Annotated in this window: 41 protein-coding genes (1 of these 41 running past the window's edge); 21 read left to right on the top strand and 20 right to left on the bottom strand. The window is 61.7% G+C overall.

What is annotated here, in order from left to right; all coding sequences use genetic code 11:
• From VHX65_04025 to VHX65_03990, 8 genes are all read right to left on the bottom strand, one after another.
• Positions 1-148, bottom strand: partial view of an aminotransferase class IV gene (locus VHX65_04025; GenBank protein ID HEX3997701.1) — the beginning only. 776 nt of this gene lie to the left of the window's left edge; 148 of the gene's 924 nt are visible here — the first part of the coding sequence; it begins with the start codon at positions 146-148; its stop codon lies beyond the left edge, outside the window.
• A 198-nt stretch (positions 149-346) separates the two neighbouring features.
• Positions 347-1651: a hypothetical protein gene (locus VHX65_04020; GenBank protein HEX3997700.1), complete on the bottom strand. Its 1305-nt coding sequence runs from the start codon at positions 1649-1651 to the stop codon at positions 347-349.
• Positions 1652-2474: 823 nt separating this feature from the next.
• A complete protein-coding gene (locus tag VHX65_04015; protein HEX3997699.1) occupies positions 2475-3104 on the bottom strand; it encodes a CvpA family protein in 630 nt (209 codons plus the stop codon).
• A 64-nt stretch (positions 3105-3168) separates the two neighbouring features.
• Positions 3169-4941 carry an ATPase, T2SS/T4P/T4SS family gene (locus VHX65_04010; GenBank protein HEX3997698.1) on the bottom strand — a complete coding sequence of 591 codons (1773 nt, stop codon included), beginning with the start codon at positions 4939-4941 and terminating at the stop codon, positions 3169-3171.
• Positions 4941-6095, bottom strand: a complete 1155-nt coding sequence (locus VHX65_04005) for a PilT/PilU family type 4a pilus ATPase (protein HEX3997697.1) — start codon at positions 6093-6095, stop codon at positions 4941-4943. The genes VHX65_04010 and VHX65_04005 overlap by 1 nt, the downstream gene beginning before the upstream one ends.
• Positions 6096-6355: 260 nt before the next feature.
• Positions 6356-7144, bottom strand: coding sequence for an imidazole glycerol phosphate synthase subunit HisF (hisF, locus tag VHX65_04000; protein HEX3997696.1), 789 nt, complete (start codon positions 7142-7144; stop codon positions 6356-6358).
• A gap of 295 nt (positions 7145-7439) precedes the next feature.
• Positions 7440-8474: a PIN domain-containing protein gene (locus VHX65_03995; GenBank protein HEX3997695.1), complete on the bottom strand. Its 1035-nt coding sequence runs from the start codon at positions 8472-8474 to the stop codon at positions 7440-7442.
• Positions 8475-8651: 177 nt separating this feature from the next.
• Positions 8652-9194 (bottom strand): HIT domain-containing protein, encoded by a 543-nt coding sequence (locus tag VHX65_03990; protein HEX3997694.1) that lies wholly within the window; start codon positions 9192-9194, stop codon positions 8652-8654.
• A gap of 621 nt (positions 9195-9815) precedes the next feature.
• Here VHX65_03990 and VHX65_03985 point away from each other — a divergent pair.
• The 8 genes from VHX65_03985 (at position 9816) to VHX65_03950 (ending at position 23567) form a co-directional block, all read left to right on the top strand.
• Positions 9816-10379 carry an RNA polymerase sigma factor gene (locus tag VHX65_03985; GenBank protein HEX3997693.1) on the top strand — a complete coding sequence of 188 codons (564 nt, stop codon included), beginning with the start codon at positions 9816-9818 and terminating at the stop codon, positions 10377-10379.
• Positions 10380-10524: 145 nt separating this feature from the next.
• Complete coding sequence (locus VHX65_03980; protein ID HEX3997692.1) at positions 10525-11217, top strand: hypothetical protein; 693 nt, start codon at positions 10525-10527, stop codon at positions 11215-11217.
• Between the two features lie 248 nt (positions 11218-11465).
• Positions 11466-12551: a DUF1571 domain-containing protein gene (locus VHX65_03975; GenBank protein ID HEX3997691.1), complete on the top strand. Its 1086-nt coding sequence runs from the start codon at positions 11466-11468 to the stop codon at positions 12549-12551.
• Between the two features lie 156 nt (positions 12552-12707).
• Entirely contained in the window at positions 12708-13052 is a 345-nt protein-coding gene (locus tag VHX65_03970; protein HEX3997690.1) for a histidine triad nucleotide-binding protein, read from the top strand.
• Between the two features lie 148 nt (positions 13053-13200).
• Positions 13201-15918, top strand: a complete 2718-nt coding sequence (locus tag VHX65_03965; GenBank protein ID HEX3997689.1) for a hypothetical protein — start codon at positions 13201-13203, stop codon at positions 15916-15918.
• 266 nt (positions 15919-16184) lie between these two features.
• Positions 16185-18458, top strand: coding sequence for a DUF1549 domain-containing protein (locus VHX65_03960; protein ID HEX3997688.1), 2274 nt, complete (start codon positions 16185-16187; stop codon positions 18456-18458).
• 316 nt (positions 18459-18774) lie between these two features.
• A complete protein-coding gene (locus VHX65_03955) occupies positions 18775-20118 on the top strand; it encodes a DUF1501 domain-containing protein (GenBank protein HEX3997687.1) in 1344 nt (447 codons plus the stop codon).
• A 245-nt stretch (positions 20119-20363) separates the two neighbouring features.
• Entirely contained in the window at positions 20364-23567 is a 3204-nt protein-coding gene (locus tag VHX65_03950; protein HEX3997686.1) for a c-type cytochrome domain-containing protein, read from the top strand.
• A 300-nt stretch (positions 23568-23867) separates the two neighbouring features.
• On the opposite strand, the gene VHX65_03945 is transcribed toward VHX65_03950, so the two are convergent.
• Positions 23868-24128, bottom strand: a complete 261-nt coding sequence (locus tag VHX65_03945; GenBank protein ID HEX3997685.1) for a hypothetical protein — start codon at positions 24126-24128, stop codon at positions 23868-23870.
• Positions 24129-24397: 269 nt separating this feature from the next.
• Complete coding sequence (locus VHX65_03940; protein ID HEX3997684.1) at positions 24398-25462, bottom strand: class I fructose-bisphosphate aldolase; 1065 nt, start codon at positions 25460-25462, stop codon at positions 24398-24400.
• A 326-nt stretch (positions 25463-25788) separates the two neighbouring features.
• On the opposite strand from VHX65_03940, the gene cysK reads away from it, so the two are divergent.
• Together cysK and VHX65_03930 are read left to right on the top strand one after the other, a co-directional pair.
• Positions 25789-26754, top strand: coding sequence for a cysteine synthase A (cysK, locus tag VHX65_03935; GenBank protein HEX3997683.1), 966 nt, complete (start codon positions 25789-25791; stop codon positions 26752-26754).
• 449 nt (positions 26755-27203) lie between these two features.
• Positions 27204-27569 carry a hypothetical protein gene (locus VHX65_03930; GenBank protein HEX3997682.1) on the top strand — a complete coding sequence of 122 codons (366 nt, stop codon included), beginning with the start codon at positions 27204-27206 and terminating at the stop codon, positions 27567-27569.
• A gap of 521 nt (positions 27570-28090) precedes the next feature.
• Here VHX65_03930 and acs read toward each other — a convergent pair.
• Entirely contained in the window at positions 28091-30046 is a 1956-nt protein-coding gene (gene acs / locus VHX65_03925) for an acetate--CoA ligase (protein ID HEX3997681.1), read from the bottom strand.
• 395 nt (positions 30047-30441) lie between these two features.
• Between acs and VHX65_03920 the strand changes: the two genes are divergently transcribed.
• A complete protein-coding gene (locus VHX65_03920) occupies positions 30442-31086 on the top strand; it encodes a sigma-70 family RNA polymerase sigma factor (GenBank protein ID HEX3997680.1) in 645 nt (214 codons plus the stop codon).
• A 121-nt stretch (positions 31087-31207) separates the two neighbouring features.
• Positions 31208-32308, top strand: a complete 1101-nt coding sequence (locus tag VHX65_03915) for a hypothetical protein (GenBank protein HEX3997679.1) — start codon at positions 31208-31210, stop codon at positions 32306-32308.
• Between the two features lie 169 nt (positions 32309-32477).
• Here the strand turns inward: VHX65_03915 and VHX65_03910 are convergent, their stop codons facing one another.
• Entirely contained in the window at positions 32478-33242 is a 765-nt protein-coding gene (locus tag VHX65_03910) for a hypothetical protein (protein HEX3997678.1), read from the bottom strand.
• A gap of 257 nt (positions 33243-33499) precedes the next feature.
• Between VHX65_03910 and VHX65_03905 the strand changes: the two genes are divergently transcribed.
• Positions 33500-34756: a DUF5005 domain-containing protein gene (locus tag VHX65_03905; protein ID HEX3997677.1), complete on the top strand. Its 1257-nt coding sequence runs from the start codon at positions 33500-33502 to the stop codon at positions 34754-34756.
• 1240 nt (positions 34757-35996) lie between these two features.
• Positions 35997-40232: a hypothetical protein gene (locus VHX65_03900; GenBank protein HEX3997676.1), complete on the top strand. Its 4236-nt coding sequence runs from the start codon at positions 35997-35999 to the stop codon at positions 40230-40232.
• Positions 40233-40262: 30 nt separating this feature from the next.
• Here the strand turns inward: VHX65_03900 and VHX65_03895 are convergent, their stop codons facing one another.
• Positions 40263-41036 carry a TatD family hydrolase gene (locus tag VHX65_03895; protein HEX3997675.1) on the bottom strand — a complete coding sequence of 258 codons (774 nt, stop codon included), beginning with the start codon at positions 41034-41036 and terminating at the stop codon, positions 40263-40265.
• Between the two features lie 48 nt (positions 41037-41084).
• Positions 41085-42155, bottom strand: coding sequence for a GntG family PLP-dependent aldolase (locus VHX65_03890; protein HEX3997674.1), 1071 nt, complete (start codon positions 42153-42155; stop codon positions 41085-41087).
• A gap of 202 nt (positions 42156-42357) precedes the next feature.
• On the opposite strand from VHX65_03890, the gene hisD reads away from it, so the two are divergent.
• The 5 genes from hisD to VHX65_03865 all read left to right on the top strand — a co-directional run bounded on the left by hisD (position 42358) and on the right by VHX65_03865 (position 47414).
• Positions 42358-43794 (top strand): histidinol dehydrogenase, encoded by a 1437-nt coding sequence (hisD, locus tag VHX65_03885; protein ID HEX3997673.1) that lies wholly within the window; start codon positions 42358-42360, stop codon positions 43792-43794.
• Between the two features lie 180 nt (positions 43795-43974).
• A complete protein-coding gene (hisC, locus tag VHX65_03880) occupies positions 43975-45024 on the top strand; it encodes a histidinol-phosphate transaminase (GenBank protein HEX3997672.1) in 1050 nt (349 codons plus the stop codon).
• Between the two features lie 36 nt (positions 45025-45060).
• Positions 45061-45672: an imidazoleglycerol-phosphate dehydratase HisB gene (gene hisB / locus VHX65_03875; GenBank protein ID HEX3997671.1), complete on the top strand. Its 612-nt coding sequence runs from the start codon at positions 45061-45063 to the stop codon at positions 45670-45672.
• Positions 45673-45832: 160 nt separating this feature from the next.
• Positions 45833-46087 (top strand): antitoxin family protein, encoded by a 255-nt coding sequence (locus VHX65_03870; protein HEX3997670.1) that lies wholly within the window; start codon positions 45833-45835, stop codon positions 46085-46087.
• Between the two features lie 454 nt (positions 46088-46541).
• Positions 46542-47414, top strand: a complete 873-nt coding sequence (locus VHX65_03865; protein ID HEX3997669.1) for a class I SAM-dependent methyltransferase — start codon at positions 46542-46544, stop codon at positions 47412-47414.
• A gap of 33 nt (positions 47415-47447) precedes the next feature.
• On the opposite strand, the gene gcvPB is transcribed toward VHX65_03865, so the two are convergent.
• The 6 genes from gcvPB to VHX65_03835 all read right to left on the bottom strand — a co-directional run bounded on the left by gcvPB (position 47448) and on the right by VHX65_03835 (position 55932).
• Positions 47448-48977, bottom strand: a complete 1530-nt coding sequence (gene gcvPB, locus VHX65_03860; protein HEX3997668.1) for an aminomethyl-transferring glycine dehydrogenase subunit GcvPB — start codon at positions 48975-48977, stop codon at positions 47448-47450.
• 182 nt (positions 48978-49159) lie between these two features.
• Positions 49160-50530, bottom strand: coding sequence for an aminomethyl-transferring glycine dehydrogenase subunit GcvPA (gene gcvPA, locus VHX65_03855; GenBank protein HEX3997667.1), 1371 nt, complete (start codon positions 50528-50530; stop codon positions 49160-49162).
• A 122-nt stretch (positions 50531-50652) separates the two neighbouring features.
• Positions 50653-51054: a glycine cleavage system protein GcvH gene (gcvH, locus tag VHX65_03850; GenBank protein HEX3997666.1), complete on the bottom strand. Its 402-nt coding sequence runs from the start codon at positions 51052-51054 to the stop codon at positions 50653-50655.
• A 28-nt stretch (positions 51055-51082) separates the two neighbouring features.
• Positions 51083-52255, bottom strand: coding sequence for a glycine cleavage system aminomethyltransferase GcvT (gcvT, locus tag VHX65_03845; GenBank protein ID HEX3997665.1), 1173 nt, complete (start codon positions 52253-52255; stop codon positions 51083-51085).
• 248 nt (positions 52256-52503) lie between these two features.
• Positions 52504-54846, bottom strand: a complete 2343-nt coding sequence (rnr, locus tag VHX65_03840) for a ribonuclease R (GenBank protein ID HEX3997664.1) — start codon at positions 54844-54846, stop codon at positions 52504-52506.
• A gap of 96 nt (positions 54847-54942) precedes the next feature.
• Entirely contained in the window at positions 54943-55932 is a 990-nt protein-coding gene (locus VHX65_03835) for an HD domain-containing protein (protein HEX3997663.1), read from the bottom strand.
• Positions 55933-56292: 360 nt separating this feature from the next.
• On the opposite strand from VHX65_03835, the gene VHX65_03830 reads away from it, so the two are divergent.
• Entirely contained in the window at positions 56293-56973 is a 681-nt protein-coding gene (locus tag VHX65_03830) for a VTT domain-containing protein (GenBank protein HEX3997662.1), read from the top strand.
• A gap of 35 nt (positions 56974-57008) precedes the next feature.
• Complete coding sequence (gene trmB / locus VHX65_03825; GenBank protein ID HEX3997661.1) at positions 57009-57659, top strand: tRNA (guanosine(46)-N7)-methyltransferase TrmB; 651 nt, start codon at positions 57009-57011, stop codon at positions 57657-57659.
• Positions 57660-57671: the final 12 nt, after the last annotated feature.

The following is a 57671-nucleotide window of genomic DNA, read 5'->3' as shown; positions in this document are numbered from 1 at the left end:
GACGGTCGGCGCGAAACAGTCGGCCGCCGAACGTGCGAAGCTGCTCGGTGATCGTGGTCCCCAGCGCGAAGCCGGCATCGTCGACCGGGATCGCGGCTTCGCGGGCCGGCAGCATTTTGCCGTTCAGATAGGCAATTGGTTCGGGCATGCCTTGCGGCGCAACAGGTTTGTGCTGTTGATCGTCCTGTTCGGTCGTGTGCCACTGGCAAGCGCAGTCTGCCAGTGTCTGCGGGCGATTCGACGTTTCACCCGGCAATCCAGCCTTCAATAAAGTCTTTCCGAACCGGCGACTTTTGTCTACCCGCCGCTTAGGAACTTTCTTCGACTGCGGCTTCGGCCCGCGATGCTACGGCTTCACCACCAGCGTCGTCGTGGTCGCGACCGCAGGTTTGCTGCTGGATTTCACCACGCCCGACGCCGACTGGAGCGGTGGCAAATCGGCCAGGTACAGATAAGGCCGCATCCGCGCTACCAGACATTCGCTGCAGAAATAGTGCGACCAGACGTGTTCGGTGCCGACGATCGAGCAGGCGTCGCATTGCTCGATCTTCGGATCGTTGGTGGCCAAGCCGACGTAGCCCAGCGCCGACGGGCGCGTGCAACGATCCATCAGCGGATAATGCTTCAGCGCGCTGTCGCAACCGTTATTGATCAGCAGCAGGCGATCGAGCGTGGGGATCGCCATTTGGTTTGGGGCGCCGGGATTGAGCGAGCCATCGTCTTCAGCGGCCGCCAGGAGCACGGCGCGAATCATTGGCCGCCCTGCCTTGGGATCGAGCTTCAGTGTTGAGCCCAGCAGTTCACCGCCGCCCATCAAATGGATGGCGCCGGTGGCCACGCGAGCCCCGAAACTGTAGCCGGCGATACCGATCGGCACCCGGTGATTCATCCGGCTCAGCAGCCAGCCGAGATACCAGGCATCGGTGTCGGCCCGATAGGCATGGCTGCGGATGAGCTGAACCGGATGGCGGCCGGGATCGGTCGGCCACGACCAGATGACGAAGCGAATTGGCCGATCTTTCGCGGTGCCGTCGGTCAGTTGATGATAGACGCAGAAGCCATGGTCGTTCGCGTCTTCGGCGGTGTTCGCGTTGCCGTGGATATAGAAATCGGTCGGCGCGTGCGGATCGTCGGCCGCCAGAAACGCCTTGAGATCCGCCGCTTGCCAGTTGCCATTTTCGTAGTGCCAGAATTGCAAGTCGGGATCGCCGTCCAAACACACACCGCAGCCGAGCTGCCGAGTGCTGATGAGCCAGATCTGATCGCCGGGCCGCGCGATTGAACGTAGAACGGGCTCGCCGGCGCGAATCGTCAGCGTGGTTTCGGCTGGCGAGGATGCAGGCGGCGAAGAATCGGACGGCGAAACATTCGCCGCTGCCGCCGCTGGGCTCGGGGGAGCTGGTGGAATGTGAAGCACCGGCGGCTCGGGCGGAAGCGGCGCATCGCTGTCCGTCGCCTCGGCGACATTCGATGTCGCGCCTGCCGCACTCGGATTCGCAACATTTGTCGTCGCCGCGGCGAACGGCGGTTTTGCCGGCGGCGCATCGGCATTGAGCGGCGCCGCCGCGCTGAAAACCAATAGTGCGAACGTCGCGCTGATGTACAGCATCATGCTGCGCGGTAAGAAATGAATTCGTCGGCGGGGATTCATAGCGTCTGAGATTCTGCGAGAGAGGATCGGAGCCGCCGCATCACCATCGCCACCGGCCCTGCGAAAGTGTAGCACTTGTTCAACGTCGGGGCGTTGCATTTGCGAAACATCGCATCGAGAAAATTCCACAGCGTTGCGGTTGCACATCATTCGCCGTGAGGTAGAGTTCCTTGGCCCGCGAGGCGCGTTGAAAAAAGAAGACCGGCTGCGAGCAACCGGCAGAATCCGCCGGAATCGTGCGATTGCCACGCAATGCCGGTCTTCTTGTTCAGCCGGAAGCTCTCGGCCAAGGGTTCCGCTTCGTAATGGAGATACCGACGATGAAAAAGCTTCTGCTTCTAGTGGTTCTAGCGTTCGCGACCGCCGGCGCTAGCGGTTGCACCACGTGCGGCTCGGGATCCTCCTGGGCCTTTTGGCGCCGCGACCGCTGCCCGTGCACGGCATGCAAGCCTTGCGAGTCATGCGGCGCATGCGAATCGTGCGGGTCGGGCGGTTGCGCCACATGCGGGATGGGCGACGGAGCGTTGCCCGGTCCTGGCGGCGAATATAGCTTTCTCCCGGGCAGATAGCCCGCTCGGGTCGAACGCTGCTGAAGAAGACGGTGGGTCGGTCGCGCCATCCTGAACGCGGCCGGCCCGCTGTCGTTTAATGCGTCTCGCTTCCGAGAATCAGAAAACCACGGATCACACGGATCGGGCGGATACGAGGACAGGGAACCACGAAAGACGCGAAAGGGCACGAAAACGGACGTGCCAGCGGAAATAGACCGGCAGGTCCGCCGCATGAAACCTGTAGTCAGTAGCCCGTCGTCTTTAGCCTTTCATCACCGCTGATCCCGCGTGCGGATATCGAGTTGATGCTCGAAGCGTTCGCGGCTGGCGGCGTATTTGAAGATGAAATCGGCGTCGGGATCGAAGACGTTGGTTTGCCTGTCTCCGGCCGCGCGGCTCTTGGCCAGCGAGCCGTCGAGCGACATGCTGTGCATAAAGGCCAGCCACTTCCGGTCCGGCGCCAAGCCGAAAAAGACTTGATCGTCGGGCGATGTTCCGAACGAATCGCCCAAAAAGCTGCGCGACATCGGGGCGAGGTGCAGCGTAAAGGTCGTGAAACAGATCATCAGCCAACCGACCCAACAGGCGAAGAAAATTCCGCCCGCCGCTTCCACCGGCTTCTTGAACCGCACCTGCACCTTCGACAGCCGATCGGTGATCACCTGCATCACGACCAGCGAAACGCAAAAAATCGCCCACACTGAAATCAAATCCCAGACGTAGGTAAACGTCGGCTGCTTCGCGGTCAGCCAATCGGCAAGCGGCTCGAAATAGTTGGTCGCCAGCATCGCCGCCGTCATCACGTTGAACAGCTTGATGGCGTTGCTCCACAGCCCCTCGCGCACCAACTGCGCCAGCACGGCAAAAAAAATCAGGATCAGGGCGATATTCAGATAATTCATGAGATTCATTCCGACGCGCGAAACCGCAAGCCGATTTGGAAATGGATTGGCAATTCCTGCCTTGCTATCCCTTCAACACTCTCATCAATTCGGCGACGGAGGTCACTCCGCGGGCCACTAGCGCAATCCCTTCTTCTTGGTGCAATCGCATGCCGGCCTTGCGGGCGGCGGCCCGCACGATTTCCAGCTTCGGCGATTTCACCAACGCTTCGCGCACCGTGTCGTTGACGACCAACAGTTCGAAAATGCCCGTCCGGCCGAGATAGCCGATGCCCTGGCATTCTCCGCACGGAGGGGGCGGCTTCTTTTCGTCGGGCTGCGGCGTCGGCGGGCGAAATAGCTCCGTGACGCGGCCGGCCGGCAAGCCAAGTTGCTTGAGCAATTCGGGCGTCGGAGCATACGATTCCTTGCACTTCTCGCACAGTTTGCGAATCAATCGCTGGTTGACCACGCCGATCACGGTCGGAGCAAAGGTTCGCGCCGGCACCTTCATCACCAACACGCGCAGCAGCGCTTCGGCGCATTCCTTGGCACGCAATCCGCCGAGCGAAAGCCGGCTTTCCTTCGTCTGCGCGCAGAGAAAATTGATCGTGTCGGCATCCGGCAGCTCGCGGAGGACATAAATATTCGGATAGGCCCGGGCCAGTTTCGGCAAGACGCTCATCGGCGTTTCACCGGCGGCGCTGTTGAACGTGGTCACTGCCGCGTTTTCGATTTCGTGTACGCGGCGCACGGCATCTTCCACCACGACCACATCGCGCAGGAAGCGGTCGAGCGCACGAATCCCGGTGTCCAGGATCGTGCTCAAACCGCCGCCGGGGGGCGCGGAAAAGAGAATGATCCCCTGCGGCTGATCGCGCAGCGCGCGAAACTGCTCTTCGACTTTGGCCCGCATGCCGAGTTCTTCGAATGTCCATTTCTTGGTTGCGGCTTCGGGCAATTGCAGCAAGATTCGTTCGCCCGTCTGCGTTCCTTGGCTGACGATCCTGCACTTTCGTTTGGCTTTGTTGAACTCCGCGTCGAAAGCGCCTTCCTGCTTGGCGCGGCGCTCGTTGACATTCAACGCGCTGATGGTTTTGAACACGGCGAGCATCGGGTCGCCGTCGGCCCGCTCGTAGGGCTCATGATTGTGCCACACGCCGTCGATTTGCAGCCGGCTGGTTACGCCCTGGGCCGTGTAGTCGAGCAAGACGGCGTCGGCCCGGTGCTCGAGGGCATCGGCGATCAAACGGCGCGCGGCGGGAAAGCCGGGCGATTGGCGAGCCAAGAGCAGATTGGCCGCGTTGTCGCGATCGGTTTTGCCCCCTTTGGGGGCAAAGGTGACGGCCGGACCGAGGCTGCGCGGATCCTGCTTCTCCGCGCTGATTTTCAAGCCGAGCAACTTCCCTTTCTCCGCGAGCACATGGCGAAGATGATCGCGCGTAAACACGCGTCGTTCGGAGGAAACGGATCGATTCCGCACGACGACGTATCCCGCCAGCGGACCGGCATAGGCCGCCACCATAAGGAAGGCCGCCAGCCAGAACCACGGCAGCACCCACAGCAACACGAACGCGGCCACGAAGCTGAAAAAGGCGGCCGAATTCCAAACCGCGTAGCTCAACCGGTTCCGCTGCACGTCGTGGTTGATCCAATCGACCGTGCGCACCCACAGTGAGAACAGTAGCCAACAGAACAGCAACTTCGGCACGCTCAAATAGCCGCCGGGGCCGCGTACGAGATGATCCGTATCTTCGTTCGGCCAGCTAGCATCGGCCAGCGCCGATTGGGCGCCGGCCACGAATACGAGCGCGGCGGGCAGCAGCGCGGCCGGCAGCGCGCGGAAAAAACGAACCATCAAAGAATTCCGGGTTGCGACACGTCGATGCCTTTGAGTGCCATCTTGAGCGCCTCTACATTCGGCGCCACTTCCAACGCCACAGCCCGGTCGATCAAATCCTTGTCTACGAGGCTTTTCAAGCTCATCGTGAAATCTTGCATTCCTTCGCGTGCCGACATGCGGATCAAGTCGGACAGTTTTTCTTCGCGTTCTTCGAGAATCAGCTTGCGCGCCGTGGCGTTGAAGGTCATGATCTCGACCGTCGGCACCCGGCCCACGCCCGGCGCGATCGACGGCAGCAGTTTTTGCGCGACGATGGCCTTCATATTGAAGGCGATGGCGCTGCGCAGGGCCGGATGCATGTCTTGCGGAAACAGGTCGAGAATACGGCCGATCGTCGACGGCGCGCTGGCGGCGTGGATCGTGCCGAACACCAGGTGGCCCGTCTCCGCGGCTTGAATCGCCGTGAGAAACGTTTCCTTATCGCGCATTTCACCGACGAGCATCACGTCGGGATCTTCGCGCACCGCGTGCTTCATGCCGATTTCGAAATTGACCACGTCGATGCCGATCTCGCGCTGGTTGATCAGGCATTTGTCTTCGGTGAACGTGAATTCGATCGGGTCTTCGAGCGTCAGGATGTGCTTGCGATAGTTGGCGTTGATCCAATTGAGCATCGAAGCGATCGTGGTCGATTTGCCCGAGCCGGTGACGCCGGCCAGCAGAACCATGCCTTGATCGAATTTGCAAAGATCTTCGATGATCGGCGGAAGATTGAGCTTGGCGAAGTCGGGGATGCTGCGGTTGACGCGGCGGGCGACCATGCCGATTTTGCCCTGCTGCTGCAAGAAATTGACGCGAAAGCGCCACAGGTTGCCGTCGACTTCAGTGGTGTGCGCGAAATCGACGCCGCCGGTTTCGTCGAAGATCTTGCGCTTCCGATCGTCCATGAGCGCGAAACACATCCGCTGCATTTCTTCGGTGTCGATCGGGCCGCGGTTCATTGGCCGCAGCGATCCGCGCACGCGAACGTAAGGGGGCCGATCGACCTTGAGGTGCAAATCGCTCCCTTCCAATTTCACCAGCGCGCGAAACAGTTTGTCGATTTCCAGATCCGAACGCTTCGGCGGAACTTGCTCGTCGCCGGGGTCGCCGGCCTCGACATCGATCATGGCTTGTCGTGGATTCATGGACTCAAACGCTTAGCAACTAGCCCCTGTCTCTTCTACTTCTTCGCGGCGGAATAGTGCGGCATGGCGCAGCCAAAGTAGCAGGCACACTCCGTGTGCCGTCTGCGGTTCAATGCGTGGAACAGACTTACGGCGTGCGGCGCGCCGCGGCGCGCCGACGGCACACGGAGTGTGCCTACTACAATGGGCTTGTTTCGTTTCATGATCCACCGTCCGGTACTGGCCCGCCCAGTGCTCTCTCATTACGCCGCGGCGGGTTGCGTGGCCCAGCGAACCGGAATGCCTTCGTCGTGCATTCGCTGCTTGACTTGGGCAATCGTGAATTGCCCGAAGTGGAAAATTCCCGCGGCGAGCGCCGCGTCGGCATGGCCGATGCGGATCGCATCGACGAAATGTTCCGGCCGGCCCGCCCCGCCGCTGGCCACGACGGGGATCGAAACGGCCTGGCTCACCGCCGCGGTAATCTCCAAATCGAAACCGTTCTGAGTGCCGTCGGCATCCATGCAGGTCAGCACGATTTCACCGGCGCCGAGTCGTTCGACTTCCTTCGCCCAGGCAATCGCTTCCAGGCCCGTGCCGATGCGGCCGCCGTTGATATGCACTTCCCACAGCTCGCGGCCGTCGCGCTGGATGCGCTTCGGGTCGATATTCACCACGATGCATTGATTTCCAAATCGGCTGGCGGCCTGGCGAACAAAATCGGGATCGCGCACCGCCGCCGAATTGATCGACACCTTGTCGCTGCCGGCATTCAACAGCGCGCGGATATCGTCGAGCGAGCGGATGCCGCCGCCGACGGTGAGCGGCATGAACACGACTTCGGCCGTGCGGCGCACCACGTCGAGCATGATCGCCCGGCCTTCGTGGCTGGCGGTGATATCGAGAAACACGAGTTCATCGGCCCCTTCGGATTCGTAGCGCGCGGCGACTTCGACCGGGTCGCCGGCGTCGCGGAGATTCAGGAACCGCGTTCCTTTGACGACTCGTCCGCGGTCGACATCGAGACAGGGAATGACTCGTTTTGCAAGCATAAATGCGTAGGTCGGGCTTTCCAGCCCGATGGCTACAGTAGGCCGGGCTTTCCAGCCCGACGGCTGCGGCAACGGGCCCTCGGCAGCCAATTTTGGGAGTCATCGCCGACCAGCCCTGGCGGCGAAGCACTGTGACTGTTCCGTAGTCGCCGATTCATTCGGCCAGCAATCGTCCACTGTAAATCGCCCGCCAAACCGGGTCAACCCGCCGGGCGAGCTCGAATCGAGGAACCCCGTCTGGCCACGAGAGTTGCGTTGAAACCGGCCTGCGAGCCGCGGCACATCCGCAATTGCCTCACACCTTCACTTGCGCTTCACAGCGGCCGAAGATCATTCGCCCGGCGCTGGTTTGCAGCACGCTGGTGACGGCGACGCGAACCGTGTGATGGATGTGTTCCCGGCCTCCTTCGATGACGATCATCGTGCCGTCGTCGAGATAGCCGATCCCCTGGCCCGCTTCCTCGCCTGGCTTGACGATCCGCACCTCGATCGTCTCGCCGGGGAGAAACACTGGTTTGAGGGCGTTGGCAACGTCGTTCAAATTGATGACGCCGACGCCGTGCAGCTTGGCCACCTTATTGAGATTGTAGTCGTTCGTGACGACTTTGCCGTGCAGATGCTTGGCCAGGAACACCAGCTTCAAATCGACGGCTTGGCCTGCGAACTCGGGCAAGTCACGATCGAAGATGATCAGTTCCACTCGAGCATTGGCCCGCAGTCGGTTGAGCACATCCAATCCGCGGCGGCCGCGGCTGCGGCGAAGCCGGTCGCTGCTATCGGCGATGCCTTGCAGTTCGGCGATGACGAATTGCGGCATGACCAATTGGTGATCGAGAACATGCGTTTCGACGACGTCGGCGATTCGGCCGTCGATCACCACGCTGGTGTCGAGCACATAGGGCGTGCGGCCTTTCACCTCCTTGGCGAACTCGACGTAGGGAATGATGAAGCGGAAATCGTTTTTCGTCTGCAAGAGCACGCTGATGCACGTATAGCAGAGCAGAGTGCCGAGCGCCGAATCGATCCACAGGATCACCGGGGCATTCGGATTGGTGAGCAGCGGGCTGAGGGCCAACCGCACGACGTAGGTCAGAAACATCCCCACGACCAAGCCGAAGTAGACGGCGGAGATCGTTTCCAACTGCTTTCGCGGCACGAGTTGATCGACGGCGATGACCCCCACCGACAGCAAAACCGCTCCGGCAAACACGATCCACGGGATCCACGCCGGGCTCGAAGGCAGGATTCCCGAATTGATGAGCCCGACGCCCAGACCGATCGCCACGAGCACGAACACCAACCGTAGAGCGACGAGCGAAACGTTGGACATTGATTGCCCCAGAGGACGGAGAAAAAGCCGCAAACCCATTCCGACAAGAAGTCATTTTGCAAGGAGAACTGGCCTGCCATCTATCTTAGTCGAATACCACCGGCTTGCCAGCGGCGGCCGGCAATGCGGGAGCTGCCGCACAAACGGAGCGTTTCGAGAGCAGCGCTTCGAGTTGCCTTAACGTTGGCCGGCGGCGAGAGCGTCGTGCAGCAACGAGAGAAGCGCTTCCAGCGATTGCGGAATCACATTGAGATCGGCCACCACCGGCATGAAATTCGTGTCGCCGTGCCAGCGCGGCACAATATGCCAATGCAAGTGGCCCGGGACGCCTGCCCCGGCGACGCGCCCCAGATTCAGCCCGATGTTAAATCCGTCTGCCTTGATCTGCTCTTTCAACAAATCGACCATGCGGGCGATGCTTTGCACCATTTCCAGATGCGTTTCCGAGCTCACCTCGGCAAGCGATGCCTGATGGGCCCGCGGCGCGACGAGCAGATGGCCATTGTTGTAGGGATAGCGGTTCAAGAGCACGATGGAATGACTTCCGCGGGCGACGACGAGGTTCGCGCGATCGTCGGCATCGGCGGCCGAACGGCAGAGAAAACACTCCTGATCGGCGCCGGCAAGCCACTGCATCGGGCGCTGGAAATCGGCGGGCGGCGGATTGCTGCCCTGGATATAGCCCAAACGCCAGGGGGCCCACAATTGGTCGTGCGACAAAATGGATTCTCTCGTCTAGTGGGATTCGCGACGCCGCTCGCCCGCGCCATCCGCCGCGGAGCGGCGCGCTACGTAGACCGCGAGCCCTTCGCGGAAGCGGTCGGCCAGAAATGGCGGGCCGACGACAAGCACAAGTCTAGAATTCGGCCGTTGCACGGGCAAGACGAGCGCGAATCGACTCCGCACTCCATCCGCCAGCCATGTCGAGGGCAGTTCTCGTTTCGCCCAGTGATCCGCCAAACACCGTCACCCATCTCGCTTCAGCAGTGGTCACGCATGGTTCTCGACGGGACATGGCCGACGCCGGGCTAACCAACGCTTTGGGGGCGAAACACCGTTGGGGTTTGGATTCGCCGGTGCCAACGGAGCAAATGCGGCCTCGATCGCTTCTCTCGTCTGCGAAGTCCTCGTGCGACATTGCGTGGCCTATCTTTCCGGTCGGCAGCATGAACTTTCCGCTTCGGCCGGGTCACTAATCCTGGGGAGCTTGCGAATGCCGGTTCTGCTGTTTTGCGTCGGCAGAGGCTTCTGGGGCTTCTGTGGTGTTGATAGCGTTTTCCAATCCCGGCCATTAGAATGGAGAGTCGGCAAAGCAGAATCCACCGTTACGAGGGTTAACTCGTGTCGCCAGCGGAAGTTCATCAGGCCAGCCAGCAGTATTTTGTCCGGATTCACCGTGCTGCGCTGATTCTCACCGGCAACCCATGGGACGCCGACGATCTGGCCCAAGAGACATTTTTGGTGCTGGCGCGGCAGTCCAACGGTTTTGCGGGCAGGAGCACGCTCTACACGTGGCTATACGGCGTGCTACTGAATCTGGAGCGGCGCGAGCGGCGGCGGCATGGCATGCGACGGAGGAAACTGCGCGTGTTGTGGGACGATCGGCCGGCCGATCCACGAACGGCTCCGGCGGCCGATACTTCGCTGGAAGTGGCCGAATGGAAGCAAGGCTTGTGGGGCCAAGTGGCCAAACTGCCCGACCCACAACGCCACGCGTTGGTGCTGCGGTTTGGCCAGCGATTATCGTACGAGGAAATTGCCCAGGCGCTTGCCTGCCCGTTGGGGACCGCCAAGTCGCGGATTTTCAATGGTTTGGCGGCATTGCGGGAGTTGATGGATCGGCAACAGCAAGATTGGATCAGCATACCGGCCCACCCGGCTGAGGATTTGAATCATGCCCTTTGACAGGCCGCGGATTTTTTCGCCCGGCAACCCGGCCGGCGAGAATCGCGACCGCGCGATAATATCGCCGCGCGGTCCGGAAGATTCAAATGGGGTCCGCGCCAGCCACGATCTTTCCCCGCGCGGTTTTGCAATGAGCGATTCAACGATGAACGATTCAAGTGCCGGCGAGGAATCAGGCCTTTCGGCCGAGATGCAGGTACTGGCAGCTCATTTGCGCGGCGAAGCCGATTCGCTTGCAGAGCGCTATGCGCCCGCAATCAGCTCAACCCCCGATGCGACCGTCAAGGGATCGCCGGCTCGCGATCGTCGTTTGATGCGGCGATGGTTGTGGCAGAGCACGGCGGTCGGCGTGGCGGGACTGGCGCTTTTGGTTTGGCAGGTCGAACGGCGCCATGAATCGTCGCGGTCGACCGCGCCTTCAATAACCACGGCTCCAATCACTGCATCTGCAACCGTGGATCTCAAACGGAGCCCGAGCTCGCACGAAGCGTCAGCTCCGCCTGTCCCGCCGGCGATGGTCGCAACGCATGGCTCGCCGAAGAATGCGTCGGAGCCAGATCCAGCCGCAATCCGGCATACACAGGGCGTCGCGGAAGTGGGGATTGAGCCGGTCGCTGTCGAACGGCATCCGCCCGTGGATCAGATCGAAATGCTGCGATTGCAAGTAAGCGGTTTTGAAAAAGTGATTCATAAGTTGCAGGCCGAGTTGATGGCCCGCGACGCCACCGAAATCGAATCGCAGCGACGAATCCAATCCCTTCAAGAAGAAGTCGCTAGCTTGCGCAAGCAACTCGGCGATAAGCAGCCCGGCGAAACGCAAATTGGCGATAAGCGTTAGGCATGCGCTTCGCGCCGTCGGCTTTCGATGTTCGACGACCAAACGGCCCTAAAGCGAGCGAGCGTGCCGGTCGTTGTCTTTTCGATGCCCGCCGGATAGAAATTGGGCATGGGGTTAGCCATCGCTATCAGTTGGCCAACCCAGGCGACGCATTCCGAGCCGACCATCGGCCGGGCGCGGGGTCTGCAACAACCGCTCGGAGCGGATCGGGCCGTTGACATCGACGGATTACAGGCGGAGACTCTGCGATGAATGGATTCGACCCGCGCTACCTCAAACGTCGCCGCAACGAACGACCGAGGCGCGGCGCGACCGGTTTTGCTCCGTTCATAATCGTCGCGGCGATCTTGGCCGGAGTCGCCATCGCCGTGGTCGTTGCGGTTCGGGCGGCTGCGCCTGGCCAAGAGCCCGCCAACGGGGCGAACAGCGCGGCCCCCGAGAATCCACTGCGATCGCCCGGTTCTCAAAACCCACCCGCCGGACGGCCACCATCCGAAGGCTGGGGGAAAAATTCTCCGCCGGGCACGGCAGCAGGCCAACCTCAACCATCCGCCACGAGGCGATCGCCGGCGGTATCGAGCACCTCGCCCGCGGCGCCGAACACCGCGGCCGCTACCGCCACTCCCGGAAGGCATCCGCTCGACGCGGCAATCGGGATGGCGGAAAAAGTGCTGGCCCATCTGCAAAAAGATGTCAAAGACTATACGTGCGTGATCGTCAAGCAAGAACGCCTGGACGGCAATCTCGGCGAGCCGCAATTCATGGCCGCCAAGATTCGCCAGCAACCGTTCAGCGTATTCCTCGATTTTCTGAAGCCCGACGACATCCGCGGTCGTGAGGTGCTCTACGTGGCGGGGGCCAACGATGGCGACCTTTTGGTGCGCAACGGCAGCGGATGGACTCGCAGCCTCGGCATGCTCAAGCTGCCGCCGACCGGTCCAATCGCCATGCACGACAATCGCTATCCGATTACCGACCTGGGCCTGATGCCCCTCACCCAGCGGCTGCTGGAAATCGCCCGGCGCGACCGAGGCTTCGGCGAAATCGAAGTCCACTTTTTCAAGAATGCCAAGGTCAACACCCGCGTGTGTACGTTGATCGAAGTCGTGCATCCAATCGAGCGCCGCACTTTCTTGTTCCACAAGGCGCAGATCTATATCGATGACGAATTGAATGTGCCGATTCGCTACGCAGCCTACATGTGGCCCAAGAAGTCTGGCGACGAGCCGCCGCTCGACGAAGCCTACACGTATCTCAACCTGAAACTGAACGTCGGCCTGACCGATGCCGATTTCGATCCGCACAATCCGAAGTATCACTTTTTCGACAAATGAAACGGAGCGCCGGTTGTTAGGCGCCATGCCCACGGCCCTGCGGTTGCCTTGAGTGGGCATGTGCGTCGCGCTCGGGAACATGGCCATGCAAAGCCTGGGGCATGGCGCCCAGATCAATTATCGCAATGGAACGGCAATCCTCACGAGTGGATCAGCATGCCCGGTAAGAACATCTTCGCGCGGATTATTGATCGGGAAATTCCGGCCGAGATCGTTTACGAAGACGATTGCTGCCTGGCATTTCGCGATATCGCGCCGCAGGCGCCGCTGCATGTGCTGCTCGTGCCCAAGCAGCCGATCGCTTCGCTGGCGGATGTCGGCGATGCCGATCGCGAGTTGATGGGGCATCTGCTGCTAGTGGCGCGCGAACTGGCACGAAAATTTCAACTCGACGGCGGCTATCGCGTCGTCGTCAATTGCGGTCCCGACGGCGGCCAAACGGTCGACCAGCTGCATTTGCACCTGCTCGGCGGCCGCCAAATGAAATGGCCGCCGGGATAACGCGAATGTCCGGGGCACGTCAGGCGCTCGGGCGTGCCGGCGTGGATTCTTGTACGGATGCCCCCGCGAGCGCCCACTATTATCTTTAGCGGCGGTTTTTTGCCTGCCGCGGACCGATAGCACGCATTTCCCGTACTTGGAGCTTTCGATGCGACTGACGCTACGAACGATGCTGGCGTATATGGACGACATCCTCGAGCCGGCCGACCACCAGGATGTCGGCCAGAAGATCGAGGAGAGTGAATACGCCACGAACCTGTTGCATCGGATTCGCGATGTCACCCGGCAAATGCGCATGGGGGCGCCGAAAGTCTCCGGCCGCGGCATGGGCCTCGATCCGAACACGGTGGCCGAGTATTTAGATAATGTGCTGTCGGGCGAACGGGTGCCCGATTTCGAACGGGTATGCCTCGAGTCGAATGTGCATTTGGCGGAGGTGGCAGCCTGTCATCAGATTTTGAGCCTCGTGCTCGGCGAACCGGCGGAAGTCGATCCGGCTTTGCGGCGGCGAATGTACGACCTTGCCGCTCGCAGCCAGGAAACGGGCATTGCGGGGGTGGATGACGACGAAACCACCCCTCCGCCTCGAACCGACATCGAGCCGCCCGAATTGGCGGCGGCCGCGGCGGCTGGAGCGGGAACAATTGCGTTGGACGGGGGGCACGATGCGCATGTCGTGCCGGCTCGCCAGCGGCCGGAGGTGCCCGAGTATTTGCGTGCGTCGCGCCGCTCTCGCTTCTGGCCGATCGCGATCACGGTGCTATTGGCGGTGTGCTTGCTTGCCGCAATCTCTCTGGCCATGTTTGGCTGGGACAACAATCCGACGCTCAAATGGTTGCCCTGGTTTAAGCCGGCGAATGTTGCGCAAAACGACAATTCAAAGAACGGAGTTAACGGCAATAACCCAGCGCTGCCGGCCAAGGGCGGGCCCGCCATTAATGGAAATACTGTCCCGCCGGCTGTTGTTCCGGGCGGCAATGTCGCGCCAGGCTCGACCGTCAATCCGGCCGGAAATGGGTCGCTGCCGCCGCTGCCTCCACCGATTTCGCCCGCGGGAGCGTCAACGGCGAATCCGGTTGCAGGCGCGAATGGCAGTCCGGTAAATCCCGCCAGCGGATCGCTTCCTCCGGGTTCGGCCTCACCATCCGCGACCGGGCAATTGCCCGCGTTGCCGCCACCGATCGCGGGAACGAATGGCGGGACGAATGCGGCATTGCCGCCGGGTTCGCAAGCGCCGCCGGCCGGTCCGCCGCCCGGCCCCGGCCCGGTCATCGGGCCGGCCCCGGCAAACGCGGTGGTCGGCGGGCCAATCGAAGTCGGCCCCGCAGCAGGGCCGACGGGAAATGTTCCAGGAGCCGTCGCGCCAGGGCCGACGGGCGGTCCACCCCCTGTTCCTCCTGGACCGCCAGCAGGACGGCGAAATGAAATAGCCGGCACCGCAGCACCCCCCGGCGGTGCCCCTCTTCCAGCGAATCCGGCGAATGCCAAGCCCGCCCCCACATTCGGCCCCCTCTCCGAGCGTCTCGGCCGAATGGTGTCCGAACAAGAACTATTGTTGCGCCTACCGGCGGGCCAAACCGAATGGCAACGCGTTAGCCCCGGCATGACGCTGGGCGTCAAAGATCGGTTGCTTGCGCTACCGACCTTTCGGCCAACCATCACGCTCTCCGCCGGCGTGACCATTCAACTCTTGCCGGAAACCATGATCGACCTCAGCGGCTACGATGCCGATGGAGTGCCGGTCGTGGGCGTAAATTATGGCCGGCTTATTTTGTCCACCCCCGGCAAGCCGGACGTGCGATTGAAACTCATCCTCGGCGACACCGCCGGCACGCTCACGTTCTTCGATCCCGACGCCACCGCGGCCCTCGAAATGCGGCATATTCTCGTGCCCGGCACCGACCCGCAAACCGGTTTGCCCAAGCTGGCCGTGGCGCTGTATGCGACCGCCGGCCAGATCGATTGGACGGGCGTAATGGGAGCGGCGGGGGCGGCGCGCGCCGTCGCGCCGGCCAACCAGCCGTTGTCGCTGCCGAATGGCGGAAAGCTCACCGCGCCGGCCCGGATCCTGCTCGCCGGCAGCAGCGCCGACTTTTCCGGCAGCGACCGTGAATTGCCCCATTGGTTTGTCAGCGATCCGATCAATCCGCTCGATAGCCGCGCATCGCAGGTGATGAACGAAACATTGGACAGCAAAACGTCGGTCACGGTCGGGCTGAAAGAGCTGGTCGAGCATCGCCGCGCGGAAAACCGTTCGCTCGCCGCGCGCTCGATGGCCCTGATCGATGAATTCGACCCCTTCGCGTCGCTGCTGAACGATCCCGATCAGCGGGCCGTGTGGCCGGTGGAGATCGAATCGCTGCAAGCCGCTTTGGCCCGCGGCCCAGTGACGGCGGGGAAGGTTCGGGCGACGTTCGAAAAGCAGCGCGGCAAGGATGGCGACGATCTGTATCGGCTGCTGTGGGGCTACAACAAAGATCAGTTGCAATCCGGCGCGGCCCCGGTGTTGGTCGACGATTTGGACAACGATAGCCTCGATTTTCGTGTGCTGAGTTTTTACAACTTGCAAAAGATCGTGGGCAAAACGTTTGATTATCGCCCCGAAGCGACGGCCGCCAATCGAGCCCAGCCGGTTCGCCGTTGGCGCGAGCAGTTGAAAGAAGGGCTGATCGTCCCGAAGGGCTCGCCCCCCAGCAAGGCCCAAGCGACGGCTGCAAAGACTCCAGATATGCCGCTCGAATCCGACGCATCCCGAGGCCTTGAGCCGCCGGCAAAACCGCTTCCAAACGAAGTGCCGTCGCCAATCGCCCCGACACCCAAACCCCCCGCCACACTCCCACCCCCGCCAAACCCGTCGCAGGATTGAAGGCAGACGGGCCAGCAGGGGCCAGAGAACAGGGGCCAGAGAACAGAAGCCGACGATCGCACGAGCGGCGCTTTGTATCCGCCCCGTTTCTCGCTGGCCTCTGACCCCCGGCCCCTGACCCCTGCTTCCCCCCGGTTTGCGTTTATGGCGGCGAGCCGATATATTTAGGATCGTGTAAAAAAGGCCGCCCGGGCCGTTTCCTGCCTGGCCCCGGGATGGCTGATCGGCTTGGTTCCCGCACGTCCCACCTTGGCGCGGTGCCAGCGATGGCGCGATTCAATTGCTTCTACTTTCAAATCCGGGCGCTGCCGCGCCTTCGCGCCGCGCTCGCGGCCATCCCGCTCGTCTTGCTCTGGCTGGTGGCAACCGGAACAGAGCCGGCCCATGCGGCCCCGAAAGCTGAACAGGCTCCCGCTGTCGCTGCCGGTTCGCCGGCACCAGCGGGCCAGAATCTGAACTTCGTCAACGACATTGTGCCGGTGCTGACCAAGTACGGCTGCAATAGCGGCGGATGCCACGGTCGCGGCAGCGGGCAGAATGGTTTTAAACTGTCGCTGTTCGGCTTCGATCCACCGGCCGATTATTCCGCGCTGGTCGACGAAGGGGACGGCCGGCGGATTTCTTGGACCGCTCCCGACGAATCGCTGATGTTGCTGAAGCCGACGGGCAAAGTGCCGCATGGTGGCGGAGTGCGGTTCGATGCCGATTCGGCCGCCTATCGGCAGCTTCGCCTATGGATCGCCGCCGGCACGCCCTGGGGCGACGATCGCGCGCCGCAGCTTGCGTCGATCGCGGTCGAGCCGGCGGAGAAAATCCTCGCGCCCGGCGAAAGCCTACAACTGAAAGTCGTCGCCCGCTATAGCGACGGCAGCACCCGCGATGCATCGGCCTTGGCCGAGTATTTCAGCCTTCGGCCGGCGAATCTGAGTGTTTCGTTCGAGGGCCTGGTTCGCTCGCTCGGTGAAAGGGGGGACGCGGCGGTGATGGTCCGCTATCTGGGGATCGTGGCCGTGTCGCGGATGACGGTGCCGTATGCCGACAAACCGCCCGACGTGTCTGCCGCCGCCTTCCAGCCGAAAAACTATATCGACGGGCTCGTGCTCGAAAAATGGCGCAAGCTCGGGCTGGCGCCCAGTCCGCAGGCCACCGACGCCGTGTTTCTGCGGCGGGCATATCTGGACGCGATCGGCACGCTGCCGACGCCGAAGGAAACCCGCGACTTTCTGGCCGACGCATCGCCCGACAAGCGCGACCGATTGATCGATCGCCTGCTCGAGCGGCCCGAATATGCGATCTATTGGTCGCAGCAATGGGGCGACATCTTGCGCAACAAGCAAGTCGACGGTAGCCACAAGGCCGATAGCCGTAAGTTCGAAGATTGGCTGCGCGACGCGTTTGCCAAGAACATGCCGTTCGACAAGTTTGCTCGCGAGTTGATCGCCGTCAGCGGAAAGATCGAAAACCATCCGCAAATGGATTGGTATCGACAACTCAACACGACGCAAAATCGGGTCGAAGACACGGCGCAAGTGTTTCTCGGCCTGCGCGTGGCCTGCGCCCATTGCCACAATCATCCGTTCGAGCGAATCTCGCAAAACGACTACTGGCAGTTTGCGGCCTATTTCGCCAAGGTCGATGCGATGGGCTATGGCCCGGTGAAAACGGTCGGGCTGAAAGACGATGGCTCGGTCACCAACCCGCGCACCGGCAAGACGACGACCCCCAAGCCGTTCGGCGGCGCCGATTGTGCATTTGTCAAAGGCCAAGATCCGCGACAAAAACTCGTCGATTGGATGGTCGCCAAGGAAAACCCGTATTTCGCCCGGGCAATCGCCAACCGTATTTGGGCCCACTACATGAATCGCGGTCTGGTCGAGGCGGTCGACGATCTTCGCGCCACCAATCCGCCGACGAACCCGGCCCTGCTGGATGCGCTGGCCGACGATTTGCGCCGGCATGGCTTCGATCTGAAATTGTTGATGAAAAACGTGATGAAGTCGGCCGTGTATGGGCTCAGCCCGGAGCCGACGCCGGCGAACGCGATGGACAAGGAAAACTACGCCCGGCACTACCCAGTGCGGCTGTCGCCGCAAGTGCTGATGGACGCGATCGACACGGCCACGGGAGTGCCGACGAAATTTCGCGAATTTCCCGACGTGAAACGGGCCATCCAATTGCCGACCGAAGCGGAGCCGAACGATTTTCTCGACATCTTCGGCCGATCGCGGCGCGATACGCCCTGCGTTTGCGAAACGCACCTCAAGCCGAACCTATCGCAAGTGCTGTATATGATGTTCGCGCCGGAATTGGAATCGGCGATTGCCAGTCCGCAAGGAACGGTGGCCCGATTGCTCAAGGAACAGAAATCGTCGGCCGAGATCGTGGGGGATCTGTATTTGCTGACGGTTTGCCGGCCGCCATCGGCCGACGAATTGCACGATGCCGTGGCGCTCGTCGATGGTGCGAAGCAGAAGCAACCCGTCGTCGAGGATTTGCTGTGGACGCTCCTCAACTCGAAGGAGTTTTTGTTCGATCACTAAAATGCCGGATCGCACCGCCAATTGGAGTCGCTTCCTCGCTAACGCTTCGGGCTTGTGTAGGAAATACGAGCCCGCAGCGCTAACAAGGACACAAGCCCGAAGCGTAAGCGAGGGCGCCCCGCTACTAGTGCTGCTTCAACGCTGGATTTTGCGATGGTCAAAGCGATTTGCCGCCTCACTACCGACCCACGATCCCAAATCTTTGAACCGACGCGGCACTAGCCCGCAGCGCAAGCAAGGAAGTGTAAGCCCAGCAACTCGCCATTTTTGGCATAATAACCATCCCGCACTTTCATGCTCCGCCAGGAGATTCGCCATGTTTCTGAACCCCATCATCGCTGCCCCGCATGTCGGCGCCGTTCCCCAGTCGATCTCGCGGCGCGGCTTCATGCGGCGAGGAGCGGTCGCGATCGGCGGCATCGCGCTGGTGAATTTGTTGCGGCAAGAAGCGCTCGCCGCCGGTTCCGGTTCGGCCGCCGCTGAAAAGCGCAGCGTGATCCTGCTTTTCCAACAAGGTGGCCCGAGCCATCTGGAAACATGGGACATGAAGCCCAACGCGCCGATCGAATACCGCGGCGAATTCAAGGGCATTTCGACCAGTATTCCCGGCTATCAGGTCGGCGAATACATGCCGCGGCTGGCGAAGCTGTGCCACAAGCTGGCCATTTTGCGGTCGGTCTATCACGATTCGACCGAGCACAGCCAGGGCGTTCACACCGTGCTCACCGGCTACAAACCGACCAAGAATGCCCCGGGCAACGAGTTTCCCAGCGTCGGCAGCATCGTGGCCAAAGAACTCGGTCCGCGGGCCAACGGCATGCCGCCCTATATCGCCACGATGACGGCCATCGACAGCTCCAACGCCGCCTATTTGGGCGTCGAATACAATCCGTTTCAAACGTTTGGCTATCCGCAATCGAGCGGGTTCCGCGTACGAAATATGGCCCTGCCCGACGGCGTCGATTCCAGCCGGCTTGCCCGGCGGCAATCCATGCTCCGGCGGTTCGACGATTTTCGCCGCGAAGCCGATGCATCGGGCGCGCTTGCGGGGATGGACAACTTTTCCCGCCGTGCGATGGAACTGGTCGGCAGCCCGGAAATTCGTCAGGCCTTCGATTTGAACAAGGAGCCGGCGGCGCTTCGCGAGCGCTACGGCGCTCAAAGCTCGACCGCTCAGAGCATGTTGCTCGCCCGCCGGCTCGTCGAAGCGGGAGCAAGGTTTGTCACGGTGCGCGTCGAAGGGGCCTGGGATTCGCACAAAGACAATTTCACCGCTCATCGCGCGCTCCTTCCGCCCTGGGATCAATCGCTCGCCACGCTGATCGAAGATCTCGATAGCCGCGGCATGCTCGACACGACGCTTTTGATCATCGGCGGCGAATTCGGCCGCACGCCGAAGATCAACAAAGACGCCGGCCGCGACCATTGGCCGATGGTTTATTCGACCGTGCTTTGCGGCGGCGGCCTCAAGCAGGGAATCGTTCTCGGCGAAAGCGACGCGCTGGCCGAGTCGCCTCGAGTGCGCCCGATCAGCGTGCAAGACGTGCTGGCCACGGTCTACCATCAACTCGGCATCAACACGCACAAGACGTTCTGCAACGAAGCCCATCGGCCCGTCGAAATTCTCAACTACGGCTCTCCGATCCAGGAGATTTTGTGAGCGGGATTCGGCGTCAACGTAGCAGGCACACTCCGTGTGCCGTCGGCGGTGCTATTGCGGCTGGCCATCGGGGACGCGTCGCAAGCCAATTGATCGTCTGCGATCTTCCGTCGCCAAGTGGCAGCGCTCTCGAAGAATCGGCGGCGTCAAGCAAGGGCGGACGGCACACGGAGTGTGCCTGCTACGTTACGGGCACGTCGAGCATCGCAATGCGTTTTCGCGGGGTTCGTTTCGGTATTGCCGGCATGATCGCTGCCATCGTGGTGCAAGCCACGGCAGTTTTCGCCGCCGAACCGGCAACGAAGCCATCTCCCAAACCGGCCGCCATCGCTGCGCAGAAGATTCCCGTCGCCGAGTTGCGGCGCACGCAGCCGATCAATTTCGAAACGGAAATTCTTCCGCTGCTGGCCAAGAATTGCCTGGCATGCCACAAGTCGCCGGATGCGGAAAACGATCTGATTCTCGAAACTCCCGAGGCCATTCGCAAAGGGGGCGATCATGGGCCCGCCGTCATACCGGGCCAAAGCGCCAAAAGCCTGCTGCTGCAAATGGCGGCGCACGAGCGCGAGCCGATCATGCCGCCGGTCGACAACAAAGTGGCCGCCGTCGCGCTCGCTCCCCAGCAGCTCGGGCTGATCAAGGCCTGGATCGATCAGGGAGCACAAGGCTCGGTGGGATCGATCGCCCGGGCGGTGCAACGCACCGCGCCTCCGGCGGCCGCGCATCCGATCATGGCGTTGGCAATCGCCGCCGACGACGACTACGCCGCATGCAGCCGGGGCGACAAGCTCGACATCTACAACCTGCACGGCCCGCGCTTGGCCGATGAATTGGTTGATCCGGCGCTCGTTGCCCGCGGCCGCTCGGCCGCGCACGACGACCTGATTCGCTCGCTGACCTTTAGCAAAGACGGCGACGTATTGGCGTCCGGCGGCTTTCGCACGGTGAAACTCTGGCGCCGGCCGCATGGCTCGCTCGATCAAGAAATCGTCGCACCGGACTCGGTGCGATCGATTGCCGCAAGCCCCGCTGGTTCGCTGCTCGCGATCGGCACGCAAAGCGGCACGATCGAATTGCTCGATCGATCCGGCAAGCAATCTCGAAAACCGCTGGCCGGGAAACACGATGCGGCGGTGACCGCGCTCGTGTTCTCGCAAGACGGCACGCGACTCTATTCAGGCGGACTCGATAAGACGATCCGCATCTGGGAAGTCGCCAGCGGCAACCAGATCGCCAGGCAATCGGCGCCCGCCGAAATTCGCGCGATCGCTCTCCTTTCCAGCGGTAATCGGATTGCCAGCGGCGATGCCGACAACGTGATCCGCATTTGGGATTTGGCGACCATTCTCAAGCCGCCCGCAGGCAACAAGCCCCCGCCGCCGCTTCGCGAGCTGAAAGCACACTCGAAGCCGATCACGGCGCTCGCGATCCTGGCTGGGGGAAAAGCCGAGCGATTGCTCTCGGCCAGTGAAGACGGGCATGTGCGAATATGGGATCCCGCGACCGGTGGATCGCTCCGCGATCTCGATCAAGGCGCCCCGGCAACCGCGGTCGCAGCCAGCGCCGATGGCCGACGGATTCTCTCGACCGCCGCGAATGGCAACGCACGGCTCTGGGACGCCGACGATGGCAAATTGATCGCCGACATGAAAGAAAGCCCGCTTGTGTCGCGGGCGATCGCTCGGGCCGACGGCGCTTGGAACTACGCCCAAGCCTCGATCGAATATCGCAAGGAAGAGTTGCGTGAGGCCGAGGAAACAGTCAAGCGCGAAACGACGGCTCTCGAGGAGGCAAAGAAAGCGAAAACGGCCGACGAAAAAGCGGTTGTCGACAAGACCGCGCCGGCTGAAAAGGCCATCGCCGCCCGCGCTGCCGCGGAAGCCAAGGCCACGGAAACTGCCGCCGAGTTCAAAACCGCCAGCGACAAAATGACCGCGGCTCGAACCGCCGCCGAGCAGGCCGGCCAGAAAATCGAGCCGTTGCGAAAGGCGCTCGAACAGGCCCGGCAAGCCGCCGACAAAGACAAGAACAACAAAGATCTCGCCGCCGCCCGGCAAACGGCCGAGAAATCGCTCGCCGATGCCGAGGCCGCGAAGCGTACCGCCGACGCGGCGCTCGCGCCGAGCACGGCTGCATTCCGCGACGCCGAGCAGAACAAAGAACGGACAAAACAGGCCGCTGGCGATGCGGCCGATCGAGCCAAGCAGCCCGAGCGCGAACTCCAAGAAGCCAAAAACACGCTGCAAGGCAGAATCAGTTTCATCGCCACCGCCACCACCGTCGCCGATCGGGCCAAAGCGGCGGTGCCCCTCGCCCAACAAGCCGTTTCTCAAGCCGAGTCGACCGCAAAGCAACGACAGGCAGACCGCAACAAGCTCGTCGAAGCGGCAAAGAGCCAACGACCGCTGCGAGCCGCCGCATTTTCGCCCGATCGCCGCTTCGTCGCCATCGCCGGCGACGACGGCGCGATCCGGCTGTGCGACGCGTCGAACGGTATGGTGATCGAGATTTTGGGCTCGCAAAGCGATGGAATAGGCGCGCTGGTATTTGCCGCCGATGGCAATCTGACTGCAGCGCCGGCTGCCGTAGCGACGCTCAGGACAATCTCCGCCGCAGGCGAACATAAAACCGGCTCGCCGTCGAATCAAAAACTGCGCGTGTGGCGCATGCCCGGCAACTGGCGGCTCGAGCGCACGATCGGCAGCGAAGACGATCCGTCGCAGTTGGTCGATCGGGTGTTGTCGCTCGATTTCAGTCCCGACGGCAAACTGCTGGCTACCGGCGGCGGGCTCGCTGCCCGTTCCGGACAGTTGAAGCTCTGGAACGTTGCCGATGGCAAGCTGATGCGCGAAATTCCTGCGGCGGCCCGCGACACGATTTTCGGCGTGCGGTTTTCGCCCGACGGGCAATATCTGGCCGTCGCCGCCGCCGATCGATTGCTGCGCGTTTTCCGCGTTGCCGACGGCTCGCTTGTGCGCACGTTCGAGGGGCATTCGAGCCACGTGTTGGCCGTCGCCTGGCATCCCGCGGGCCATCTGCTGGCCACCGCCGGGGCCGATCGCGCCGTCAAGGTCTGGAATTTCGACACCGGCGCCGCGGTGCGAACGATGCGCGGCGACAGCTATCTGCTCGGCGACTACAAAGGCGAAATCACCTCGATCTCTTTCATTGGCAACACCGACCATATCCTCACCAGCTCGGGCGACCACACCGTGCGAATCCACCGCACCTCGAGCGACCGCGATGTGCGGGCATTCAAGGAGGGCGCCTCGTTCATGCACGCCGCCGCCGCCACCAGCGACGGCAAGCTGATCCTCGGCGGCGGCCACGACGGCATCTTGCACATTTGGAACGGCGAAACCGGCTACCCAGTTCTGTTGCTCGAGCCCACCGGCAACCCAGCGACAATTCCCTCTGCGGCAATTTTCTCCTCCGCCGTCCGGAGATAAGACCGCCAGCCCAGGGCGGAGCCGCGCGAGCGGCGCAGCCCTGGGAACGGGATGCAACATGTTACCCGGCTCTGACGGGCCGTTCACAATCCGCGTCGCCCGTTGAGCGGTCCTTACAGGGTCGCCGCATCGAACCGTTCAGCGACCCAGGCCTCCGCCGTTTGCGCGGCTTCGGCCTGGGCCGACAGAATCGGCCTTTCAGGCCGTGGCCGTACAAAAAAAGGCCGCCCGTTGCCGGGCGGCCTTCTGGTTTCGCTACGTGACCCGTGCGATCGGTTTGCAACCGACCGGAAGCGGAGCTTACTTGTTGGTCGAAGGGGTGGTCGTTTCGGTCTTGTCGCCCGGCGTCTTGGTGGTTTCCTTGGTCGTCGTTTCCTTGGTCGATCCACCGTTGTTTTCCGGCTTGACGGTGGTTTCGGTGGTGGTCTTGTGCTCGGCAGTGCCGTTCGGGCCGGAGGTCGAGGTGCTGGTCTCAGCCTTCTTTTCGGTCTTGCCACTGTCGCAACCGACGGTGACAACACCCAGCGACGCAATGACGACGAACGCAAGCAGGCGCTTCATGATAGGTCCTTCCAATAAAGGGTGGGATACCGCCTCCAGACCGGAACCATTCCGACTGTCGGCGCAAAACATAGTCGCGATGGCATTTTTAAATCTGGCGGAGAAGCCGACTGAATTGCCGGCGATTCTGCCCGTTCGCTGCCGGCGGGCGCTGCCAGCAACGAAAGCCACCCTATCGTAGCTTTGCGACAACCCACTCGCAACCGGGTAAAAGCCGATTTTTTCGGCCAAGAAAGCCGTTCTTTGGCCGAGTTTTCAGCATGATCGGCTCAAGCGACCGAAACGCTTGAATCGAGATAAACGTCTTGAACCTTGTTCAATAGCTCGACGCCATCCTTCATCGGCCGTTGAAAGGCCTTTCGGCCGCTGATCAGGCCGGTGCCCCCCGCGCGCTTGTTGATCACTGCCGTGCGTACGGCTTCGGCCAGATCGTGTTTGCCCGAGGCCCCACCCGAATTGATCAGCCCGCACCGGCCCATATAGCAATTCAAGACCTGATAGCGCGTCAGATCGATGGGGTTGTCGGACGATAGTTGCGAATACATGCGTTCGTCGTATTTTCCATAGCTCACGCCGCCGGCATTCAAGGCCAGATAGCCGCCGTTGTTCTCCGGCAGTTTTTGCTTGATGATGTCGGCCTGGATCGTGCAGCCGAGGTGGTTGGCCTGCCCGGTCAGATCGGCGGAGAGATGATAATCCTTGTCTTTCTTGAACGCCTTATTGCGCAAATAGCACCACAGAATCGTGGCCATGCCCAGTTCGTGGGCGCGGGTGAATGCCTGGGCCACTTCGACGATCTGGCGATCGGCATCTTCCGAGCCGAAATAGATCGTCGCGCCCACCGCGGCCGCGCCCATGTCGAATGCTCGGTCCACCTCGCCGAACATGATCTGCTCGAACTTGTTTGGATAGGTCAGCAGTTCGTTGTGGTTGATTTTGACGATAAACGGAATCTTGTGGGCAAACTTGCGGGCGCAGATCCCCAACACTCCGAACGTCGATGCCACGGCGTTGCAGCCCCCTTCGATTGCCAGCCGCACGATATTCTCCGGATCGAAATATTCCGGATTCGGCGCGAATGACGCTCCCGCCGAATGCTCGATGCCTTGATCGACCGGCAGGATCGACACGTATCCCGTTCCGGCGAGGCGGCCGTGGCGATGGATCCAGGCGAAATTCCCCACGACGCGGGCGTTCCGATCGCTACCGACGAACACGCGATCGACGAAATCCGGCCCCGGCAGCACGAGCTGTTCTTTGGCGACGGTGCGGCAGCGATGTTCCAACAGGTTCGCCCCTTCGTCGCCCAAGAGTTTGATGATCCAATCGCTCATGACGGGCTCCTTGTTTCAAAGTCGTGCTTGGCTCGATCGGCTCAACTACGGCGCCCGCCATTATAAGCCTTCGACCTCGGCCGAATACCCGTTGCCCTTTCGCAGATGGAAAAACTCACAAATGCGACGGCTGACTCTGAAATCATCGAACGCAAACGCAAATGCAGCGGCTCGCAACTCGCTTGCGGTTTCGCGCGTGTCCTCGCGGTCCGCCCGACTTCGTCCCTCGCGGTTGACCCTTTCTCCGAAAGCGGCTTATAATTCGGCGAATTCACAGGTCTGCTTGATCTGTCTCGCCCCACCCGTTATCGAGGAAATCCCACATCATGGCCACTGAAACCGCTTCCCCAGTCGGAATTCACGACGACAATACGCAGTGCATGGGCAATACGCCGCTCGTTCGATTGCGGCGCGTGACCGAAGGGTGCGTGGCGACCGTGGTGGCCAAAGTCGAAAGCGCCAACCCGATGTGGAGCGTCAAGGATCGAATCGGCGTGGCGATGATCGACGCGGCCGAGCGCGACGGCAAGATCAACGGCGATACGATCGTCATCGAGCCCACCAGCGGCAACACCGGCATCGGCTTGGCATTCGTGTGCGCCGCCCGCGGCTACAAGCTGATGGTCACCATGCCCGAGAGCATGAGCCTCGAGCGCCGGCGGATGCTCAAGGCGCTGGGGGCGGAATTGATTCTCACTCCGGCCGCCGAAGGAATGCCCGGAGCGATCCGCAAGGCCGACGAACTGTGTGCGGCGAACAAGAATTATTTCCAGCCGCAGCAGTTCAAGAACCCGGCCAATCCGGAAATTCATCGCAAGACGACGGCCGAGGAAATCTGGCGCGATACGGAAGGGCAAGTCGATATCGTCGTCAGCGGCGTGGGCACGGGGGGAACGATCACGGGCTGCGGCGAAGTGCTCAAGAAGCGCAAGCCGGGCGTGAAGATGATCGCCGTCGAGCCGGCCAACAGCCCGGTGATTTCGCAGAAGCGCCGCGGCGAGCCGCTGAAGCCGGGGCGGCACACGATTCAAGGTCTCGGGGCCGGCTTCATTCCCGATGTGCTGAACGTCGGCATCATTGATGATGTCGTCTTGGTGCAGGATGAAGACGCGGCGGAAACGACCCGCAAGCTGGCGAAGCTCGAAGGCCTGATGTGCGGCATCAGCAGCGGCGCCGCGGCATGGGCCGCGATCGAAGTGGCCAAGCGCCACGAAAACCGCGGCAAACTGATCGTCGTCGTGCTGCCCGACTTGGGCGAACGCTATTTGTCGACGAAGCTCTATCCGGAGTGAATCGCTGGCTCCGCGACACGCAGCGCCGATTGGTAGTTCACGAACCCCGATCAACGCACCGCTGGCGAATTGCTATTCCGTCGACTGTGCTCGTCGGGTTATCGCCGTCGCGCCCTGCGCCTTTTGCTGACGATCCGTTTCGACAAAGCTGGTCTAGTGCGCATGCCGCGACGCGCTACCGCGAACCGACTGTTCCTCATTGGTGTCCATTCAGGCGATTGCTTCGGTATGGTTATCGATTGGGCGACGCGCGCGTACGCCAAGATTAGGAGGGCAGGACGATGGGCGAGAGGGCACAAGCGGCCCAGACGATCAAGACGGCAACGTTGTTCTCGCCGTCCACCGATGACGTTGCAACGATCATGTACCACGTTCGGTACGAGATTTAGCAGGCATGCGTCGTGCCAAAGCACGACCAAGATGATCCTCACATTAAGGAATCGGTATACTTGGCGATGCAGTTGCACGCTCGGCTGCTATTGGATTTTTTCGAGCATGAGCGCGGCGCCCGCCGCAGGGAGCGAGACGTTTATTGTTTCGACTTCGGGTTCGAGCCACGTCATGTTGACGTGTCGCAGGACGACCGAGATCGCCTCGACAAGGACATCGCCCATCTCACGTACTGGAGGCTTCGTCACACGCCGACGAGCCGGCCGTGGCCGTTAAACAGAATTGTCACGCCGGTGGCGGCGCGTGCCGCCGAATTCGTTTCGTACGCGGTCGATAACCCACCCAACGGCGCGTCTGCCGATGAGCTAGAACGGTGGAAATCGCTCCAGCTCGTGTTCGCAAACTCGCGCGCATCGGGGAAATGAGCCGGAGCTTGCATCGCGTTGGTTGGGTCTGCGGACCCCGGCGGGCAGCGCACGTCCTTATTCCGGCGACAATAATCGTCCGATCGATTCCTCATCCATGTTGTACGCTTCGCAGAATGCTTCGATCGTCCCATATCTCGCTTCGATGAGCCGTCTCATTCTCCCCGGTTCTTCGTCCCATTGGGCCATCCCGGTCGCCACCATCGTTCGACCACCTATGTCTTGTGCAATTCGCCAGGCAGCGGTTTTTGTGGTTTCGCGGCGTGTCATCCCACGGCTCTAGCCGAACTTGGCGACCTCCGGCATGTAAAGTTGTGGTAGTCGATCCAAGTGGCACCGCTTGCGGCAAAATCTCGCAGCCTTGCGACGACTTGGCGCTCGTCCGGCTGGAGAGTCGTCAGGTCGTATGTTTTGCCCCGATAGCACGTGTAAGTATTACCATCCGCCATCTTGCGTCCCCTCGTGAATACACTCGCCGCGCGTACCCAGCCAACCATTTCGTTTGTGCGAAGTGCGTCGGTCTATTCCTCATCCGTCCGCAGCTTTGCGAGGATGCTGTAATCCTCGAGCGTCGTCGTGTCGCCGATGGTTTCTTTGCCGCTGGCGATGTCGCGCAAGAGGCGGCGCATGATCTTGCCGCTGCGCGTTTTCGGCAACGCGTTGGTGAAGCGAATGTCGTCGGGCTGGGCCAATGCGCCGATCTCCTTCCGCACGTGCCGCTTCAGCTCGTCGCGCAGTTCTTCGCTCGGACGATCGGCCTTGAGCACGACAAACACCGCCACGGCCTCGCCCTTCACCTCGTGCGGCCGGCCCACTGCCGCGGCCTCGGCCACCGCCGGATGGCTCACCAGCGCGCTCTCGATTTCAATCGTGCTCAGCCGATGCCCGGCCACATTCAGCACGTCGTCGATCCGGCCCATGATCCAGTAATAGCCGTCGGCATCTTGCCGGCAGGCGTCGCCGGCCAGATACATGTGCGGCACCTTGCTCCAATAGGTTTCCCTGTAGCGGGCATCGTCGCCCCAAATGCCGCGCAGCATGCCAGGCCATGGCTTCGTGATCACAAGCCAACCGCCGTGCCCTCGCTCAACGGGTTTGCCGGCCGAATCGACGATCGCGGGCACCACGCCCGGCAGTGGCTTGGTGCAACTGCCGGGCTTGGTGGGAATTGCTCCCGGCAGCGGGCTCATCATGATGCCGCCGGTTTCGGTTTGCCACCAAGTGTCGACGATCGGGCAGCGCTGCCCGCCGATCTTGCGGTGATACCACATCCACGCTTCCGGATTGATCCCTTCGCCGACCGTGCCGAGCACGCGCAGGCTCGACAAGTCGCAAGCGTCGACCCAATGATCGCCCCATTTGACGAACGAGCGAATGGCCGTCGGGGCGGTGTAAAAAATGCTGACGCGATATTTTTCGATCAGCCGCCAGAACCGCCCTTCGTCGGGCCAGTTCGGGGCTCCTTCATACATCAGCACCGTCGCCCCGGCCGTAAGCGGGCCGTAAACGACGTAGCTATGCCCGGTCACCCAGCCGCAATCGGCCGTACACCAAAACACGTCTTCATCGCGATGATCGAACACCCATTGAAATGTTTTTTTGGCAAACAGGTTATAGCCGGCGGTGGTGTGCTTGATTCCCTTCGGCTTGCCGGTCGATCCGCTGGTGTAGAGGATGAACAGGGGCGCTTCGCTATCGAGACGGGCCGCCTCGCAATGCGGATCGGCCTCGCTCATCAGATCGTGCCACCAATGATCGCGCCCTTCTTGCATATGCACCGGCGCGCCGGTGCGCCGCAGCACGACGCAGTTCGTCACCGTCGGCGATTTCGCGAGCGCTTCGTCGACATTGCGCTTCAGGGGCACTTGCTGCCCGCGCCGCCAGCCGGCATCGGCCGTGATGACGAGTTTCGCCTGGGCGTCGTTGTTCCGATCGGCGATCGCTTCGCTGGAGAATCCGCCGAAGATCACGGAGTGGATCGCTCCGATCCGTGCGCATGCCAGCATGGCGATCGCCAGTTCGGGCACCATCGGCATATAGATTGACACGACATCGCCCTCGGCGATGCCGAGCTTCTTGAGCACGTTGGCGAATTTGCATACTTCGCGGTGGAGCTGTTGGTAGGTAAGCGTGCGTTCTTCGCCTGGCTCGCCTTCCCAGATCAGCGCGGCTTTGTTTTGCGTCGGGGTGCCGAGATGGGCGTCGAGGCAGTTATAGGAAGCGTTCGTTTGCCCGCCGACAAACCATTTGGCGAACGGTTCGTTCCATTCGAGCACTTTGCCGAAGGGCTTGAACCAATGGAGTTCGGCGGCTTGGCGTTTCCAAAACGCTTCGATATCGGCGGCCGCCTCGTCCCACATGCGTTCGTAGTTGGCCAAGGAACCGATATGGGCCTTGGCGGCGAATTCGGCCGACGGCGGAAAAAGCCGTCCTTCTTGCATCACGGAATCGACGCTTCCGCCCGGCTGCTCTGCCATTGCAAATCCCCCTGAAGAAAAGGCTACAGGCTTGAGGCTACAGGTGCGCGCAAGCGGACCGGCGCCGTCGGCGTGTAGGCTGTAAGGCACTAAGGCTCGGCCGAAAAATAACCGCTTTTCGAACCGTTCACCCTGCCCCTCTCCCGCAGGGGGGCTGTGGAGAAGTTATTTTTCGGCCGAGCCTTAGGTGAAATTCCGGGCCGATTCTAAATCCGCGTCGATGGAAGTGTCAAACAGCGGGAAGGCTGAAGGCTTGAGGCCACAGGAAGAACGCCGGCGTCCGCTTGCGCGTACCGGCAGTCTGTAGCCTTAAGCCTGTGGCCTGTATAATGGGTTTGCGGCCCCCGGATTCGCTTCGCCGGCCGAACCGCGTTCCTGGCCATTACGTATTGCTTATGAGCCTTGCCTCCGAACCCGATCGCGTGGCAATTGCATCTCTGGCCCGATCGGCCAGGAGCGATGAGCAATTGCTGCTGGTCTATCGGACGGCGGGCGATTCGGCGGCCTTTGAGGAGTTGGTGCATCGCTACGAGCGAGAGTTGTATAGCTATTTGCGGCGTTATTTGACCGATGCCGCGATGGCCGAAGACGCCTTTCAGGCCACGTTTCTCCAAGTTCATTTGAAGTGCGGCCAGTTTGAGGAAGGGCGAAAATTCCGGCCCTGGCTTTATACCGTTGCCACGAACCAAGCCATCGATGCCCAGCGCCGCAATCGGCGGCATCGATTGCCGAGCCTCGACCGGCGGGGAAACCTGGCCGATGGCGGCGAAACCGGCTCGCTGGCCGATGCGCTCGTGAGCCGAGAGCCGGATGCGGATAGCAATTTGCTCCACCAGGAGCAGCGGCAATGGACCCGTGGAGCCGTTCGGCGGTTGCCCGAGGCGCTGCGAAAAGTCGTGCTGCTGGTTTGCTACCAAGGGCTGAAATATCGGGAGGCGGCCGAGACGTTGGGCATTCCCGTCGGGACGGTCAAAAGCCGGTTGCACGCCGCCGTGGAAAAACTTACGGAATCGCAAGAGCATTCGCGGGACGAAACTTGACCGCAACGGCGAACCACGAGCCCGAAGCGTTCGCGAGGCTGGCGGCGTGAAAGACATGCCATGTGAATCGGGTCGCGTCGGCCGGAGATTTGCGATGTGGCGGTGGAGGCGGTTCTCGAAAATGATCGATCCGAACCAACCCGATCTATTGGGCTATCTCGCCGGCGCTCTGGAGCCCGACGAGCGGCACGCCGTCGAGCAAGCGCTGGGGCAGGATCCTTCGCTGCGAAATGAGCTGCGCCGCGTTCGCCGCCAGTTGGAAGAGATTCAAAACGCCGATTTCGGCTGCACCGATCTTGATGATCCGCAACACATCCCCGATCCCATCTCCGCCGATTTCGAAACCGCCGAGTGGGACAGCCCATCGCCGGGCCTGGCCGATCGGACCTTGCAGTTCATCGCTCAGCAACGCGACCTCATCGAGAGCGCGGAATCGCCGCGCGTTGAATTGGCAAGCGGCCCGAGTTGGCGCGGGCGGGCTTCCCGCCGCAGCGTCGCACGCCGAAGCAATGGTGCCCGCGAGCCGCTTGCATCGGGTGCCGCGGCCTGGCGTTTCGTTGATTTCGCCGTGGCTTTATCCGTATGCTTGGCGCTGGCGACATTGGTTTTGCCGATGGTTAACGCCAGTCTCTCGAAGGCCCGCATCACCGCGTGCGCCAACAATCAGCGTGAGATCGGCGTGGCATTGACTCAATACAGCGAACATCAAAATGGCTTTTTCCCGCGCGTGGCCGAAAGCGGGACACTCGCGGCCGGCGGGATTTATGCTCCCACGCTTTTAGGAGCCGGCTACGTAACCGATCCCCGCGTTTTCGTCTGCCCGGCGTCGGCGATTGCCGACGATCCGTCGCTGCGGATTCCGACACTCGCGGAGCTTGAGGCGGCCACCCCCGACGAAATGGTTCAACTCCGCCGCCAAATGGGCGGCAGCTATGGCTACGCGCTCGGCTATCGGGAATCGGGCGTCTATCGGCCGACGCGAAATCTCTATCGCGATTCGTTCGCCCTCGTGGCTGATATGCCGTCGGAAGATTGTGCTTCCAGCCCGAACCACGCCGGCAACGGCCACAATGTGCTCTTGGAAGACGGGCAGGTCGTGTTCTTGAAATCGTGCCGGCTGATTGGCTCGACCGACGATATCTTCACCAACGACGAAGGCAAAGCCGCCGCCGGCTGCCACATCAACGACGCGGTGGTCGTCCGAAGCGATGTTTCTCCCTAGCAGGCTGCGCCGCTTACGCGAGGACCGGCACAGTGGGTGGCAAGCACGGCAGCCGGAAGCACGACGCGCGAAACCACAAGCGAGCGGCCGCGCCGCACCGATCATCCGCCGCGTATGCTGGCCCGTGGCCCCCCCGACCTCTGACCTATGGCCTCTGGCCCCCGCTTCGCTAGTACGTGCGGTCATTGCTCGCGAAGAAGATATTCAACAGCGTGTTGCGGGCGCCGCAGCCGGCGGGGAGAGATTCGCGGCCGTGCCAGCTTTTCTTGCTCCATGAATTCGACACGGCGAACGCGTAGCCGGTGTTCGGGGCGAACACGAATTGCTTCACCTTCTCGAATCGGCCGTGCCAGGAATACACACCGGCCGGCGAATGGAAGCGGCGGCGATAGAGGGCCGTGCCGAGCTCCAGTTGGCTGCGGTCGCGCGGCAAGTAGAGTTGCATCGTGACGATTTTTGCCCGGCCATCCGGATGCGGGGCGATTTCATAACCGTCGAGATCGCGGAACAGCGACGGTTTGCTGTACGACGTGATGTTTTCCACTTCGTTCTTGGGCATGCCAAAGCGGGCCGAGAGATCGGTGGCCAGCTTGCGGAACACGACCTGCTTCACTTCGGGGGCGTGCATGGCGTCGGCGACGGCGCTCCACAGTTCGCGCTTGTGCAGCGGCAAGTCGGCCAGATTTTCCGGCGTGAACGAAAACACGTCGCGGGTGCTGATCCCCTTGTCGTTGTGATATTTGCTGGCATCGAGCGGTTTGTAGCGATCGGGGGCCGGAAAGTCGTCCATCATCTGGACGTAGACATCGTCGGGAAACACGTTTTCCACGTAGAAATGCGAAAACGGCTCGTCGTGCGATGGCGTTCGCTCGAGCGATTCCAACAGATGCTCGAGAACGTAGGTGCGGACGCTTTGGGCATTGATCGTCGCCATTCGGATGCCTCCAAGGAGCGGTAAAGCCGTTTATTCCACCGATCGCTTCGCCAGCGCCGGCAGCGATGGTTTGCCAGCGGCATGCGACTGCCATTTCAAGGGGGCGAATTCAACCGCAAAGCCCCGGCCCGGTCAAGGTCAAACGCCCCCCGATCGCCAGGCGGCTCGGTGCGGCTAGCCGCGAATCGCGCGGCGTGGGCGATGCTATAATCCGGCTTGGAAGCTAACGGATAACGAGACGCCCCGAGATTCGCACGTTGAGCCCGAATCGCATCATCATGCTGTTGGCAACAGCGCTGGCAATCTCGGTCGCTACCGCCTCGTTGGCGGCCGACGACAATCGGTTTCCGGCGACGCCCGATGCCGCTTGGGATGCGGCATTCACGCGCGCCAGCGGCTGGACCGGCGGCGATGTCGCCGGCACCGTCGATCTAGGCGACGGCCGGGTGCTATGGCTATTCGGCGATAGCTGGATCGGAACTGTTGCCCACGGCCGGCATGCCAGCGGGTCGCGGATGGTCAACAATGCGATCGCGATCCAAGCCGAGCAGCCGGGAGCGAAAGCCGATATCCGCTTCTACTGGCAAGGCGGGATGAAAGATCTCAAGGCTTGGATCGCTCCGCCCGCAGACAAGAAAAAACCAAATGGCTGGTACTGGCCCGCCGGCGGCGGATGCGTCGTGCCCGGGCCGGGAGGTCGGCCGCGGCTCGTGATCTTTCTGTTTCACATCGGCAAACAGGAAGGCAAGGGCGGAATCTGGGGATTCAAAAGCCTCGGCAGCACGATGGCGACGGTCGACAACATTGCCGACCCGGTCGAGAAATGGCAAGTGCGGCAATTCGATATTCCCTTCGCCGTCGCGGCCGACGAGGGGCAGGCTGCCGCAAACCAAAAGCTCCGTAAGCGGGAAATAAGCTGGGGCGTGGCGGCGTGCCTCAACCAACCGAACGGTGAAAGCGCGAGCGGCGGATGGTTCTATATCTACGGCGTGCGGATCGATTCGCCACTCAATCGGCAATTGCTTTTGGCCCGCGCGAAAATCGATGCGCCCTCGCAGTTCGACGCGTGGCAATTCTACGCCGGCGGCGGAAAATGGTCGGCCGCCGCAGCCGACGCGGCACCCGTGGCCGAAGGCGTTGCCCCGGAGCTGTCGGTCGAGCGATTGCCCAGCGGAAAAGAATCTTCGCCCGGCCAGCGACCAGCTTGGATCATGGTGTATAGCGAATCGCCCTTGGGCCGAAAGATCTTCGCGCGCACGGCCGATCGGCCGGAAGGACCGTGGAGCGAACGGAAGGCGGTTTATTCGGTGCCCGAGTTGGAGCGCAACCGCGTGTATTTCGAATATGCAGCCAAGGGGCACTTTTGCTTGTCGGGCCGCGACGCTTTGCTGATCACCTATCTGGTGAACTCGACGGATTTCGCAGCCATGGTCGGCGACGCGAGCATCTACCGCCCACGCTTCATTCGCGTGCCGCTGGCCGACATCTTTTCGCCGCTGAAAGATCGTCGCTGAAGGATCATCGCTGAAGGATCATCGCTGTTGCCAGGCGGCGAAGCCGCGCGTGATGACACGCTGCCGCATAGCGAACCCGCAGCATTAGTGGTCAACTCGCGATTCACAGGCGCATCGGAAGAGAAATCATCCACGATCAAGAAGGATAATGAGCCCCGAGAGCGCAAAAAAAGGCCCCCGGAAAGGCCGGGTCCCAGGGGGGCAAAGGACACCATCCGTTTCCGGGAGCGATTGGACGCTCGTTGAATTGTCGCGCGAACCATCGATTGCGTTCGGTCCGCGAAGCTTGCCGGTCGCCCTCAAGAAAAGGTCTTTGGAACTGATCTCATGCGGCGAGCGGAAGGAAGAATGTCGAGCGGCAGGAAATCGCACCCTGCCGAGTCGCTTCTCTGTTCCCGTGGCTCCCCGTGCTGCTTTTGCCCCCTGCCTCTAATATTCGAAGCCTGCGGCACGCATCCTTGCCGCCGACAGTGCTTCGGCGGGCCGCAGGAACCGCCTGAAGCAGTTCCCCATGCAGGCCCATCCACCGTGTGGACGCTCGTGTTTCGCATCTGCGCCGGAAGCGGTTTGCCCTGCTCCATGACGCAATTCGTGGCGGGAGAATATGGAAATCCCTGCGACCGGTCAAGGGCGGTTTTTTGAGGGGCCAGAGATCGGTTTTCGCCGCTCGACGCTGGCGAGCTGGCCCCCAAACCCGCTACCCCCCGGTCTGGAAATCGATCGCGGCATCAAGGGGGCGGATTCCAACGAGCTTCCGACGACAGAATCTCGCCTTCTAGCTACAATTCGGCCCATGCCTTTCGGTGGTCCCGTTTGCCCGTCTGCAACCTGGCCAGCGCCGTCGGCCGGAGCTGCCCTGCCGCCGCGGGTTTGACTGATTTGACCGCTCGCCGGCGTGAAATCTTTAGATTTTTGTAGCATAACGCTTGCGTTGGGAATAAACTAATTCCTATCGGCAGACGGCTCGCGATTTGCCGCTCGTCCGCCGATCGGCGGTGTTCACCGGCAGATTTGATTGTGCCCGCTATTGGTTGATCGAGTTTGGCGTGGCGAGAAGGGGGACGGTCCCCGTTTTGCTCCGAACACTCCGCAAAATGGGAACAGTCCCCGGCGGCTCGTTGATCGCACGATTCACAACGGTTTGGCCCTAGTCACTAACTCATCTTCGTTGAGAGCGCGGCGCCTGCGGAACACGTCGCGCTACCACGTTGTCGTTCGCCCTAGATAGGAGCGTGCAGTCATGTGCAAGTCCAAGAATTCATTCTGGACGTTGGCGATGTTGGCCGTCCCCGCCGTAGGTTTGCCTGCGATAGCCGGGATGGCGTGTCTGTCGGCGAGCGCCGCATTCGCGGCCAATCCGGCAGTTGTGGCCGGTGCGACCGCGACCACCAGTCCAACGGAAGCCGAGGCAACCCGTTGCGACACCTACAAAGCGCCGAGCGGCACGACCTACTTCGCGCTGAGTCTGCCGCCGGTGACTGCGGCTCCATCCGACACTCGCGAAATGGTCATCTTGTTCGACACATCGGCCGGGCAAGCCGGCGTGTATCGCGACAAGGCCCTTGATGCACTGGACACTTTGCTCCACTCGGCCGGACCGAACGATCGCGTGCAATTGTTTGCCGTCGATCTCAATCCGATTCCGTTGACCAAGGGTTTTGTCGCGGCAAACGGCCCTGAGATGGATGCGGCGTTGGCGCAATTGCGGCGACGCGTGCCGCTCGGCGCGACCGACATGGGCCTTGCCCTCACTAAGGCCGCCGCGAGCTTCGCCGGCAAATCGACGGCCGAACGTTCAATCGTCTATTTCGGCGATGGCAGCAGTGCGGCCAATCGCACCGTCAGCGAATATCCGAAGATCGTCGAGCAACTCATGGCTTCGCATGTGTCGATGATTAGCTATGCGGTTGGGCGGCAGCTAGACGCGGCGTTGCTCGCGGCGCTGGCCAACCAAACCGGCGGCAATTTGCTGGTCGATGCCGACCAGATGACGGGCAAAGAAGCGGGGCAATATCTGATGCGCTGGGTTGAAGCGCCCGTCGTTTGGCCCACCAGCACGATGCTCCCGAAATCGATTGCCGAAATTTTTCCCAAGCACACCCCGCCGCTGCGAACCGATCGCGATACGATCGTGCTCGGCAAGCTCGCCGCGGCCACGCCGGGTGAGCAGATCAAACTGGCCGGCGAAACCGCCAATGGCAAGACGGTCGACTTCGCTTGGACCGTCGATCCAAAAGCTTCGGACGCCGACAATTCTTATATCGCTGAATTGGTCGATGGCGCCCAGGCCGATGGCGGTCAGCGCTTGCCGACCTTGGGAAGCCAGGGTTTGTGGGAATCGCGGCGTTTGATTCACTTGGGCGCCCAGGATTTGGCCCGGCTCGGATCGCAGATTGCCGCCACGGGCAATAAGGAACCGGCCCGGCAAGTGATCGCCGAAGCGCTTCGCCGCGATCCGAACAACGCTCGCGCGCTTGCCGTGCGGGATCAGCTTGATGGCCATGTGCGGCAAGTGGCGATGCAAAGCGGCGAGACATTAGGCAATCCGCCGTCTCCCGAACCGCCTCCCGCCGCGGGCGATCTGCACTTGATTGGCCCCAACGCCGGCCAAGGCCCCGCGCCGGGCAGCGATCAAGGCAATTTGTTGCAAAACTTCGAAGCGGCCACCAAGCTGCAAATCCAGCAAACGGTGGTGGAAGTCAATCATGAATTGGACACTTCGCGGGCACGGGTGGCCACCGATCCGGGCAGCGTTCTCCAGGAACTCCGATTGGTGCTCGATCGCGTACAAACCGCGCCGGAATTGCCGGCCGACACCCGAGCTCAACTGGTCGATCGCATTCAAGCCGTGCTGTTGCAAGCCGCCAATCGGCAGGAAATCAATCAAACTCAGCAAGCGACCGCATTGCGAGCCGAGGCGGCGGCCAAGGAAAACATGAATCTGCAGGATGCGATCAGCCGCCGGCAAGAGAAACTCAAGCAACTCGTCGAGCGGATGAACGCCTTGCTTGCCGAGGGCCGATATGCCGAGGCGCAAGACGATGCCGCGGCCGAAATCGCCCGCACTGCTCCGGCCGACAACCCCGACAACACGATCGCCGCCTCGACGCACGACAACTCGCTTTATTTGGCCTACGTCGCGCTCAACACGATCAACCGCCAGACGCAAGAGAAGGAATATCTGGCGACATTGCATCTGGTCGATCAGTCGGCGATCGCGTTTCCCGACGATCAGCCGATCGTTTATCCGCCGGCCGATGTTTGGCGCGAGCTGACCAAGGCCCGCGAAAAATATCGTAGTGTCGACTTGAAAGAGCCGGGCAGCGCCGAGGCCAAGATTCTCAAGGCCCTCGACGAGCCGACAGAAATGGATTTTGTCGACACTCCGCTCAAAGACGTTATCGACTCGCTCTCCAGCCGGCACGGGATCAATATCGTGCTCGATGCCAAGGCGTTGAATGATGCCGGCGTTACGCCCGACACGACCTTCACCAAGAGCCTCAAGGGAATCTCGCTTCGTTCCGCGCTGCGGCTATTGCTGGCGGAAAAGGATTTGGCCTACATCATCGACCACGAAGTGCTGCTGATCACGACGGCCGACGTCGCCAAAACCAAGACCGTGACGAAAGTCTACCCCGTGGCCGACCTTGTGTTGCCGATCAACAACAATGCCGGCATCAATCCGTTCCAAACCGGCGGCGGCTTGGGCGGCAACGGTGGAATCAACAGCGGGATGGGCATGGGTATGGGCGGCGGCGGTATGGGCATGGGCGGATTCGGCAACGGCGGCGGCATGGGTGCCGGCGGCTTCGGCGGCGGCCTCGGCGGCGCCTTCGACGTGCCCGACAACGGTGCAGCGGTTCCGAACGTTGCAGCCACGGCAGCCGTTCCCAGAGCAGCCGTTCCCGCAGCAGCCGTTCCCAGAACAGCCGTTCCCGCAGCACCGGCCAAGGCGGCCAGGATCGATCCTCCCGCGGATAAGGATGTCGAAGCGGCTTGGAATAGTTATTTTGCTCGCTTGCCGGTTCCGGAACTCGACAGCAAAGATCTGGCGACCCGCCAGAAGGCCGCGGCCCAATTGCGCGATCAAGGAGCCGCCGTGCGCGAGACCGCTCGGCAGCTTATGAACCAGCAGAAGTTCGCCGAAGTGGCTTCGTTGGTGCGCGGGGCCCTGCGCAACGGTTGGGGGCAGCCATGGATGTATGAGGTGCTCGCCTTGGCAATGCAAGCCGACAATCAACCGCGTGCGGAAATCGAGCGGGCGCTAATGTCGGCCGTGGCGATGGCCCGCACCAATGAGGACGTCCTGTATATCGCCACGTACATGAGCCGCATGGGATTCGACACGCGAGCGCTGAAGCTCTATCGGCAGGTGGCCGCGATTGATCCGACGCGATTCGAACCCTACATGCACGGTTTGGAAGTGGCGATTCGGCTCGGCGATGTCGGCGGCATTCAATGGGCTTGCGTGGGCGTCTTGGGCCAGGCTTGGCCGGCCGACAAGGCCGACGTCGTCAACCTCGCCCGGCGCACCGCGATTGTTACACTCAAGGAGCTTCGCAATCAGAAACGCACGGAACAAGCCACCCGCTTCGCGGCCGCGCTCAACGAGGCGATCATTCGCGACTGCCTTGTGCGAGTGACATGGAACGGCGATGCGGAAGTGGATCTCGCCGTCGAAGAGCCGGCCGGCACGGTCTGCTCGCTGCGCAATCCGCACACCAGCTCCGGCGGCATCCTTCTGACATCGAGCTCGCATCGCGATTCGATCACCGATGAAGGGACGTCCGAGGAATACGTTGTCACGCAAGGTTTCCCCGGCAAATATCGCATGCTTCTGCGGCGAGTTTGGGGCAAGCCGACGGCCGGGAAAGTGACGGTCGAAGTTTATACCCACTTCGGCGCGAAGAATGCCACGCTGATGCGGAAGCAAATTCCGCTCGGAGATACCGATTCGATGGTCGAGTTCTCGCTGAAGGAGGGTCGCCGGCACGAGGCGATTGCCGACGCTCAGGTGGCCAATGCAATCCAAGGAATGGCCGGCCTCAATCAGGCGGTGCTGGCCCAGGCTGCCGTTGGTCCCGCCCCGGGCAACCAACAGGTGGCTGCCGCCGTCGGAAACACGGACATCACTCAGAAATTGGCCGCGATCAACGATCCCACGGCCCAGCAATCGTTTTCCGTCTCCCGCAGCACTAATCCGCTCAACAACCTGCCGAACGGGGTCAATGCGGCCGGATTCTTCCCGTTCGCGATGCAAGGCGCCGTCGGCTATCAGCCGGTGATCACGACCCTGCCGTCGGGAACCAACATGTCGGCCACGGCCGTCATCTCGGCCGACCGCCGGTATGTGCGCATCACGGCAACGCCGCTCTTCTCCTCGATCGGACCGGTGCAAACGTTCAATTTCGAAAGCGGCGTTCAACAGCAAACGCAAAGCGGTACGAGCGGCCAAGTCGGCGGTACGACCTTTTAGGCTGCCTCGGGTTAAGCATTCAGGGCGGCGTCAGCTTATACGAAACAGGCGCCGGGCGTTCGCGGTGGTTTGCGCCGCGAACGCTTCGGCGCTCAGGCCGCGCACATTTGCCAGGCATGCCGCCGTGAGCGCGACGTTTGCGGGTTCGTTCCGCTTGCCGCGGAGTGGATGCGGCGACAGATAGGGACTATCCGTTTCGACCAGAATCCGATCGCTCGGCACCGTCGCCGCTACGGCCCGCAAATCGTCGGCCTTCTTGAATGTCGCCATTCCGGCGAAGCTGATATACATCCCGAGCGCCACGCATTCGGCCGCCGTCGCAACGTCGCCGGTAAATGAATGCATCACGCCGCTCAGGAGTCCACGGCGCCGGGCTTCGCGCAACATCGCCAGCACCTCGGCCTGGCTTTCCCGCGTGTGCACGATGAACGGCAGATCGCGCGCCTGTGACAGCCGCAAATGGCGGTCGAAATAATCCTGCTGCAGAGCCAAGGGAGCATGATCGCGATACTGATCCAAGCCGGTTTCGCCTAGCGCGACGATGCGCGGCTCGGCGGAGAGCCCAACGACACGGTCCCAATCTCCGTCGGCCGCCTCGGCGCAATAATTTGGATGAATGCCGACCGCGGCATACACGGGCGCATGCTCGCCTGCCAACCGCAGCACCGCGGCGCTCGAATCGGCAGAGACTCCGATTGCCACCATCGTGGCGACGCCCGCCGCGTGTGCCCGCTCGATTACGGCGATTCGATCGGCATCGAAATCCGTCTGATCGAGATGGCAGTGCGTGTCGAAGAGCAGCATGGCTTGGCCTGGGCGAATCGATGATCGGAAGGCGGCAAATCGCGCCAATCAAATAGTGGCAGCACCGCTCGCCACGGTGCGCAACACTTCGCCGGCGGCTTCGACGTCGTCGCGGTCGACGTCCAAATGCGTCACCATTCGAACCGATTGATGGCCGATCGCCAGCGTCAGCAAGCCATGTTGCTTGAGACGGGCCGCGAATTGCTCGGCCGTGCCTAGCTCCGGTTCGACGTGGAAGATCACGATATTCGAATCGATTTCCGGCGGCGTCAGCGACAGGGCGTCGATCTCGCGAACCAGGTTGGCCAACCGCCCTGCGTTGGCATGGTCGTCGGACAAGCGGAGGATATTGTTCTCCAGCGCGTAGAGGGCGGCGGCCGCGATGACTCCGGCTTGCCGCATGCCCCCGCCAAACACTTTCCGGTGCCGGCGAGCTTGCCGCATGATCTCGCGCGAACCGCAAATGGCCGAACCGATCGGCGCCCCCAGCCCCTTGCTGAAACAAACGCTGACCGTATCGAAGTGCTTGGCCCAATCGATGGCCGACGTTCCCGTGACGACGACCGCGTTGAAAAGCCGGGCGCCGTCCAAATGGGTCGATAGGCCATGCTCGTGAGCCCAGCCGCAAAGCTCGGCGACGCTGTCGAGCGGCTGAATCCGTCCCGCGCCGCGATTGTGCGTGATCTCGAGCGCGAGCAAGCGGGTGATCGGGGCATGGTCGTTGTCGGCTCGAATGCGGCCGGCGAGTTGCTCCAATTTCAGGATGCCGAACCGCCCTTCGATCGGCTGGGCCGCGATTCCGCTCAGTTGCGCGTAAGCCGATTGTTCGAAATTGAAGATATGGCAACCGGCTTCGCAGAGGAATTCATCCCCGCCGCGGCAGTGGAGCCGCAGGCCGATTTGGTTCGACATCGTTCCGCTGGGGACGAAGAGCGCCGCGTCTTTGCCCAACAAGCCGGCGATTCGTTCTTCGAGCCGGGCGACGGTGGGGTCTTCATGGAACACGTCGTCGCCGACCTCGGCGGCCGCCATCGCGGCCCGCATCCCGGCCGAGGGCTTGGTAAGCGTGTCGCTGCGAAAATCCAGAATCCGGCCGGTGCTTGCTGTTGGCGTCATCATGGTCTGTTATAGATTCCCCCGGGGGGTTCGCCCGCCGTTCGGCCACGGCCCGCTACGCACGGTAGTGGCACGTCTTCAAGTAGGTCAGGCTTTCCAATCTGACATTCCTCGGGCTCCGTCAGCCTAGAAAGGCCGACCTACGGTAAACCGTACCACTACCCATGGCCCCGTAGACACGCCGCCCGCCCCACGCTTCAATAGTATGCCGACGCCCATTTCGATCGTCGGATGCCGCATTATGGCGCTTGGCGAATCGAATGAAAAGAGCCGCCGCATGCCGCCGATTCCACTCAAGATCCCACGGTTCGACACGCGCGATTACGATGTCGGCCGAGCGCTGGCCGAATTGCGCGAGCGGCTCAATCCGCGCGAAGGCGTGGTGAGCGAAGCGGGCCGGCGGCGGACGATCGAAGTGTTCGGCGAACCGCTTTCGCCCCCCCAAGTCGTCGAGCGGATCTGTAGCGACGTTCGCGCTAAGGGCATGGCGGCCGTTCTCGATTATTCGGCCCGCATCGATCGTGCTCGGCTTTCGCCCGAAACAATTCGAGTTCCCGCGGCGGATTTAGCGGCGGCCCATGCTGCGGCATCCGGCGAATTTTTGGCCGCCGTGCGGCGCGTGCGCGAAAACATTTTGCGTTTTCAAACGGCGATCTTGACCGGCGACGTTCGCTTGGAAGTGGCCGGCGGCGGCTATTTGCGGCAACGTTATCTTCCTTTGCGGCGAGTGGGAATTTGTGTGCCCGGCGGCGCGGCTGCCTATCCATCGACGGTGCTGATGACCGTTGTGCCGGCGCAAGCGGCCGGCGTTGCCGAAATGGCGGTCGTCGCTCCGCCGACCACCTTTGGTGCCTACAATGCCGATCTGCTTGCCACGTGCCATGAGCTTGGCGTAAGCGAAGTGTATCGCATGGGGGGCGCGCAGGCCGTCGCCGCGCTGGCCTACGGCGTCGAGGGGATTCCACGCGTCGATAAGATCGTCGGGCCGGGCAATCTGTTCGTGGCGCTTGCCAAGCGGTTCGTCTTCGGCGACGTCGACATCGATTCGATCGCCGGGCCGAGCGAAGTGGTCGTGATTGCCGACGATTCGGCACAAGCCGATCGCGTTGCCGCCGATCTGATTGCTCAAGCCGAACATGCGCCGGGAGCGAGTGTCTTGATTAGTTGGAGCCCCGGTCTGTTGGACGACGTCGCCGAGGAGTTGAACCGCCAGTTGGCCGAGTTGGAACGCGGCGAATTGGCGCGACAAAGTTTGGAACAGTTTGGGGCGCTGGTGCAGGTGCGATCGGCCGACGAAGCGGCGGATTTGGCGAACCAGATCGCGCCCGAACATTTGCACATCGCCACCGACGAAGCGGAGCGGCTCTTGGAAAAAATTCCCAACGCCGGCGCTGCTTTTTTGGGGCATTTTAGTCCCGTGGCGCTGGGCGACTATGCCGCCGGTCCGTCGCACGTGTTGCCCACGGGCGGCACGGCCCGTTTCGCAAGCGGACTTTCCGCCAACGACTTTTTACGCTCGGGAAGCGTGATTGCGTTCGATCGGGCGGCGCTCGAAGCGGTGGCCGGCGATATTCGCGCGCTGGCGGAAAAGGAAGGATTGTCGGCCCATTGGGCGAGCGTGCGGCGTCGGGTGAACGGCTGAGGGAATTGTTTTACGGTGAGAACCTTGTAACGAGGCGTCCCTCGCCAACGCTTCGGGTTAGTACTTCTGCCGACAACGTGGCGGCCATACTAGCCCGAAGCGTTAGCGAGGACGGCGCCACGCTAGACGCCGATTTTGCGAATTGGACAGGAATAGATAAAACCCAAGACACTTCATCGCATGACTTTCGTTCGGCCGGAAATCGCGAGCATGAAGGGCTACGTGCCGGGGGAGCAACCGCGCGGCCGCGCGAAATTCATCAAGCTCAACACCAACGAAAATCCCTACTCTTGTTCGCCGGCAGTGGGCCGGGCGATCGCGGCGGTCGTCGAGCGCGGCTTGCGGAAATATCCCGATCCGCTGGCCGAGGCCTTTCGCGTTCGGGCCGCCGCCGTGCTGGGCGTCGAGCCGAACTGGATCGTGTGTGGCAACGGCAGCGACGATATTCTGACGATCGTTACCCGCGCTTTCGTCGGCCAATCGGATTGCTTGCGATTGCCGTACCCGAGCTACATCCTTTACAAGACGCTTGCCCAGTTGCAAGGGGCCGAAGCCGAGGAAATCCGGTTTCACGCCGATTGGTCGCTCGGCGACAATTTCGCGGCCGCTCGGCCGCGATTGAAATTGGCTTTCCTGCCGAACCCCAACAGTCCGTCGGGCACGGTGCTACCGCCGGCGAAGATTCTGGAATTGGCCGAGCGGTTGCCTTGCCCGCTGTTGGTCGACGAGGCGTATGTCGATTTTGCCGAAGTGAATTGCGTCAGCCTGGTTGGGCAGAACGAGAAAATCATGGTTTCGCGAACGCTCAGCAAGTCGTATGCGCTGGCGGGGCTGCGGTTTGGTTTCTTGGTGGCCCAGCCGCAAGTGATCGAGCAGCTTGTGAAAGTGAAGGATTCCTATAATTGCGACTCGCTATCGATCGCCGCCGCCACGGCCGCGATCGACGATCAAGCTTGGCTGGCCGAGAATCGAAAGAAAATCCTCGCTTCCAGGTTGAAATTGACCGCTGGAATGCGTGGGTTGGGCTTCGCGGCGGTCGAATCACAGGCTAATTTTGTCTGGTGCCCGCATCCGTCGCTGGCGGTTCGGCCGCTGTACGAGCGACTTAAGGAAGAGCAAATTCTGGTGCGATATATGGATTATGCCGGTTGGGGGGACGGCCTGCGAATTTCCGTCGGCACGCCGGAGCAGGTCGATGTCTGCCTGGCGGCGCTTTCGCGGATGGTGTAGGCGGATCTAAAAAGCCAGTGGCATAAGAGAGACGGAATGACGACACAATCGCCCACGCCGCGCACGGCCCAGATCGACCGCCACACCGCGGAGACCAAAATCCGCGTCGAGCTTTCGATCGACGGCGGCGGCACAAGCCGCATCGCGACCGGCATCGGCTTCTTCGACCACATGCTCACGCTGTTGGCCAAGCACGCGGCCTTCGATCTGGTCGTCGAAGCCGAGGGCGATTTGCACGTCGATCAGCACCACACGGTCGAAGACACCGGCATCGCTCTCGGGCAAGCCATTCGCCAGGCGCTCGGCGATAAAAAGGGCATCCGCCGCTACGGTCATTTCACGCTGCCGATGGAAGAAACGCTCGTCACCTCGGCCCTCGATTTGAGCGGGCGGTATGCGATGGTTTTTCAGGTGGCATTCAACGCGCCCAAGATCGGCGAGTTCGATAGCGAGCTTGTCGAAGACTTTTGGCAAGCCGTGGCCGCCAATGCGCTGATGAATCTGCACGTGATCTTGCACCACGGCCGCAACAGCCATCACATCAGCGAAGCGGTATTCAAAGCGACGGCCCGCGCCCTGCGAATGGCCGTCGAGCCCGACCCGCGCATGCCCGGCGTGCCGAGCACGAAGGGTACGCTGACGGAGTAGGAGCGGAGGGGGATCGGAGGTCAGTGAGGCGCGCGCAACGTCGCAAACGCAGCGCCCAACTGACTGGGATGGAAGCCCACCTGCCGTTTCGCGCCTCACGATGCGCCGCCGCTTGCTACAATTCAATTGCCAATTGAAGAGGAACCCGGAAGTGATTCCGATGTTGTACGAACTCGACGCGATTTACGAAAACGGCATGTTGAAACTCGACCATCCGTTGCCGTTGGAAGAGCAGCAGCGAGTAAGGATCGTGGTGCAAGACCGGTTCGTCCGCAGCAATCGGGAGAGAAGAGGGATTGGTGGGCAGTATTGCAGGAAATCAGAGCCGACCAGGCAAGGCGCGGATTCGTCGGCACTGCAACTGGCGTGGATCGAGAAGCCGACGACGCCCACGATGCGCGAGTGCGCGAGATAACGAAGAACACCGTGCATGGTTACAAGGATGCTGATCTACCTTGATGCCGTAATCGTAATCTATACGATCGATGGCTCTCCGACCTTTCGAGCGAGAGCAGATGCACGCCTGCTCGCAGCCAGGGCGGGCGGGGGATGTCCTCGCGACGAGTGATCTGACACGGTTGGAATGCTTAATTCAGCCACTACGCCGCAATGACCTTATCGCGCAGCGAATTTCTCGAACTTCCGGAACCAAACAACCGTGCTGCCGTTGTCATCGGCCGTTTGCGACGCCGCTGCCAGGATCCGGGCCGCATGCAGGTATTCCACGGTCGACTCGCTCCATATGGCAGCCGCGATGGTTGGCGGCTGCGGGATCGTGCTAACAAACGATCTACGACTTCTCCAGTTCTGGGAGCTTTCCGTGGAAATTCTGCCCTAGGGTCAGTTGGTGTATCAAAACGGCTCGGCGCATGTACGAACTGATCGACTTCGGCGAGGGGCGGCGGCTGGAGCGGTTTGGAATGTATCTGATTGATCGGCCAGCGGCTGGGACGCAAGGCGTTTCGCGGGATCCGCAATCGCGCGACCATTGGTCGCAAGCCACGGCGCGATTCGAGCCTTCAGCTCGCGCTTCGCCGCAGCGCGGAACATGGCTGCCAGCCGATGGGCTGCCGGAAAGCTGGAGCGTTGAATTCTGCGGCATTCGCTTCGAACTCAAGCCGACCGAGTTTGGGCATCTAGGAGTGTTTCCCGAGCAGGCGGAAAATTGGCGGTTCATCGGCGAATGGGTTCGTGACTTTCGGAGCGCGGGGCCGGCGAGGCGGCCGAAATTGTTGAACCTGTTTGCTTATACCGGCGGGAGCACGATCGCGGCGGCCGCCGCCGGAGCCGAAGTGGTGCATGTCGATAGCGCCCGCGGCGCGGTGGCTTGGGCTCGGCGAAACGCCGAGTCAAATGGTTTATCGGCGGCGCCGATTCGCTGGATCATTGAAGATGCCCGCCGATTTGTCGAACGCGAATTGGCCCGCGGCAATCGCTATGACGCAGTGATTCTCGATCCGCCCAGTTATGGGCATGGTCCGAAGAGACAAGCGTGGAAGATCGATCGCGATTTGCCGGGCTTACTGCGCGGGGCCATCGCGCTCTTAGCCGGCACTCCGTCGCTCGTGCTGCTGAGCTGCCATACGCCCGGCATCGCCGATGCAGTTGCCGCGCAGATGATCGACGAATCTGTGAAATCCATCGGTCGAAGCGGCAGGATTGCTTCCGGCGAACTAACGCTCCGCGCGACTTCCGGCCCGAAGGTATTGCAGTGCGGAGTGGCGGCCCGCTTTTGCGGCTGATCGCAATTGCGGGACAACTCTGACGAATCCTCGCTAGGGCTTCGCGCCGGCGGGCGACCAGTGGAGCACGGGATTCCGCGCGGCGGCGACTTCGTCGGGACGGCTGATCGCGGTCGTGTGTGGGGCGTCGTGCAATAGCTCGGGCGATTCCTCCACGATGCGAGAAAGCGTTTCGGCAAACGCATCGAGCGTTTCCTTGCTTTCGGTTTCGGTCGGCTCGATCATCATCGATTCGCGGACCGTCAGCGGAAAATAAACCGTCGGGGCGTGAAAACCGTAGTCCAACAGTCGCTTCGCCAAATCCATCGCCGACACGCCGCGCTCCGCCTTGAGCCGCGCGGCCGTGGCCACGAATTCGTGCAGGCAACGGTCGCCATGCGGGACGGGCAAGATGTGCTTCACTCGGGCGAGCAGATAATTGGCGCTAAGCACGGCATTTTCCGAAACCGCCCGCAAGCCGGCCGGGCCATACGTGCGAATGTAGCAATAGGCCCGCACGAGGACGCCGACATTGCCCATGAAGCTGCGCACGCGGCCGATCGATTTCGGCCGGTCGTAGGCGAGCCGATAGCAGTCGTGGCACTCGGCGCCGTCGCCATTCTTGCTCGGCTTCGTATTGGCCTGCTCGTTGATATTTTCCGCCACTTTCACGACGACCGGCGAGGGCAAATAGGGCTCGAGCATTGCGCGGACCGCGATCGGCCCCGCCCCGGGACCGCCGCCGCCGTGCGGGCCGCTGAATGTCTTGTGCGGATTGAAATGCATCAGGTCGGCCCCGAAATCGCCGGGCCGGGCAATGCCGAGAATGGCGTTCATATTCGCCCCGTCCAAATAGATCAGCCCTCCGTGGGAATGGACTTCGTCGGCAATCGTGCGCACTTGCCGATCGAACAGGCCCAGCGTGTTCGGGTTGGTGATCATGAACACGGCGGTCTGGCCGTCGAGCTTGGTCCGCAGATCGGCCAGATCGACGCAGCCGGAGGAATCGCTTTTCACGGTGACGGTTTCGAAGCCGGCCATCGCGGCGCTGGCCGGATTGGTGCCGTGGCTGCTGTCGGGAGTGAGCACCTTGGTGCGCCGTTCGCCGCGATCGCGGAAATAGGCGGCGGCCACCATCAGCGCCGTGAATTCGCCGTGCGCTCCGGCCGCCGGCTGCAACGACACCGCGTCGAGCCCAGCGATTTCCGCCAAGATCTGCTGCATCGCGTAAAGCAATTCGAGCATCCCTTGCAGCGTTTCCTCGGGCTGATAGGGATGCAGATCGGCCATGCCGGGCAAATTGGCGAGCCGCTCGTTCCGCTTCGGGTTGTATTTCATCGTGCACGAGCCGAGCGGGTAGAAATGCGTGTCAACCGACATGTTCTGCGTCGAAAGATTGAGAAAATGCCGCACGATCTGCGTCTCGGCCAATTCCGGCAGCGGCGGCGGCGCGGCGGCGATCGCGCCGGCCGGCAGCAGTTCGTCGATCGCCACTTCCGGCACATCGGACTTCGGCAACCGCACGTCGCGCCGGCCCGGCTTGGAGAGCTCGAACAGAAGTTGTGTTGCAAGTGTGTTGCGCATATTCGTAAAGCTTGGGTTTCAACACTAGCCGGAAGCGTCAGCGAGGGACGACTCGCCATAGCGATCCCCCTCGCTAACGCTTCGCTCCAGGCTTTGTCTCAAAGCAACAACCCGATGTATACCAAAACGTCCAATCCGTCTGGTCTGTCAACAATTCCCTCGCTGACGCTTCGGGCTAGTGTTTACGCGTCAACCATTTCTTGGCGACGGTTGGGCTGGCTGACGCAATTGGCCAGTGCGTCGATTTCGCGGCGGGTCCGCTTTTCCGTGACGGTCACCAGCAGGCAATCCGACAGCCTTGGATACCACCCACCCAGCGGCACGCCGGCGAAAAAGCCGGCCTGCAGCGCATCGGCCACGAGCGATTGCACGCCGCGGTCACCATCGCGGACGACGAATTCCTTGAACACCGGCGCATCGAATGCCGCGCTCAGGCGGCCCGTCTGCGTCAATCGGCCGCGGGCGTAGTTCGCTTTTCGCAGGCACGCCTCGGCCGTTTCGCGCAAGCCCTGCGGGCCGAGCGCGGCGAGATACACGGTTGCTCGAAGCGCGAAAAGGCCCTGATTCGTGCAGATATTGCTGGTGGCTTTTTCGCGGCGGATGTGTTGCTCGCGGGTTTGCAATGTCAGCACCCAGCAGCGATTGCCGCGGCGATCGACCGTCTGCCCGGCGATGCGGCCCGGCATGCGGCGAACGAATTTTTCGCTGCACGCCATGATGCCCAAGTAGGGCCCGCCGAATTGCATCGGCGTGCCGAGCGATTGCCCTTCGGCAACAACGATATCGACGCCAAATTCGCCGGGCCGACGGAGCAATCCGAGACTGATCGGGTCGACTGCCGCCACGACCATCGCGCCGCGCTCGTGGGCCGCTTGGACGAGCGATTGCAGGTCTTCGACGCAACCGAAAAAGTTCGGCTGCTGGATCACGACACAGGCCGTGTCGTCGCCGATCGAGCGGGCCAGCAGCTCGGCGCCGGTCGTGCCGTCCGGCGTCGCGACCGTATGCAGCCGCACGTCGAGGTTCGACAAATACGTGGCGATCGTTTGCCGATATTCGGGATGCAAGTTTTCGGGCACGACGACGCTTCCGCGGCGGCCCGTTGCCGCGATGCACATCAACACGGCTTCCGCTGCCGCGCTGCCGCCGTCGTACATGCTGGCGTTCGACACATCCATGCCGGTCAGTTGCGTGATCAGCGTTTGATATTCGAAAAAGACTTGCAGGTTGCCTTGGCTGGCCTCGGGCTGGTAGGGGGTGTAGGAAGTGTAAAACTCACCGCGGCCGGCGACATAGTCGACCACGGCAGGGATGAAATGGTCGTAGCTGCCGCCCCCCAGGAAGCAAATTTTTTGCCCCGCGGCGACATTTTGGCCCGCCAACTCGGCCATGTGGGCCGTGAGTTCCATCTCATCGAGCGCCGGCGGGAGATCCAGCGGCCGCCGCAGCCGCAATTCGGCCGGCACCTGCGCAAACAGCTCTTCGATCGACGCGACGCCAATCGCCGCGAGCATCGCTTGCTGATCGTCCGGTGTGTTGAGAATGTAGGACATCAAAATGTCTAATTTCTAATGACGAATGTCTGAAATAGGCTACCGGCGACAGGGACGAAGATAAGGGGACTCGCGTCCTGTAGTCTCAATCCTTTAGCCTTCTTCGTCATTCGCCGTTTGCTTTAGTGTCCTTCCTCGGCGCATTGGGCTTGATAGGTCGCGTAGTCCATCAGCGAGTCGAGTTGCTTCGGATCGTCGAGTTGGATTTTTACCATCCAGCCGGCGCCGTAGGGGTCGCTGGAAAGCGTTTCCAGATGATTGGGCAAATCGGTGTTGACGGCCACGACTTTGCCGCCGACCGGGCTATATAAATCGCTCACGGCCTTGACCGATTCAATCTCGCCGACCGATTGCCCAGGCTTCACCTGCCGGCCGACCTCGGGCAATTGCATGAACACCAAGTCGGTGAGCGCTTCGACCGCGAAGGAAGAAACGCCGAGCGTGGCGACCTGTTGGCCTTGGCTATCTGGCTCGACGTGAACCCATTCGTGGGTTTTTGCGAAACGCAGTTGTTCGGGATTCACGGCATCGGCCTTCGGGTTGCAAAGATGGTTAGTTCGTTTTCGGGCGGCGATAAAGCGGCAGCGGCACGACGCGGGCCGGCTCTAATTGGCCGCGGATATCGATGGTCAATTCTGTGCCCGGTTGGGAAAATTCGGCCCTCACGTAGCCCATCGCGATCGGCCGCTTGAGCGTCGGTGAAAACGTGCCGCTGGAAATTTCGCCAATCACATTATCGTCGCTTGCTTTTGAACTTCGTCGAATTCCATAACCCTCTCGCGGCACGCGCTTGCAGGCAAGTTCCAACCCCACGCGCACTCGCTGGCGAGGCCGGCTTGCGATTTGGGCCAACGCGTCGCGGCCGGGAAAATTGCGGCCTTCGAGATTCACGGCGAAATCGAGTCCGGACGTGAACGGATCGATCGATTCCGACAGCTCATGGCCATACAGCGGCATCGCGGCCTCGAGTCGCAGTGTGTCGCGCGCTCCCAGTCCGACCGGAACGGCGCCCACGGATTGGCCGGCCGTCAACAGCTTTTCCCACAGATCCGCCGCGCCGGCGGCCGGCACGATCAATTCGAAGCCGTCTTCGCCCGTATAGCCGGTGCGGCTGACGACGCTCAATTCACCGCCGTGGCCGACGCTCTTGCCGTAGTAATAGCGCATCGCGTTCAAGCCGGGATGGAGAACATCCATCACCAGCTTTCGCGCCGCGGGGCCCTGCACGGCGATCATGGCGGTGGAAAACGTTTCGTCGCAGCAAACGACGCCACTCGGGAGCAGATGGGCCGCGATCCAGTCCAGAATTTTTTGGCGATTGCTGGCGTTGACGACAAGCAAATACGGAACCTGGTTTTCGCCCGGCGCTTGTTCGGCCGCGGACGGATCTTGCAAGCGATACAGCAGCACATCGTCGAGAATTCCGCCGGAGTCGTTGGTGACCAGACTATAGCGGATTTGGCCCGGTTGCATGTCGGCGACGCGGCGCGTCAGCAGCGAATCGAGAAATTCGGTGGCGCCGGGGCCGGCAAACGTGAGCCGGCCCATGTGCGAAATATCGAACAACCCGACCGCATGCCGCACTGCCTCATGCTCGGCGACGATCGATTCGTATTGCACCGGCATCGACCAGCCGGCGAAATCGACCATGCGGCCGCGATGGCCGACGTGCCAATCGGAGAGCGGCGTTTTGGCCAGCGGCGGATTCATCAGCGTGGCAGGCATCGATGGAACGGCACGGAAGATCAAAGAGTCTGGCGGCAATCGGCCCACAACCGCTGGTATTGTATCCGTTTGGGTTGTGCCTGCCAGGGGGACGCGAAACTCGGCCGACTGCGATGTAGCCCTATTGTAGCAGGCACACTCCGTGTGCCGTCCGCGCTCCGCAATGCGTCGCGCAATGAGCAGCGCCGACGGCACACGGAGTATGCCTGCTACGTTGGCTATCCCGACACCTCGCTTCGCCAACTCGCTCAGTGTTTGCGCCGTTTCTTGGTGCCGTTGCGAGAGACATTGGTCTTCTTGTCGCGCACCTTTATTGCCGCCGCACGGCGGCCGCGGTCTACGAGCCGGAAATCGAGTTCGCGGCGGTCGATGTCGACCCGGGCCACGCTCACGCGCACGCGGTCGCCCAACCGGAAACTATTGCCGGCGCGATAGCCGGTGAGCGTGTGCGTCGTGCGGTCGTAGCGGTAGCGGTCGTCGGCCAGCGACGCGACGCGGATCAATCCTTCGGCCGGAATGCGAATTCCCTCGGCAAACAGCCCGAACTCCTCGACCCCGGTCACCACCGCGTCCATCTCCTCGCCGATGCGGTTCTGCATGTAGATCAGCAGCTTGAGCTTGGTCAACTCGCGTTCGGCGGCTTCGGCCCGTTGCTCACGATCCGAGCAATGCTCCCCAAGGGCGACCAATTCGGGCATGCTGCCGGGCGATTTCTTGCCGTGCAGCAAGTGTTCCAGCAGACGGTGAATCGTAAGGTCTGGATAGCGGCGAATCGGCGATGTGAAGTGGCAATAGCAATCGCTCGCCAGCGCGTAGTGCCCCTCTTCGATCGGACTGTAAATTGCCCGCTGCAGGCTGCGCAAGACGGCATAGTTCACGGCGTGCTGCTCGGGTTTGCCGTCGACCAATTTCAGCAGCGCTTGCAGGGCGAAGCGGCTTTGCAGGCTTTCGGTTTGAAAACCCATCGCGGCGACGAATTCGTCGAGGGCCTTGAGCTTGCGCGGATCGGGATCGGAATGCACGCGGCGGAGAAATGGCAGACCGGCGGCGTACAAAATTTCGGCCACGGCTTCGTTTGCCGAGAGCATGAATTCTTCGATGATCTGGTGGCTCTCGGTGTTCTCGACGACATGCGCTCCCGACACCCGGCCATCGGCATCCAGATCGACCTTCACCTCTTTCATCGTCAATTCGAGCGCCCCGCGGCGAAATCGCCGCTCGCGCAGGATCATTGCCAATTCGTGCATCCGCTCCAGCAGCGAATGCACCTCGGGCGTCAACCGGCTTTTCCAAGCCTCGCGGTCGGCCAAGAAGCTATCAACCTCTTCGTAGCTGAATCGCCGGCAACTGCGGATCGCTGCCGAGTGCGGATCGGCGGCCACGCGCGCCCCATCGGCTGTGAATTCGATGAATACGCTTTTGGTGAACCGGACTTTGTCCGGCTGCAGGCTCGCCAGGCCGTTAGAGAGAATCTCGGGCAGCATCGGGATCACGCGGTCGGGCAAATAAACGCTCGTTCCGCGGTTGAGTGCTTCGCGATCCAGCGGCGAACGCGGCCGCACGAAGTGCGACACGTCGGCGATATGCACGCCCAATTTCCAATGCCCATTCGACAGCCGCACGAGCGAAATCGCGTCGTCGAAATCGCGGGCATCGACCGGATCGATCGTGATCACGGTCTCGCTGGTCAGATCGACGCGCGGCGGATGAATCTCTTCGCTGAACCGATCCGCCTGATGGCGAGCGTCTTCGAGCACATCGTCGGCAAAATGCTCGGGCAAGCCATACTCGCGAATGATCGACAGTGTGTCGACGCCGGGCTCGCCGCGCCCGCCAAGCACTTCGGTGATCACGCCCTCGCCATCGTGCACATGCGATGGAAAGCGGATCATCTCGAACACGACTTTGTCGTCGGGCCGGGCGTTTTTGGCGCCGGGATCGCCGAGCAGCACGGGCCGGCTGAACACCGTGCCATCGACTTGCACGAACGCGCTGCCGGCCGATTCGAAATAGGTGCCGACGAATTGATGCGTGTCGCGTTCGACGACTTCGACAATATCGCCTTGCGGATTCGGGCGGCGAACATCGCGCTGCTTTTGCAAGCGCACGAGCACGGTGTCGCCGGAAGAAGCGTCGAGCGTGCGATCGGCGGGAATGAAGATATCGAGCTTGCGGTCCGCTCCCGGTGCGGAGCCGGCCGGACGGACGAATCCAAACCCGGCTTGCGCGCGGCGAAAAACGCCCGTAACAAGATTCGGTCCGCGCTTGCCCATCGCGACCGATGGTCCGGGGAGCAGCGGGCCAGCTTCTGAATCGCCGCCCCCGTCTTCCTCACTGGCCGCCGTTGAACTGCGAACCGACGATTCCGCCAGAGCGTTGCCCTTTTCGGCGAGCGCAATCGGCATGATCAGGTGGCTGGGCCCGTAGGCGAGTCGGCCGGCCTTGATGAGCCGCTTGAGCAGCCGTTTGAAGTCGTGCCGCTCTTCTTCGGAAATATGAAGATGCTTGGCGATCACCCGCGGCTTGACAGGCCGATAGCCCGCCGCGCCGACAAAATCGAGAATTTCGCGTTCGAGATCGGCGTGGGGCATTGGGAGGAGGCTACAGGCTGAAGACTACAGGCTACAGATACGAAGGCGACGGACGCTTGCGCGTCGTGTAGTCTGTAGCCTTCAGCCTGTAGCCTTCTACGATACCGGCCGCTTTTCACCCTCGCGTGTGCCTTTGAACAGCTTCCGGTTCAGGTTCGGGTGATACTGCGTCCACGGGCTTTCGGAATTCGAATCGTCGCGGATCAGTTGCTGGAAGTGATGAATCTTGGCGTCGAGGTTGTCGAGCGAGTGGAGCGTAATCGCTTCGAGCGTCATCGGCAGCTTGGGCGAGCCGAATTCATATTGCCCGTGATGGCTGACGATCATGTGCCGCAGCCGCAGCGCGAGTTCGTCGGGAAATTCTTCGCCCGATAGCTCGGCCGCTTGCCGCAATTTTTCGTCCAGCATGCCCAGCGCCAGCACGACGTGGCCGAGCATCTGGCCCGAGTCGGTGTAGCTAAAACCACGGTCGCAATTGAGCTCTTCGATCTTGCCGATATCGTGCAAGAACGCGCCCATCACGACCAATTCGAAATCCACCTTCGGATAACGCTCCGCGATCCGCACGGCTATTTCCATCAGATTCACGACGTGTTCGAGCAAACCGCCCGGATAGGCATGATGATTCTTCACGCCCGCCGGCGTGCGGCTGAATCGATCCATGAATTCTTCATCGGCGAGGAAACACTCGGCCAGATTGCGCAAATGTGGATCGGAAATATCGCGGAGCAATTCCGCCAGCCGCACGGCCAATTGGTCGATCTCGGCCGGCGAGAGGGTCATGAAATCGGCCAGATCGATCTCTTCCGGTCGGGCCTTGCTGACACTGGTGGCGATCATCTGCAAGGCGCCTTGATAGATTTGCGTGGTGCCTTCGACGCGGACGAAATCGCCGTCTTCGAAACCGCGATGGTCGGCGTCGGTGGCATTCCACATCCGGGCGGCGAGCGAGCCGCTGCGGTCCGACAGTTCGACCTGCAGATAGAGATTGCCGTTCCGATTGGGCCGCAATTGCTTTTGCGAGGCGAGGAAAACTTGATCGACGGATTCTTGGTGCCCCAATTGATTGACAAAACGACGCGGCATCGGAAAACCTGCAGGTGAGCAAACGCGAAACAGCCGTACCGCAAAACGATTGATTCTAGCGCCGCCGCGGCAGATGAACAAGGGACGGCCGACCGACCGGCACGCTTCCACTTTCGGGCCAAGTTAGGAGAGGCGGCCGCCGCCGCGTGGGGGGGTTCAAACCGGATCTCCACCGCCAGCATGCGAAACCACGGACCGATCTAGCCTCGAAAGTGACAAGGCCAGAAAGAACGTGCATCGGCAGTCGGGCAACCATCGCCAACCGGCCGTGTTCCCAATCGGAAGTTCTGCTAACATCCATTCTGTTGCCTGCACCGCATCGTCGCCAATCCCTGCTCTCTGTCCCCTGGTTCCTGCCCCATGCTTCTCGATTTCATCCGCTGGCTGATTGGCTTAGCCAAGCCGGAAAATCTCCGGCAATTGGTGAGCCTGGGTGGGCCGATCTGGATCAGCTATTTGATTCTGATGGCCATCGTGTTCAGCGAGACCGGGCTGTTGGTGGGGTTTTTCCTGCCCGGCGATTCGATGCTTTTTGCCGCTGGCTTTCTTTGCAGCCAGCATGTGTTCGACATCGGACTATTAATCGCCGCCTTGTCGCTGGCGGCGATTGTTGGCGATGCGGTGAATTACTATCTCGGCTTGCAGATGGAAGAACGTGTATTCGAGAAAGGGCGATTGCGCTTCGTCAAGCATGAGCATTTGCTCGCGGCGAAGGCTTTTTATGAGCGGCATGGAGGCAAGGCGATTGTGCTCGCGCGGTTCGCCCCGCTAATCCGCACCTTCACGCCGTTTGTGGCCGGCGTCGGCCGCATGGGCTACCGACGTTTTGCCATATTCAATATTGCCGGCGGGATTGGTTGGGTAGCGACGATGTCGCTGGCCGGCTATTGGCTCGGGCGGATCAAGTTCGTCAGCGAGCATTTCGAGCACGTGATTATCCTGATCGTGTTTGTAAGCTTGCTGCCGATCGCGATAAGTTTTTTCCGCGCATGGCGTGGCCACAAGATTGAGCTGCACGCCGCATCGCCGTCCGATGGCTGAGAGTTTGTGAAAGCCCCCCACCCTCACCCTTCCACATGGGCCGCCGCGCACTTCGCAAACTCGATCCGGCACTCGATCTTTCGCGGCATTTGCTGGCGCTGGATGCGCTTTCGCGCCCCTGGGACTGGCGGGCGATTTTCGATCGCGATGCACCGGTCGAGGTCGAGGCGGGCTGCGGGAAAGGGCTTTTTCTGGCGAGCGCCGCCGCTGCGCATCCGGAGCACAATTTTCTCGGCATCGAACTCGCGGCTCGTTATGCCCGCTTCGCCGCCGGCCGGCTAGTTCAACGTGAGTTGCCGAACGCACGCATGGTGCAAGGCGACGCACGCCGGTTGTTTGCAGAATTGCTTCCCGAGCATTCTTTGGCGGCGGTGCATGTGTATTTCCCGGATCCGTGGTGGAAGGAGAAGCACAAGAAACGCCGTGTGCTTACCGAGCCCTTTCTGCGCGATATCGAGCGCACGCTGCTCGCCGGGGGCGCGCTCCACTTTTGGACCGACGTGGAAGAATATTTTCAAGAAACGCTGGCGATCTTGGCCACGGCCACGCGTTTAGTCGGCCCGCTGCCGGTCGCCGAGTTGGAACCGGCCCACGATCTGGATTACCGCACCCACTTCGAGCGCCGCATGCGATTGCATGGCCGACCGGTGTATCGCAGCGAATTCAGAAAGGCTGTGAGACCGTGAGGCTTTGAGGCT

It is taken from the genome of Pirellulales bacterium, assembly GCA_036267355.1.
Taxonomy (GTDB): domain Bacteria; phylum Planctomycetota; class Planctomycetia; order Pirellulales; family DATAWG01; genus DATAWG01.
This window is presented reverse-complemented; position numbering and strand designations above follow the sequence as displayed.

What these genes read in the sequence shown, in the direction of transcription:
- hisD (HEX3997673.1), top strand. Translation starts at nt 42,358, where the DNA reads ATGCCGACGCCCATTTCGATCGTCGGATGCCGCATTATGGCGCTTGGC.
- hisC (HEX3997672.1), top strand. Translation starts at nt 43,975, where the DNA reads ATGACTTTCGTTCGGCCGGAAATCGCGAGCATGAAGGGCTACGTGCCG.
- VHX65_03870 (HEX3997670.1), top strand. Translation starts at nt 45,833, where the DNA reads ATGTTGTACGAACTCGACGCGATTTACGAAAACGGCATGTTGAAACTC.
- VHX65_03955 (HEX3997687.1), top strand. Translation starts at nt 18,775, where the DNA reads ATGTTTCTGAACCCCATCATCGCTGCCCCGCATGTCGGCGCCGTTCCC.
- gcvPB (HEX3997668.1), bottom strand. Translation starts at nt 48,977, where the DNA reads ATGCGCAACACACTTGCAACACAACTTCTGTTCGAGCTCTCCAAGCCG.
- VHX65_04020 (HEX3997700.1), bottom strand. Translation starts at nt 1,651, where the DNA reads ATGAATCCCCGCCGACGAATTCATTTCTTACCGCGCAGCATGATGCTG.
- VHX65_03900 (HEX3997676.1), top strand. Translation starts at nt 35,997, where the DNA reads ATGTGCAAGTCCAAGAATTCATTCTGGACGTTGGCGATGTTGGCCGTC.
- VHX65_03835 (HEX3997663.1), bottom strand. Translation starts at nt 55,932, where the DNA reads ATGCCGCGTCGTTTTGTCAATCAATTGGGGCACCAAGAATCCGTCGAT.
- VHX65_03980 (HEX3997692.1), top strand. Translation starts at nt 10,525, where the DNA reads ATGAACGATTCAAGTGCCGGCGAGGAATCAGGCCTTTCGGCCGAGATG.
- VHX65_03970 (HEX3997690.1), top strand. Translation starts at nt 12,708, where the DNA reads ATGCCCGGTAAGAACATCTTCGCGCGGATTATTGATCGGGAAATTCCG.
- VHX65_03995 (HEX3997695.1), bottom strand. Translation starts at nt 8,474, where the DNA reads ATGTCCAACGTTTCGCTCGTCGCTCTACGGTTGGTGTTCGTGCTCGTG.
- VHX65_04005 (HEX3997697.1), bottom strand. Translation starts at nt 6,095, where the DNA reads ATGATCGATGTCGAGGCCGGCGACCCCGGCGACGAGCAAGTTCCGCCG.
- VHX65_03895 (HEX3997675.1), bottom strand. Translation starts at nt 41,036, where the DNA reads ATGCTGCTCTTCGACACGCACTGCCATCTCGATCAGACGGATTTCGAT.
- hisB (HEX3997671.1), top strand. Translation starts at nt 45,061, where the DNA reads ATGACGACACAATCGCCCACGCCGCGCACGGCCCAGATCGACCGCCAC.
- VHX65_03965 (HEX3997689.1), top strand. Translation starts at nt 13,201, where the DNA reads ATGCGACTGACGCTACGAACGATGCTGGCGTATATGGACGACATCCTC.
- VHX65_03865 (HEX3997669.1), top strand. Translation starts at nt 46,542, where the DNA reads ATGTACGAACTGATCGACTTCGGCGAGGGGCGGCGGCTGGAGCGGTTT.
- VHX65_04015 (HEX3997699.1), bottom strand. Translation starts at nt 3,104, where the DNA reads ATGAATTATCTGAATATCGCCCTGATCCTGATTTTTTTTGCCGTGCTG.
- VHX65_03960 (HEX3997688.1), top strand. Translation starts at nt 16,185, where the DNA reads ATGGCGCGATTCAATTGCTTCTACTTTCAAATCCGGGCGCTGCCGCGC.
- VHX65_03910 (HEX3997678.1), bottom strand. Translation starts at nt 33,242, where the DNA reads ATGGCGACGATCAATGCCCAAAGCGTCCGCACCTACGTTCTCGAGCAT.
- VHX65_04010 (HEX3997698.1), bottom strand. Translation starts at nt 4,941, where the DNA reads ATGGTTCGTTTTTTCCGCGCGCTGCCGGCCGCGCTGCTGCCCGCCGCG.
- gcvPA (HEX3997667.1), bottom strand. Translation starts at nt 50,530, where the DNA reads ATGTCCTACATTCTCAACACACCGGACGATCAGCAAGCGATGCTCGCG.
- rnr (HEX3997664.1), bottom strand. Translation starts at nt 54,846, where the DNA reads ATGCCCCACGCCGATCTCGAACGCGAAATTCTCGATTTTGTCGGCGCG.
- gcvT (HEX3997665.1), bottom strand. Translation starts at nt 52,255, where the DNA reads ATGCCTGCCACGCTGATGAATCCGCCGCTGGCCAAAACGCCGCTCTCC.
- VHX65_03950 (HEX3997686.1), top strand. Translation starts at nt 20,364, where the DNA reads ATGATCGCTGCCATCGTGGTGCAAGCCACGGCAGTTTTCGCCGCCGAA.
- VHX65_03940 (HEX3997684.1), bottom strand. Translation starts at nt 25,462, where the DNA reads ATGAGCGATTGGATCATCAAACTCTTGGGCGACGAAGGGGCGAACCTG.
- VHX65_03920 (HEX3997680.1), top strand. Translation starts at nt 30,442, where the DNA reads ATGAGCCTTGCCTCCGAACCCGATCGCGTGGCAATTGCATCTCTGGCC.
- acs (HEX3997681.1), bottom strand. Translation starts at nt 30,046, where the DNA reads ATGGCAGAGCAGCCGGGCGGAAGCGTCGATTCCGTGATGCAAGAAGGA.
- VHX65_03890 (HEX3997674.1), bottom strand. Translation starts at nt 42,155, where the DNA reads ATGATGACGCCAACAGCAAGCACCGGCCGGATTCTGGATTTTCGCAGC.
- VHX65_03975 (HEX3997691.1), top strand. Translation starts at nt 11,466, where the DNA reads ATGAATGGATTCGACCCGCGCTACCTCAAACGTCGCCGCAACGAACGA.
- trmB (HEX3997661.1), top strand. Translation starts at nt 57,009, where the DNA reads ATGGGCCGCCGCGCACTTCGCAAACTCGATCCGGCACTCGATCTTTCG.
- VHX65_03915 (HEX3997679.1), top strand. Translation starts at nt 31,208, where the DNA reads ATGATCGATCCGAACCAACCCGATCTATTGGGCTATCTCGCCGGCGCT.
- VHX65_03945 (HEX3997685.1), bottom strand. Translation starts at nt 24,128, where the DNA reads ATGAAGCGCCTGCTTGCGTTCGTCGTCATTGCGTCGCTGGGTGTTGTC.
- hisF (HEX3997696.1), bottom strand. Translation starts at nt 7,144, where the DNA reads ATGCTTGCAAAACGAGTCATTCCCTGTCTCGATGTCGACCGCGGACGA.
- cysK (HEX3997683.1), top strand. Translation starts at nt 25,789, where the DNA reads ATGGCCACTGAAACCGCTTCCCCAGTCGGAATTCACGACGACAATACG.
- VHX65_03830 (HEX3997662.1), top strand. Translation starts at nt 56,293, where the DNA reads ATGCTTCTCGATTTCATCCGCTGGCTGATTGGCTTAGCCAAGCCGGAA.